This window comes from Winogradskyella sp., assembly GCF_965656915.1.
Lineage (GTDB): Bacteria > Bacteroidota > Bacteroidia > Flavobacteriales > Flavobacteriaceae > Winogradskyella.
The window spans coordinates 1-57,671 of sequence record NZ_CBFHMI010000006.1; the positions used below are offsets into that span (position 1 = coordinate 1).

The following is a 57,671-nucleotide window of genomic DNA, read 5'->3' on the forward strand; positions in this document are numbered from 1 at the left end:
GAAAACGACGTACATATTTTAGGAGTGTCATCCTTAGCTGCTGGACATAAAACTTTAGTACCTCAAGTAATTGAAGAGCTTAAGAGTTACGGCAGAGATGATATCATGGTTATTGTTGGTGGAGTAATTCCTAAGCAAGACTATCAATATTTATTCGATGCTGGAGCTGTAGCTGTATTTGGACCAGGAACAAAAATTAGCGATGCTGCAATACAAATATTAGAGATTCTCATAGACTAATCTTAGTATTGCAATTCAATTAGATGAATAAAGAGTTAGAAGAACTTCAGCATACTGTAAAGCGACGATATAGTCTTAGAATAAATCCATACTTTTCTGAAAGTTTCAAGACCAATATTAAGGATGGTCAAGTAATTCCTTTAATTCAAGAAGTTTTTCGTGTGCTGGATTGGCCTATTGTATATACCGATGATAAATCAGTTGAAGCTAAACGAAAAAATCAGTGGAATAAGTTAACTGCTAAACTTACAGTAACAAAAAAAGCTAATGGCAGAATTGAAGTTCATAGTAAATCGTTAGAAGGTCATCTTACAGATTTAGGTAAAAACTCTAAACGTACCGGTTTAGTCATTGCACTTTTTAAGAAACTAGAAAAAGAATACGGCACAAATGGCAAATTAATTGCGCTAGAGGACGAGTTCAATAAACTTAATAATTGGGAAGACTACGAAGTACCTAAGACACTACCACAGCCTTCTAAATCCGTAAAACCAAAATTAACGAATGCGCTTATTGGCAGTGTCTTTATAGCTGCTACTATAGGTATAATAGTTGGTTTATTATCCTATATTTTTAAACATGTTGCAGGCGTTTACGAATTAGGAATTGGACTCTTTGTTGGCTATTTCCTTGGGAGAATCCTAACTAAAGTAAACTATATTGATTACAATCATAGTAAACTATTAATTCTGGGAATTTTAATATGTGGTTTATTTATAAATTTTTATGTTCAATATTATATGATGAACTATCATAACCACTATGAAAATTTTGGCTTCACAGACTATTTAAGGTATCGTTTTTCGTCAGGTATAGTAATAACCGAGAATCTAAATACAGGTTGGATAGGCTATGCTATTCTTTGGAGTATACATATTGGTTTTGCTTACATAATAGCGTTACATCGCGTAACATTTATAATAATAGATTTTACTATAAATAGACTCCCAACAGAAGTTATTGATTATACTATTTATTTACTTGAAAAGGATAATACGCTAAGCCAAGTAAGATCTCTTTTAGCAGAAAAAGGATGGAAAAAAACAATAGATCAAGATCAGGTATTTGAGGCAATAAATGAAATATTTGGGCTTCAGGAAGCAAAAAGAGATTAATCTAATTTCAGCAACAAACTGTTAACAACTTCAATTTCTTAAACTCGTAAATAATCGTATTTTTAAACCCTAGAAAAACCAAATCATTTAATGGGTAAAATCATTGCAATTGCTAATCAAAAAGGTGGCGTAGGAAAAACGACCACCTCAGTTAATTTAGCCGCTTCTTTGGGTGCACTGGAGAAGAAAGTCCTACTTATAGATGCAGATCCTCAAGCCAACGCCAGTTCAGGTTTAGGTATAGATGTTGATGCTTTAGAAATTGGTTCATATCAGGTACTAGAACATACAAAACCGGCAAAAGAGGCAATTATTGCTTCTAATGCTCCAAATGTAGATGTTATACCTGCACACATAGATCTTGTAGCTATAGAAATTGAGTTAGTTGATAAAGATGAGCGAGAGAGTATGCTCAAAAAAGCTATATCTGAATTAAAAACTGAGTATGATTACATTCTAATTGATTGTGCGCCATCTCTTGGTTTATTGACTTTAAATGCACTTACGGCTTCAGACTCTGTTATAATTCCTATTCAATGCGAATATTTTGCATTAGAGGGGTTAGGCAAACTGTTAAATACTATTAAAAGTGTACAGAAAATACATAATGAAGCGTTAGACATAGAAGGCATGTTATTAACAATGTTCGATTCGAGATTACGCCTATCAAATCAAGTTGTAGAGGAAGTTCAGAAACACTTTACAGATATGGTTTTTGAGACTATTATACAACGAAATGTACGATTAGGAGAAGCACCGAGTTATGGAGAAAGCATTATAAACTATGATGTAAGTAGCAAAGGAGCAGCTAACTATTTAAGTTTAGCAAAAGAGTTGATCACTAAAAATGAATTAAATGGCCAAAGCAACTAAAAAACAGGCATTAGGAAGAGGACTTTCGGCTTTGCTCAAAGACCCTGAAAATGACATCAACTCTGCTGAAGATAAAAATGCAGATAAGGTCGTCGGTAATATAGTTGAACTCGATATTGAAAGTATAGAAGTCAACCCTTTTCAACCGAGAACTAATTTCAATGAAGAATCGCTGCGCGAATTGGCTTCTTCAATAAGAGAGCTTGGAGTTATACAACCTATAACAGTTAGAAAGATAGCATTTAATAAGTATCAACTGGTTTCTGGAGAACGTCGTTTTAGAGCTTCAAAACTAATTGGTTTACAGGCTATACCTGCTTATATACGTATCGCTAATGACCAGGAATCATTAGAGATGGCCTTAGTTGAAAACATTCAACGTCAAGATTTAGACCCTATTGAAATTGCTTTGTCTTACCAACGTTTAATTGACGAAATCAATCTAACACAAGAGCAAATGAGCGAACGTGTCGGTAAGAAGCGTTCTACCATTGCGAATTACTTAAGGCTTTTAAAATTAGATCCAATCATTCAAACAGGTATGCGAGATGGGTTTATCAGTATGGGACATGGAAGAGCTATGGTCAATATTGAAAATCAAATAGATCAGCTTGAGATTTATGAAAAAATAATTAGCAATAAACTCTCTGTTAGAGCTACAGAACAAATGGTGAAGAACCTAAATACTGACACACCTGCAAAATCTAAAAATGACGAGACTGACATACCTAAATATATTAAAAAAGGAGTTAAGGAATTCTCAGATTACTTTGGTCATAAAATAGACGTAAAACTGGCAAAAAATGGAAGTGGAAAGATTACGATTCCATTTCATTCTGAAGAAGATTTCAATCGTATAAAAAAGTTAGTTCAACGTGCTAAATAAACGTATTTATATTTTAGCCTTGTGCTTATTTTCTGTACTATTTTCGTTCTCACAAAAAGAAAAGGACAGCACCAGTATTGCCCTAGATGAAACACCTATTATCGCTAATCAAACTCTAAAAAGACAGCCTATAGATCCTTTGAGACCTTCTAAGGCGGCCTTCTACTCTGCTGTATTACCTGGATTAGGACAAGCATATAATAAAAAGTACTGGAAAGTTCCTATAGTTTGGGGAGCCATTGGTGCTGGAGTTTATTTCTACGTAAGAAATGATCGTCAGTTTGATCGCTATAGAGACGCCTACAAAAGACGATTAGCAGGCTTTACAGACGATGAATTTTATGGAGATGGAGATACTCCCTTAATTTCTAATGACGGGCTTATTAGAGCACAGCAACAATTTAGAAGAAACAAGGAAGTGTCCTTACTCATTACCTTAGGCTTATATGCTTTAAATATTATTGATGCTAATGTAGATGCCCATTTGTTGCAATTTAATGTTGATGAAAATTTAAGTTTAAGTCCACATTTTCAATACAACGAGATGGAGAATTCTTCAGATTTAGGATTAACTTTTAATTTTAAGTTTTAAATATGAATATAGCATTACTCGGTTATGGTAAAATGGGAAAAAGTATTGAAGGTATTGCGTTAGAACGAAATCACTCCATAACATTAAAAGCGAGTAGTAAGACGTCAAATTTTGATTTTACAAACACTCATGTAGCAATAGACTTTTCCCTCCCTTCTACTGCCGTAGATAATATTAAGCGAGCGTTAGATGCTAATGTTCCTGTAATTTCAGGTACAACAGGTTGGTTAGAGCACTACGATGACATTGTAGACTATTGCAATACCAAAAATGGTACGTTTCTATATGCATCAAATTTTAGTCTAGGTGTAAATATTTTTTTTGAAATCAATAATAGACTAAGTCAATTGATGACTGATTTTCCTGATTATAAAGCCTCAATAGAAGAAATTCATCATACTCAAAAACTAGATGCTCCTAGTGGCACAGCAATTAGTTTGGCGGAGCACATCATAGATAATTCACTTTACAAAAATTGGACTTTAGATGAAGCTAGCTCTAATGAAATACATATTGATGCCAAACGTATTGAAAATGTTCATGGCACTCACGAAATTACTTATAATTCTGAAATAGATTCAATCAGCATTAAACATACTGCTCATAGCAGAAAAGGATTTGCTTTAGGTGCAGTGATTGCTGCAGAATGGATTAAAGATAAAAAAGGCGTCTACAACATGAAAGATGTGTTAAACATTGGTTAATTTGCCTCATAATTGAAACATATTAAAATAATTTTCAACCTACACTAGACAAAATATAAAGTTATGAACTGGACACAGTGGTTTATCTTTTTACTCATACTACAAATTATACATGGCCTTGGTACGTGGAAATTATACATAAAAGCTGGTCGACAAGCCTGGGAAGCATTTATTCCCATATATAATGCGGTCATCTTAATGAAGATTATTACGAGACCATGGTGGTGGGTTATTTTAATGTTTTTACCAATTGTAAATCTCATTATGATTCCTGCGGCTTGGGTAGAAACTGCAAGAGCCTTTGGAAAGGATACAAAGCTAGATGCACTTATTTGTATCTTTACATTAGGGTTCTATCTATACTACCTCAACTATATTGCAGATGTTCAATATATTGAAAACAGAGAGCTTAAACCTAAGACATCTACTGGTGAATGGATTACTTCTATTCTTTTTGCAATTGTTGCGGCGACTATAGTCCATACTTATTTCTTTCAACCTTTTGTTATTCCGTCATCGTCTTTAGAAAAATCACTACTTGTTGGAGACTTTCTAATCGTAAGTAAAATTCATTATGGTCCTAGAGTACCAATGACAACTGTAGCAGCACCAATGGTGCACGATACGATTCCCAAACTAGGAGTAAAATCGTATTTATATAATGATAATTACGAAGAACGTAATTCGTCTTGGAAAAATAAATTACAACTTCCGTATTTAAGATTACCTGGATTTGAAAACGTAGAACGTAATGATATCGTCGTATTTAATCAACCTGCAGATACGCTATTAAATATGAATGATTTTACGCCAGATCGTAATTATTACAAACCTATTGATAAGAAAACAAATCTTGTAAAACGCTGCGTAGCTGTTGCTGGAGATACTTTAGAAATCAGAAATGGATACGTATTCATTAATGGTGAACAGAATAAATTACCGCCACGATCACATTTACAATTCTCCTATGAAGTCACCTTTAAAAGGAATTTGCAACCTTCAAGAATTATTGAAATATTAAAAAAATATGACATTACAGATTTTCCTAATTATGGTAGTACACAACTATCTTTTATAGTGCCAGCTGCAACAGACAAAGCCATTGCACAATTAAAAAATCATCCTGAAGTTGATAGTATCAAAGCCTTAAAACAAGAAGAAGGAGTTGCCGGCGATGTGTTTCCAAGAGACCCAAATTACGATTGGAATATTGACCATTTCGGTCCATTATGGATACCAAAAGCAGGTGCTACAGTACAGTTAAATGCAGAAAACATAGCATTGTATAAACGTGCTATTGGTGAATATGAAGGTAATAAAGTGTCGACCAGAGGTAATCAGGTTTTTATTAATGATCAACCAGCATCTTCGTACACCTTTAAACAAGATTATTACTGGATGATGGGAGACAACCGTCATAATTCAATAGATGCCAGAGCGTGGGGTTTTGTGCCTTATAATCATATTTTTGGTAAACCCGTATTTATTTGGATGAGTATCGATGGCATTAATGATGGTCTTAAAAACTGGAGTTTTCGTTGGGATAGAATTTTCACAACCGTTAGTGGTAGTGGTGAACGTACGTCGTACTTAATTCCGTTTTTAGTGGTCGTTTTTGGACTTACGTTTTTTAATAAATGGAGAAAGAAAAAGAAAGCTAAAACCTAATAGTCGCCTTTTTTTAAATACATCTAAATGAAGGGTCTTATACATCCTACCTATTTTCCAAATTTGTCACATTTTGTGGTAATGATAAAGTCTCAAACTCTCAATTTAGAAGTTTGTGACAATTACCAAAAACAAACGTATAGAAACAGAACAGAAATATACGGTGCCAATGGTAAACTTGCACTTACAGTACCGGTAAATTATACGCAGAAAAATCGCCAATTATATAAAGATGTCCGAATTTCTAATGAAAACAAATGGCAACAATTACATCTTAAATCTTTAGAGTCTGCCTACAGTATGTCACCATTTTTCGAATTTTATATTGATGATTTACTACCGCTTTTTAATACTAAGTTTAGTTTTATTCTAGATCTTAATTTAGCTTGTCTGGAAGTTCTAAAGGATTGTATGCAGATCAACTTATCTTACATAAAAACCGAGAATTTTGAATTAGAGCCACAAATTTCAGACTACAGATATCTTGTAAATAGAAAGAGTAACCCTATCACAACTTGTACATACCAGCAAGTCTTTAGTGATAAACATGGGTTCATTGGCAACCTGAGCATAATAGATTTACTTTTTAATGAAGGTCCAAGTGCTGAGTCATATTTATTAAATCAAAAATTTTAACTCATGATTCAAAGTACAATACATTATGGATTGCATTTTGGCTTACCATTATTTATAGCTCTTCTTTTTTACAGAAAGAATTGGCTCAGAGCTTATGGTATAATGCTGTTGGCGTTTTTAATCGATTTAGATCATCTCTTGGCTCATCCTATTTTTGATTCAAACAGATGTAGCATCAATTTTCACCCACTACATTCTTATTATGCTATAATTGTATATGTATTGCTGTTATTACCAAAACCATCAAGGCTTATAGCGTTGGGATTAGTTGCTCATATTATTTCAGACGTAGCCGACTGTTGTTTAATGTAAATTTAGAGTAGCTTTAATCGGATAATGATCTGAATATTTTACGTCATAATTATCAAAACCGTTTACAGTTATAGATTCATCTGCTAATATAAAATCAATACGTACTGGAAAGAATTTAAAATCGAAAGTACAGCCAAAACCGTTTCCTGCTTCTTGGAAGGTATCTACCAAATCACCTTTTATTTCTTTATAAACGTATGAGTATGCTGTATTGTTAAAATCTCCAGCGACAATTACTCTATGTTTACATTCATTCTTGTGTTTCACAAACATTTCTGTTTGCACTTGTTGTTTTTTAAAGGTTGTAGTTAGTCTTTTTAAAAGGTTTTCAGATGATTCTTTTTTTAATGCTTCAACTTCAGTATTAATACCAGAAGATTGTAAATGAATATTATAGACCCTAACTGTATCCTTGCTCTTTACAACATCGACGTAGATGGCATTATTATACGAATCTGGAAAATCTAAAGAACCACTGGCAACAATAGGAAATTTAGTGTAGATAACCTGTCCTCTTACAACATAATCGTCATAAACAGCATTATACTTATAATAACCATCTAAAGAAAGACCGTAGCGTTTAGGAGATTCTTGTACACAAAGCACATCTGGTTGCTCCCTATTAACAAATTTTAAAATATCATCTTTAATAGTTTTGCTTGGTGACCAATTATAGAGGTTATATAACCTTACATTATAATTCATCACAGATATATTAGTAGATTCTTCAATATGCTTTGATGATGAAAACTTATATAATGAATTTATATAACGCACTCCAAGAACAAGTACAATTAGTGACAATAAAAGTTGCTTTTTCACTTTTAGTAGCCAATAAATAAAAAACAAAATATTTAAAACAATAAGTAAGGGAACGCCTAAACTGAGTACTGATAATAGTGCAAATTTTTGCGGTGGTAAATAAGGTAATATATAAGAAACCAGCAATAAAAATGCAGCCAGAGAATTAACCAGAAAAACAATTTTATCGCGTAGTTTTAAACCTTTCATATTCAGTTAATCCTTGCCAACTTTAAAAAGAAATTCTTTTTCTTCAGATGTTAGACTCTCATATCCGCTCTTACTTATTTTATCGAGAATCATATCTATTCTTTTCTGATTATTAAACGCATCAAATTCTTTTTTAGTCTTGCCTGCATATACACCTTTGCCTTTTTTTCTATGGACTGTTTTTAATTTAGATTCAGGCTGAAACCAACTAACAACGGTATCCATAATACGTTCAAATCCAGCGCCAATATCTTTACCTTGCTGTAATCTGGTTGCGTAGAGATAACCTAACAAAGCACCACCTAAATGTGCTATGTTTCCACCTTGATTCCACGTAAATAAACCTAAGACATCCATAACCACCAATACAATGGCAATATACTTTAGCTTAACATTAAACATAATAAGTCGAACTTCTGTATTCGCTAAATACACTCCTAAAAAGATAATCAATGCTCTAACACCAGCCGATGCACCAATTAAAGGATTAGAGTTAGTTAAAAACTCTTTTGGTAATACGTTATGAGCAAATAAAAAAGCCAATGCACCAGAAATTATGCCTAGAAAATAGATATTTAAAGCCATTTTTGGCCTGAATAAATTCAATAGCATTCTTGATATATAATAAAGTACCAATAAATTAAACAGCAGGTGAAAAAAACCATAATGCACAAAGCCATAGGTAATAAACGTCCACGGTTTAAGAATAAAATCAAAGAAATCTGCAGGAAGTTTAAAGTATGGTAAAGGATCTGCAGTTCTACCAAAAATTATGATCAATCGTGCCAAGATAAAGATGATCACATTAATTACTATAATCTTCTCAAAGGCATTAGACCTATTAAACTTATATTTTAATTCTTGAATTGTACTCATCGCTAATTCCAACGGTATTTATCTCTTTCATTTTTTTTCCAAAAGTACATTAACAAAAACCCTGTTAACGCACCACCAACGTGTGCCATATAAGCTGTATTACTTGGACTAAATATTGAATTTCCTGTTAATGCGGAAAATAAATCAAGTGCAATAATTGCTGGAATAAAATATTTAGCCTTTACAGGTATTGGTAAAAATATCAGCATTAACTTAGACTCAGGAAACAGCATTCCAAAAGCAACTAGAATACCAAAAATAGCACCTGACGCTCCAACCATTGTTGAATTAAATGCACTTGCAAAACCTTCAAAGTTATCGCCTAAAACTGGGACCCAATTGGTATCATACTTTCCTTCACTTAATACACTTACTATATCAGTTTGAGAAAAACCAGCTTCAACTAAAGTTGTTAAGCCTGTATTATACTGATAATATAAGAAAGCAACTTGAATAATAGCTGCACCAAATCCAGATAACAAATAGAATATTATGAATTTCTTCGTACCAAATATTTGCTCTACGGCTGTCCCAAACATCCATAAGGCAAACATATTAAAAAGTATATGCATTAAATTTCCATGCATAAACATATGCGTTAATATCTGCCATGGTTGGAATGCTTCACTCTCAGGAAAATATAATGCAAACCACTGGTAAAATGTTTGACCATTACCTATTGCTAATGTTCCAATAAACATAACCACATTAATAATCAATAAGTGTTTTACACCATCAGTAATTCCTTGTCTCATACTTTACACGAATTTTTTTTCAATTTCATCAACCGACATTGTTATAAATGTTGTTCTATTAGTTGGTGATACATTGGGTTCCTTACAGGCAAATAAACTATTTACTAAATGCTCTTGCTCTGTGTTATTAAGTGACTGTCCGTTTTTAATTGCTAAGCTCTTCGCCATAGACTTAGCTAATAAATCGGCCGCACTAAAATTAGCTTCTGGCACATCATTTTCTACATCACTGATGAGTTGCTCTAAAATAATAGACACTTCACTTTCTGGCACTCCTACGGGTAAACCAGTGATGGTAATTTCTTTGTTACTAATCTCAGAAAACACAAAACCCGCATGTTCTAAATCGGTTTTTAACTGATTTATAATTTTTACTTCACTTGGCGTGAAATGCAATTGATGCGGAAACAACAGTTGTTGGCTGATTGCCTCCTTAATAGTAATGTATTTTAAAAAGTTTTCATATAAAATACGCTGATGCGCTCTGTTTTGATCAATAATTAGCATACCAGACTTTATTGTACTCACTATATATTTTTGTTGGATCTGAAATGTAGATTTAGTACTTTCAATAGCTGAATCATCAATAAAAATAGATTCGGTTTTTGCATTACTTTCAAATGTAACTTCACTAAAATTATCTGTAGCAGTATTGCCTTTAGATTCTAATCCTACATATAAACTTTCCCATGACGGATTTGGTACTTTTCTAAATGAGGTATTATGTTGTTTCTGACTATACTTTAAATCACTATTTTCTGAAAACGGATTAAAACTTCGATCAACCTGAATTTTAGGTGCATTAGCTGGCTTATCCTTATAGCCATAAGGCGTATTTAAATTGCTTTGATTCTCAAAGTCCAAAACTGGTGCAATATTAAACTGTCCTAAACTATGCTTTACAGCAGATCTTAAAATAGCATAAAGTGTATGCTCATCATCAAATTTTATTTCTGTTTTAGTTGGATGAATGTTGATGTCAATCGTTTTTGGATCAACGGTTAGATTTAAAAAGTAGCTCGGATGATAACCATCTTTTAGCAATCCTTCAAAAGCCGCATTAATAGAATGATTTAAATATGGACTTTTAATGAAGCGTTGATTCACAAAAAAGAATTGTTCAGAACGTGTTTTTTTTGAATACTGTGGTTTCCCGACGAATCCCGAGATTTTCAAAACCTCTGTTTCTTCTTCTACTGGGACTAATTTTTCATTGGTTTTAGCACCAAATACATGCACCACACGCTGTCTATAATTTTCATTAGGTAGATTAAATAATTCACTGCCATTGTGATAATAAGCAAAAGCAATATTAGGATGTGCCAATGCCACACGATGAAACTCATCTGTAATATGTCGTAACTCAACTGTATCTGACTTTAAAAAGTTACGTCTCGCAGGAATATTAAAAAATAAGTTTTTAACTGCTACTGATGTTCCGGTAGGAGTGACAGAAACTTCTTGAGATTTCACTGAACTTCCTTCTATTTCTATAGCCGTTCCTAATTCATCTTCTGAACGTTTAGTGTTAAGTTCTACATGAGCTATAGCAGCAATACTCGCTAATGCTTCTCCTCTAAATCCCTTAGTATTTAATTGAAATAGGTCTTCGGCGGTTTTTATTTTTGATGTGGCATGACGCTCAAAACTTAAGCGCGCATCCGTAACACTCATTCCTTTTCCGTTATCAATAACCTGAACTAGTGTTTTACCAGCATCTTTAATAATAAGTTTTATCTCTGTGGCATTAGCATCAATAGCATTTTCGAGAAGTTCTTTAACTACTGAGGCAGGTCGCTGTACCACTTCACCAGCTGCAATTTGGTTGGCAACATGGTCTGGTAAAAGTTGTATAATATCTGTCATTAGCTTTTTAGAGAAAAGATAGAGAGGTCAAAATCTATGATAAACAGGAAGATTAAAACTAAGACGGCAATTATAAATAATATTGTTTTGTTAAAGCCAGAATTATTTCTGTTTCTATTATTTATTCTACTTTCATGCCACTGTCCAGAAAAATCATTTTTATTGTATGTATCTGAATATGCATCAAATTTAGTTGTATATTTTGAAGTATCAGTGTCGTCTTTTCCTTTGTAATATCTAGGAGTATAATTAAATCTTTTATTTCGTGGCAGTTTTTTAATTAAAGTGAATTTTATTGGACCCATAATTTTTTATTTAATATACCCGTTAAGGATATAAATTAGAAAAAAAAGCGATGCTAAAATAATAATCAGAGCTGGTAAAGAGGTAAATACATTTCCTCTTCGTCTTGTGTTGCCTCTCATTTCATCCCATTTCACTTCCAAGTCGGACTTCGACTCTTCTTTAGTAGAATCCTGAAAACGAGGTTTATAACTGAAACGCTTATTTTTTCGTTGATTAAACAAATTGTCTTGTAAATTAAACCTGATACTCATCAAAAGTACAGAAAATACAAGGAAATATTGCTTAAGGATTCCTTAAAATTATTAACAAAAAGCTTGCCAAAGGAAGTTGAAATACATTTAAATAATGGGTGAAAAATCTTCTAATGATTTCTTAAATCTGCCATTTTTATAGCAGCAATTGCGGCTTCTGTACCTTTATTTCCATGCTTACCGCCAGATCTGTCAATAGATTGCTGCATGTTATTATCCGTAAGTACACAAAAAATGACTGGTGTATCGTAAAGTACATTTAAGTCTTTTATACCTTGAGTGACACCATCACAAACAAAGTCAAAATGTTTGGTTTCACCTTTAATGACAGAGCCAATGGCAATTATGGCATTAAATTTATACGACTGCATTTTTTTGCATCCATAAACCAGTTCAAAACTACCAGGCACATCCCAACGGACAATATTCTCATCTAAAGCACCACAATCTAAAAGTGCTTCTACCGCACCTTGATATAAGCCTTCAGTAATAGAATCATTCCATTCAGAAACAACAATCCCAAACCGAAAGTCTTTCGCGCCTGGGATTGTAGATTTATCGTAATTAGATAAATTATGGTTTGCAGTAGCCATAGTTTACAAACTTGCTTCTGCCTTTCCTATTAGTACATCTACCTGACTAGCTTCTGTAGATGTTGGAAATTCAGATTTTATTTGTTTTAAATAATCTAATGCTTTTTGATTCATATCTAAATCCAGAGCAACACGCGCTGCTTTCATTAAATATAAAGGAGTTGTAAATTCATTAGCTTGCATTTTAGATGCTTTCTCATAGTATTCTAAAGCATCTTCTGGTTGTTCTAATTGAACAAACGCATCGCCAATACCTCCTTTAGCTATTGGACCTAACATTTTATCATCACTTGAGAACTCACTTAAATAAGTTACAGCGTTTTGATAATCCTTAAGATTTAAATAGGCCATACCAGCATAATAATTAGCTAAGTTAGCCGCAGGAGTACCACCGTACTCGTTAATGATATCTAACATCCCATACTTACCTTCACCTCCATTTAAGGCCATGGTATAAAGTGAATCTGGTGTAATTCCATTAACAGCATCCTCAAAATATTTCTTTGCCGTATACATTTCGTTCATGGCTTCTTTTTGTTGTGGCTCAGCTACAAGTTTATTGTAACCTAAATACCCTAAAACAACTACAGCAATAGCGGCAATCACACCAATGATATATTTTTGATTTCTAACTACCCACTCTTCCGTTTTAGAAGCTCCTTCGTCTAAAGTATTAAATACCTCAGCTGTTGTTGAGTTTTCCTCAACGGCCTCTACCTTTTCTTTTTTCGTTTTGGGTTTGTAGCCTCTTTTCTTATACGTTGCCATATCTTGTCAATTTGTGCGTGCGCAAAAATAAAATTTTTATTGGGATTTAAAAGCCTATTTATTTGTTATTTTTGAATAAATTTTACCACTGAAAATGCTTTGCAAGGTCAATAAACACAAGCAAACCATTGTATTTTTATGATTCTAAACACATTATCTTTAGTTAATTACAAAAATTTTGAAAGTCAGGTTTTCGATTTTGATGCCAAAATCAACTGTTTTGTTGGTGCTAATGGTATTGGTAAAACAAATGCTTTAGATGCTATTTATCACTTAGCTTTTGGTAAAAGTTATTTTAACCCTATTGCTTTACAAAATATCAATCATAATGCAGAATTTTTTGTTGTTGATGGCAACTTCACCAAAAATGAACGCGATGAAAAAATTATAGTATCGCTAAAGCGTGGTCAGAAAAAAATTATTAAACGAAATGGAAAGGCGTATGATAAGTTTAGTGATCATATTGGTTTTATTCCACTGGTGATTATCTCTCCTGCTGATCGTGATTTGATTATAGAAGGCAGTGATACGCGTAGAAAATTTATAGACAGTGTTATTTCACAAAGCGATAAGTCTTATTTATCTGCTTTAATTGCTTATAACAAAGTATTATCGCAGCGTAACGCACTTCTTAAATATTTTGCATTAAACAATACGTTTAATGGAGATACCCTTGCCATTTATAACGAACAATTACATACCTATGGTACTGAGATTTTTCAAAAACGTGATGAGTTTTTAAAAATCTTCATTCCTATATTTAAAGAACGTTATGAAGCCATAAGTCAAAGTAAAGAAACGATTAATTTAAAGTATAAAAGTGATTTGTTCAGTGGTGATTTAAATGAATTATTGGAAGCCAACCTCAACAAAGACAAAGCCTTACAATACACTAGTGTAGGCACACACAAAGATGACTTAGTGTTTTTAATAGATGAATTTCCTATTAAAAAATTTGGGAGTCAAGGTCAGCAAAAATCATTTTTAATTGCTTTAAAATTGGCCCAATTTGATTTTGTAAAACAACAAAGTGGAGTTTCTCCAATTCTATTACTTGATGATATTTTTGATAAATTAGATGAAAATAGAGTATCACAAATCATAAGCTTAGTTGACGATGATCATTTCGGACAAATTTTTATTAGCGATACACATGCAGACAGAACAGAGAATATTGTAAAACAAATTCATCAATCCTATAAAATTTTCAAACTATGAAAAAGTTGATATGGCTGTTTTTTATTTTAATTACAGGGTGCTCTGATAATCCCAAATCTTATATTGAACACCTTAATGGCTATTGGGAAATTGAAGAAGTTACCTTGGCCAATGGTCAAAAAAAATCATATAAATTCAATGAAACTATAGATTACATAAAAATAAATGATAGTCTAAAAGGGTTTAGAAAGAAACTAAAACCCGGAGTTAACGATACTTATTTTACATCTGATGATGCCGAAGCAATTACTGTAAAAATTGAAAACGATAGTTTAAACATTTACTACTCGACTCCTTATGCACAATGGAAAGAAACGGTAATTGAGGCCACACCTGAAAATCTAAAAATGGTCAATCAAAATAACAACGTCTATTTATATAAACGATACACACCAATAAATTTAACTCTAGAAGACTAGGTTATGGCAAAACGTAATAATAATAACCAACCCATAGAAGATATCTTAAAAGAATTTGTAAAAACCAACAACCTAGAATCTGGTTTAGACAAGGTCAATGTGCGCGAAGCCTGGGCAAATCTTATGGGAAACGGTGTTAATAATTACACAACTGCAATTGAATTAAAAAGAGATGTCTTATATGTACAACTAAGCTCTAGTGTTTTACGGGAAGAACTGAGTTATGGCAATGAAAAAATCATTAAAATGCTTAATGAGTCGATAGGTAAAGAAGTCATAACCAAATTAGTACTTCGTTAAAAAAAATGAAGACAACTCAGAATACCAGCGACGGTAATATTCCGAACAATGATTTACACAAATTTACGATTCCTTGGTCTATGAGTAGAGCAGAGCAATCTGTTATTATTCAAATGTTACAGGGCATAAAACCGAAAGTATCTATAGAAATTGGCACTTATAATGGTGGTAGTTTGCAAGCTTTGAGCACCTATTCTGAAAAAGTCTATGCTATAGATTTAATGCCAGAATTCAGAGATGAGCGTTGCGATGCATTTGATAATGTAGATTACCTTATTGGAGATTCAAAAATTATTGTACCAGAATTAGTTGAAAAATTAAATAACTCTGACGAAGTTGTAGAGTTTGTGCTTATTGATGGCGACCATAGTACTTTAGGTGTTTTAGAGGATATTACAAATATTTTAAAGCTAGTACCAAAACAACCTATGGTAATAATTCTTCATGATAGCTTTAATCCAGATTGCAGAGAAGGTATGAAGGCTTACGACTATAATGCTAATAAATATGTTCATGCAGTAGAGATAGACTATGTCACTGGATTGTTTAATCATGATGGGTTGTACAGAGAAATGTGGGGAGGGTTTGCTGCAATTTTTATGAAGCCTGAACAACGGACAAAACCTTTAGCTGTGCAAGCTTACCAAAAGAAGTTATTTAAGGTTACTTATTACAAGTCCATACATTTTTACCGAAAATTCTTTTGGTTTCTAAAACCAATTTATAAAGTTTTCAAAAAATAGATTTTAAGGGCTTCCAGCTGTTGTATCTTTACAAAAAGCGATGTTATGCCTTTCTTAAAACCTATTTTACTCACCTTTATATTTCAATCTATGATGGTATTTAATTTTTCTACTGACAGCGATATTTCTAATTGGAGAATTTTAGATGATGTAGTTATGGGTGGACGATCCGATGGTAATTTTAAAGTCAACTCAGATGGTTATGGCGAATATTATGGTGACGTGTCTTTAAAAAATAACGGAGGATTTTCCTCATTACGTTATTATTTTGAAACCAGAAAGACTGAAGACTATTCAAAATTTGTTCTAAGAATCAAAGGTGATGGTAAAGCTTATCAGTTTAGAGTTAAAGATGATAGTTCCAATAGGTATTCATTTATATTTGAATTTGAAACCACAGGTGACTGGCAAACTGTAACTATTCCATTTTCAGAGATGTACGCGTCTTTTAGAGGTTATCGCGTAGATATCCCTAATTATAAAGGCAACCAAATGGAAGAAATTGCTTTTTTAATAGGTAATAAAAAAGAAGAAAGTTTTAAAATTCTTATTGATTCTATTTCATTAAAATAAGTATGTTTCAATTATAACTTAAGATATAATTTGGTATTTTTAAGTCGTTATTTAATTACGCTACATGAAATACTTTAAACTAATTGCCTCCTTAGTTCTCACGCTTGCTATATTCTACTTATTCAATACCCAACTAGGTGCTATTCCACCGATTGGAAAATTTCTAAATCCATATTCCGGAGTCTGGCAAAACGAAACCGATGAAAAAGTAACGGGTGAAATAACAATTCCTAATCTAAAGGAAAAGGTAACAGTTCATTATGATGAGCAATTAATACCACATGTATTTGCCCAAAATGATACTGATCTATATAAAGCCCAAGGTTATTTAACCGCTAAACACAGACTTTGGCAATTAGAATTTCAAACCTTTGCTTCGGCAGGAAGATTGTCTGAAATATTTGGAGAAAGCACTCTTAATTACGATAGACAAGAACGTCGAAGAGGTATGGGATATGGTGCAGAACAAGCCATTAAAGAGATGTCTAAGGATCCTGAAACCATGAAATATGTACAAGCTTATTCTGATGGTGTAAATGCTTATATAAATCAATTAAACCCAAAAGATTATCCTGTTGAATACAAATTATTAGATTATAAACCAGAAGCTTGGTCTCCAAAGAAGACAGCACTTTTATTAATGTATATGACCAAAATGTTAGCAGGAGCTGACTCAGATCTAGAATATACAAATGCACTACGTATATTCGGAAAAGATAAGTTCGATATGCTATTTCCAGACTTTTTTGACGTTACAGATCCAGTGATTCCTAAAGAAACGGATTGGAGTTTTATAGATGTACCACAAACTCCTTCACCAAATGGTAAAGCTGTCTTAGATACTATTAGAGAAATTATAGATCAACCCAATCCTGATAATGGCAGTAATAATTGGGCAGTTTCTCCTGAAAAATCGGCAACTGGTAATCCTATTTTAGCTAATGATCCACACTTAAAACTGAATCTTCCGGGCATTTGGTTTGTCATGCAATTAAGCACGCCAAACCATAATGCTTTCGGAGCAACAATTCCAGGAGCTTTAGGTGTTATATCAGGGTTTAATGAATTTATTGCCTGGGGAGAAACCAATGCCACGAGAGATGTTATTGACTGGTATAAAATTGAGTTCAATGATGACCGAACACAATACAAGTATGATGGTGATTGGAAAAATGTTTTAGTGCGCGTGGAGGATATTAAAATAAAAGGAAAACCAAGCTATAAAGATTCGGTGTTGTACACACATCATGGACCTGTGGTTTATGACAAAAATTTTAAATCTGATTTAGAAAAATCAGGTTATGCCATGCGATGGGTTGGCCATGATGGAGGAAATAATCAGAAAACATTTATAGACTTAAATAAAGCTAAAAATTATAATGACTATATAAATGCCTTAAAATATTGGAATGCGCCTGCACAAAACTTTGTATTCGCGTCTACCGAAGGAGATATTGCTCTATGGATACAAGGAAAATTGCCAAACAAATGGGAAGGGCAAGGAAAATTTTTAATGGATGGTAGTCAACCAAAAAACGATTGGCAAAGCTATATTCCTCAAAAATTTAATGCACATACTAAAAATCCGCAGCGTGGTTTTGTAAGTTCTGCAAATCAGCATCCTGTTGATGAAGCTTATCCGTATTTTGTATTTAATGATCGTTATGAAACTTATCGCAACCGCGTTATTAACGATTATTTTAATTCTAAAGACACTTTTAGTGTAGAAGATTTCAAAGCATTACAAAACAACAACTACAATTTAAAGGCAGCAGAACTAATGCCTTACATGTTAGAACATATGGAAATATCATCCCTAAATGACAGCGAAAGAGAAATCTATAATCAATCTAAGTCATGGGATTATAATAACGACATGAATAAGGTAGGTCCAAGTATTTGGCGTCAATGGTATGCTGAATTATATAACTTAGTTTGGGACGAATTTGAAATAGAAGATATAGCCATGAAAAACCCTTTTACGTATCAAACCATTTACCTTTTAAAGAATAATGGAAACGATGCATTTATGGATATTATTGAAACTCCAAAAACCGAAACAGCAAAAGATTTATTTTTGATAGCCTTTAAAAAGGCAGTTGAAAAATTGGAAACCGTAAAGAAGGAGAAAGGAGATTATAAATGGGTCAATTACAAAGGTACCTATGCTGGGCATTTGCTACAGGCTTTACCAGCATTTTCAAGATTTGATATTCCTATTGGTGGAGATAGAAATATTGTAAATGCTACTTCTGAAAATCATGGTCCATCATGGAGAATGATTGTGGAGATGACATCGCCACCTACTGCGTTTGGCATTTATCCTGGTGGACAATCTGGAAATCCTGGTAGTAAGTATTATGATAATTTTATTGACGATTGGGCGGCAGGAGATTATTACCAACTGAATTTTTTACAATCTACTGAATCAATAGCTAAAGTAATAGGAACGCAAACTTTAATACCTGCAACTAATGAATAGAAATATCACCAACTTTATTGTCACTATCATTTTGGCATTTGTACTCGCATTATTTTTACCATGGTGGTCTGTTATGACAGCTGCGCTTGCGACATCACTCTTTTTACCATTGAAACGCTTTGCTGTGTTCTTTGTGCCCTTTTTAGCCATTCTGGTATTCTGGTCATTATATTCATACATATTAAGTAATGGAAACGATTTTACTTTAGCTAAACGCATTGCTGTATTATTACCATTAGGTGGTAATCCATTCGTATTGATAGTAGTCACTGGTCTTGTTGGTGGAATTGCTGCAGGAATTTCTGCAATTTTTGGTAAGCAATTAAGTGTATTACTGAAGAAATAATACTCATAACAAAGATGTGTTATTCTATATAATTTATTTCTTATACCATAGCGATAGCGTAGGGTTTTTCATATATTAGTATTCTTATATCATAAAATTTTAATTCTTATCATGAAACAGCTTATCTCAATCTTTGCAATCGCATTCACTCTTAATTCTTTTTCTCAAGACTATACTAAATTAGCTGAAGTCACTTTTGAAAGTGCTGAAGAGTGTAAAGAAGCTGAACCACAAGTGTTAGAATGTGCTAATTACTTACTAAACACTACCGTAAAATCTGATGAACTCAATAGACTAAGTGCTTTTCAATATATTTTTAAATGGATGGAAGGTACTGCAGATTATACGTTTTCTATTGATTCTGAAGTCTTGGATCTCACAAAAGGAAATACAGATTTCATGACCATTTATTTTGCTGCTATGGTACAGACTGTACTTCAAAATAATGGTGAAACAATGAGTGATGAGGCACTACATGAAACTGCCGTAAATAAACTTGCAGATTATTGTAGCGACAATAGTAAAGGTCTTAAACCAAATCGTGCGATAAAAAAAGTGATAAATAAGCGTAAAAAGGACTAATCCAACTTTTTAGTATAAGCATCTACAAATTCTTTAGCACGTCTATTCCTAGGATTCATGTCATAGGCGATTTTATAATTTGCATAAGCATTAGCACTATCGTTATTCATTAGATAGGCATCAGCCAGACTATCATAAACGTTTACACTATTTGGATGAAGTGATGCATTCAATTTAAAAACCTCAATAGCATCTTCATAGTCTTTGTTTCTAATATGTTTATATCCAAGCCTATTGAAATCCCATTCATTAATATAGGAACTGGTAGAATCTTGTTTTTTAATAGCTAAGTAACCTTCTAAGGCTTTCTCATAGTCTTTATCCTCTAATATCTGACTTGGTGTTTTGTACGAGTCTGAAACTTTCAAATAATCATATGTTGTTGGTGATCCTTCGTCTTCAGAGAGTTTAGACAAGTACCTTTCATTAGTTTCAGGATGTTGTACAAAATGTAGTTTAGTATACATATCAGCTACAAAAAACTCATTGGTAGCTAAAGCTACTGGTTGTATTTTCCCTTTTTTCCAAATAAGAAACAAGTTGTCATTTTCGTAGTAAACTTCTATAATTTCATCTGGATTATAGAGATATTTACCCTGTGTTTGCTCTTTGAACGTTTCAGAATAGTCTATATCCTTGCCACAATTTTGTATAGAAAATAAAAGCAGGAATAAAATGCATAATGTTTTTGTTTTCATGTTGTTTGATTGATTGTTTAAATTTAAGCAAAAAAAAGTCTCACTATAAGTGAGACGATTCTTTTCTTTATATGTTACTTGACTAGTCGTGTAGACTATTTTATTTTCATTAATTCTACATCGAATACCAAAGTTGCATTTGGTGGAATTACTCCTCCTGCACCTGCAGCACCATATGCTAAATCGCTAGGAATTACTAAACGGGCTTTATCACCAACGTTTAAAAGGCAAATACCTTCATCCCAACCAGGAATTACTTGCCCTACTCCAACTTGAAAGTCTAAAGGTGAATTTCTTTTATATGATGAGTCGAAAACTGTACCATCAGCCAACTGACCTTTATAATGTACAGAAACCATACTTCCTTTTTCTGCTTTCTTTCCGTCACCTTTTTGTAATACTTTGTAACGCAAACCTGAATCTGTTTCGTCAAAACCAGCAGCCAGTTTATCTAATTCTGCCTTCGCAGCTTCGCGCTCTGCAGCTAATCGTTTTTCTCTTGATCCTTCAAAAATTCTAAAAGCCTCTACAGCATTAAAGTCTTCTGCAGTTTTACCTTCTCTTATAATTTCTAAGCTTTCAATTTTATCACCTTGAGCAATTGCATCGACAACATCTTGTCCTTCTACCACATTACCAAAAACGGTATGCTTACCATCTAACCAATCCGTTGCAATGTGAGTGATAAAGAACTGACTTCCGTTAGTACCTGGACCAGCATTTGCCATAGATAATTTACCAGGAGCATCGTGTTTTAAATCTGGATGAATTTCATCATCAAACTTATAACCAGGATTCCCAGTTCCTGTACCTTGAGGACACCCTCCTTGAATCATAAAATCTGGTATCACCCTGTGAAACGTTAATCCGTAGTAATAAGGAGTTCCTTGTGGCTTGGCAGAGTTTTCTAAATTACCTTCTGCTAAAGCAACGAAATTACCAACCGTTCCTGGAGTTCTTTCAAACTCTAAATTAACCACTATTTCACCTTTTGAGGTGTTGAATTTTGCGTATAATCCGTCTTGCATCGTTTTGTTATTTATTTAAGGCTGCAAAGATAGTCAATGATTTATGATTTACGAATTTAGATTTGAGAATTGATATATAAAAGTTAGTTTTGCTGAAATCAAAATTTATGGGATTTTCTTTTTCTAAACTCTTTAAAAACGATAAAGCTGAAGCAACCACTAATGATTCTATAGAAGCCATCATTGCTGATGTAGAGCACCAACCGTTTGGTGTCTCTGATAGCAATGTGCTTTTTGCTGGTTTAAACGAATTGGGTGGTTATTTCTTTTTTCAGACTGTTTTAGTAGGGGCGCTTCAAATAAAATCTAAAAACGGAGCCGCATTGACGTTTAAAGGTGAGGAGTTTGAATTAAAACTCAACGCAGATTCACAGGAATTTGAATCTGATCACTCTGATGTTAAAGGCCGATTTATTACTAAAATAGACTTTGAAATTGAAGAAGCCGAGATTGAAAACTTACAAAATGCAGAGTTGACCAGTATTATTTTTAATGCAAAAAATAAAACTTTAGAATTTACTAAATTTGAGAATAATAATGATGAAGAAGAGTAATTAATTTGCGACTTCACTCATAAACTTAATACGATAAAGTCTTAATTCTTCATCTTCGTAATCACCGTCAAATTCTTCTATCGCATCAGAGATTTTATCACTCTCCGATTCCATAAAATAGTCATGGATTTCCTCTTGTTGGTCTTCGTCTAAAATTTCATCAATCCAGTAATTGATATTTAGCTTAGTACCAGAAAAGACGATAGATTCCATTTCTTTAATAAATTCTGGCATTTCCATGCCTTTTGCAGATGCAATATCATCTAAACGCAATTTACGGTCTACATTCTGAATGATGTACAATTTTAATGCTGAATTAGAACCTGTTGATTTTACAATCATATCATCAGGTCGTACAATGTCATTTTCTTCAACATAATCGGCAATTAAATTAACAAAGTCCTTTCCGTATTTCTTAGCTTTACTCTCACCTACTCCGTGTACATTAGATAATTCTTCAATAGAAATGGGATATTTTAAAACCATATCCTCTAAGGAAGGATCTTGAAAAATCACAAAAGGAGGCACTCCTAATTTTTTCGCATTTCGTTTTCGCAAATCCTTTAGCATAGCCATTAACCTATCATCTGCTGCTGCACCACCTCTGGCTTTGGTAATAACTCCATCATTTGAGTGGACATCAAACACATGGTCTTCTGCCATCATAAAAGCGACAGGGTTTTCAATGAAGTTTTTTCCATCTTCACTTAAGCGTAAAACACCATAAGTTTCAATATCCTTCTTTAAATAACCTGCTACTAAAACCTGTCTTATTAAAGCCATCCAATGTCTTGGCTCTTTATCTTTTCCAATTCCAAAAAAGGGTTGCGTATCAGTTTTGTGAGATGAAATTAAAGCATTAGAATTTCCAACAATGACCTGTACCAAATCTTTAGACTTATATTTCTCGTTAGTCTTGTCTACAGTTTCTAATAAGATCTTTACATCGTCTTGTGCTTCAACTTGCTTCTTGGGATTACGCACATTATCGTCCATATCTCCACCTTCGCCAGTTTCATTATCAAACTCTTCACCAAAATAATGAAGTATAAATTTTCGACGTGAAATTGAGGTCTCTGCAAAAGCAACGACTTCTTGCAACAACGCATGTCCTATTTCTTGTTCAGCAACAGGTTTACCTGACATAAATTTTTCCAGCTTTTCTATGTCTTTATACGCATAATAAGCTAAACAATGGCCTTCACCTCCATCTCTACCTGCTCTACCAGTTTCTTGATAATAGCTTTCAATACTCTTAGGAATATCGTGATGAATCACAAAACGAACATCAGGCTTATCAATACCCATTCCAAAAGCAATTGTAGCCACCACTACATCAGTATCTTCCATTAAGAACATATCTTGATGCTTCACTCTTGTTTTAGCATCTAAACCTGCATGATAAGGCACAGCTTTTATACCATTAACTTGCAGAACCTGAGCTAGTTCTTCAACACGTTTTCGACTGAGACAATAGACTATCCCTGATTTGCCTTCATTTTGTTTTACAAATCGGATGATATCCGCATCTACATTTTTTGTTTTCGGTCGTACTTCGTAATATAAATTTGGCCTGTTAAATGATGCTTTAAAAGTTACAGCATCAGGCATTCCCAGACTTTTTAAAATATCTTCCTGTACTTTAGGTGTGGCTGTTGCAGTTAAGCCCACAATAGGAATGTTATCACCTATACGTTTAATAATATGTCTTAAGTTTCTGTATTCCGGCCTAAAGTCGTGTCCCCATTCACTAATACAATGCGCCTCGTCAACGGCCATAAAAGAAATTTTAACCGTTCTAAGGAATTCTACATACTCCTCCTTAGTAAGCGACTCTGGTGCTACATAAAGTAATTTTGTTACACCACTAACAATATCGTCTTTTACACGTTTTACTTCAGTTTTATTCAATGATGAATTTAATACATGCGCTACTCCTTCATGCTCTGAAACGGCTCGAATTGCATCAACCTGATTTTTCATCAAAGCAATAAGAGGAGATACTACAATAGCAGTACCTTCTTTTATTAATGCTGGTAATTGGTAACAAAGTGATTTTCCACCACCTGTAGGCATAATAACAAAAGTATTATTCCCCGCAACTACATTTTTTATAACCTCTTCTTGTAAGCCTTTAAATTCTGAAAAACCAAAGTATTTTTTTAGTGAAGCGTGTAAGTCAATTTCTGCAATACTCATTAATCCCTATTAGTATTTTATATACATTTGTAATAAGTTTAAAGATAACAATTTCTTTAGACCTAGAAAACTCAAAAAAAATTAATTTTGAACACGACGCAATCCATTTTAAGCACTGCTAAAAGCACAATTAAACTTGAGAGCAAAGCCATAGCCAACCTGTCGGAATTACTTACAAATGATTTTGCTGAAGCCGTAGAATTGATTTATAATTCTAAAGGACGCGTTATTATTACAGGTATTGGTAAAAGTGCCATTATTGCTAATAAAATAGTCGCGACTTTAAATTCTACTGGGACACCAGCAATTTTTATGCATGCCGCAGATGCGATTCATGGTGATTTAGGACTAATTCTAGAAGATGATGTAGTGATTTGTATTTCTAAAAGTGGTAATACTCCAGAAATAAAGGTTTTGGTACCTCTTATAAAGCATGCAAAAAACAAAATGATTGCTATTACAGGAAATAAAGATTCCTTTTTAGGTCAACAAGCAAATTATGTGTTGAATGCCTATATAGAACAGGAAGCTTGCCCCAATAATCTTGCACCTACCACAAGTACAACAGCGCAGCTGGTTATGGGAGATGCTTTAGCGGTTTGCTTATTAGAACTAAGAGGGTTCTCGAGTAAGGATTTTGCTAAATATCATCCAGGTGGAGCCTTAGGAAAACGACTTTATCTAAGGGTTAATGACCTTTCATCTCAAAATTTAAAACCACAAGTAGGATTAGAAGCGTCATTAAAAGAGGTGATTGTAGAGATTACAGAAAAAATGCTTGGAGTCACGGCTGTCCTAGATAACAATAAGATTGTTGGGATTATTACAGATGGTGATCTAAGACGAATGTTGAGTAAAAGCGATGACATTACTCGACTGAAAGCCAAAGATATTATGAGTACCAATCCAAGACGTATTCAAGAAGATGCTATGGCTGTAGATGCTAAAGAAGTAATGGAAGAATTTGGAATTTCTCAATTACTTGTTGAGCAAAATGGTAATTATGCTGGTGTAGTTCATCTTCACGATTTAATAAAAGAAGGCATTATATAATGGCAAAAAAGAAAATTGATGAGATGTCTTTTTTAGATCATCTCGAAGATTTAAGGTGGCATTTAATAAGGGCAACTTTAGGTGTATTATTTGCCGCGATAATAGCTTTTGTTTTTAAGAACTTCATTTTTGACGTGATTATTTTTGGACCAACAAATATGAGCTTTCCAACTTATGAAGGTCTATGTAAAATGTCGCAACTTATCGGCATTAATGACACTACATTCTGTGCTGATGAATTTCCATTCACTATTCAAAACAGAACTGTAGCAGGTCAATTTTCTGCGCATATCTGGACATCAATTTATGCAGGATTTGTAATTGGCTTTCCATATGTGCTTTATCAGTTATGGAGTTTTATTAGTCCAGGATTAAAATCTAGAGAACGTAAGAATTCAAGAGGATTTATAATTATTGCATCAATCTTGTTTTTTATTGGTGTATTGTTTGGATATTATATTGTTACGCCTTTATCGATTAACTTTTTAGCTAACTATAATGTTAGTGATAAAATTTCTAATGAATTTGATCTGAGTTCTGTTATAGCCATAATAAGATCCTCTGCAATAGCATCGGGCTTTGTATTTGAACTTCCGATAGTTATTTTCTTTTTAACAAAAGCTGGCTTAGTAACACCTCAATTCTTAAGAAAGTATAGAAAATTTGCGCTAGTTATTGTTTTAATCTTAGCGGCAATAATTACACCGCCTGATATTGCAAGTCAGGTCATAGTTGCTATTCCTATTCTACTGTTATACCAAGTGAGTATTTATATTTCAGCAGTAGTTGTGAGAAGAGATAAAAGGAAAAATTCAAAATTAAAGTCTACTTAACATATGTCTGATCTCGTCAAAGAATTTAATGATTATCGTGCTAAAATGAATGATAAAATTTTAGCTGATAATAATAAGATAGTCAAACGCATTTTTAATCTGGATACTAATGCCTTTCAAGAAGGTGCACTCGATAAAAAAACTAAAGAGTTACTAGGATTAGTGGCTTCGACGGTATTGCGTTGCGATGATTGTGTAAAATATCATTTAGAATCTTCCTATAAAGAAGGCTTATCTAAAGCCGAAGTTAGCGAAGCTTTAGGTATTGCCACGCTTATTGGTGGAACTATTGTAATTCCGCATTTACGTCGTGCCCATGAGTATTGGGAAGCACTGGAGCAACAAGGTTAAACTTTTAATAAATGATTGCTAATGCCAACTGAATCTATATGATTTTGTTATTTTTAGCGTTGTTAGTGACGATATGAAACTACGAGCAGAACATTTAATGAAGTCCTACAGCGGACGTAAAGTGGTAAAAGATGTCTCTTTAGAGGTTAATCAAGGAGAGATCGTAGGATTACTTGGCCCAAACGGAGCTGGTAAAACCACTTCATTTTATATGATTGTAGGTATCATTAAACCTAATGGTGGTAATATTTATTTAGATGATACTAATATTACCAAATACCCAATGTACAAACGTGCACAAAATGGTATTGGTTACCTTGCTCAAGAGGCTTCAGTATTTAGAAAATTGAGTATAGAAGATAATATTTTGAGTGTGCTACAACTCACAAAGTTGAGTAAAAAAGAACAACACGAAAAAATGGAATCTCTTATTGAGGAATTTGGTCTGGGCCATATTAGAACCAATCGTGGTGATTTATTGTCTGGTGGTGAAAGACGACGAACAGAAATTGCACGTGCGCTAGCTACAGATCCAAATTTCATTTTATTAGATGAACCATTTGCTGGTGTAGACCCAGTTGCGGTGGAAGATATACAACGTATTATCGCTAAATTGACTAAAAAGAATATCGGTATTCTCATTACCGACCATAACGTACAAGAAACTTTAGCTATTACAGACCGTACTTATCTAATGTTTGAAGGTGGTATTTTAAAAGCTGGTATTCCTGAAGAATTGGCTAGTGATGAAATGGTTCGTAAAGTTTATTTGGGTCAAAACTTTGAACTGCGTAAGAAGAAGTTGTTGTTTTAGGTATTATCTTTTAGAATTGTATCTGATTTTTTTATATAGCCAAATTGAACTGAAAATAATAATGGTTTGTATTAAAAGATTAATTATAAAAAATGTAATTGCAGAAATAGTACCGGAACTTGCATAAAATGGTAAATCTCTACTAAATATACTAATTGGCAAACTAAAAATAAACATTAATCTTGAAGTCAAGATTGATAAATCTGAGTTTGATTGTGATAAAAAAACGTCAATTAATCCAATCGTAAATTCAGTTAAAAAAAGAAAAAAGAATACTATTATAAAAAACTTAGTATTTATTGTTTTCATAATTACAAGTATTATTGTTTGAGTCTACTATATCTTGTTTATTTATTTTTTTGATAATAGTCTTGCACAATAGCTTCACTAATTAAAAAAGCAAATACCTGAAGTAGAAAAATAAGCAAGTTCTCTAAGCACCTATGCATTAGGTTCACTTTTCGCTTTTTTCTTTGGTATTAGCAATTTTACTACTTTAACAACCAGCAAACAAACGACACCTACCGCAAGACCTATTATAAAGTCTCTCAATATTTCTGGAAGTACTTCTAACACATGATGTAGGTGTTCAATATTATGAACAAAAATACCGCCTGCAACGAGTAAAAGTGCCAAGGTACCAATGACGGATAAGGATTTAATAATCCATGGTAGTGCTTTTGTTAAACCGACACCAAAATTATATACAAAGCCTGATTTAGAATTGCTTTTTTGAATAAGTTTAAGACCAATATCATCCATACGTACAATGAGTGCTACAATACCATAAACACCAACTGTTGCAATTAATGCAACAATAGAGACGACAATGATTTGAGTAGTTAAAGTTTCGTTTACAACCGCTCCTAATGCAATAATCACAATTTCTACAGAAAGAATAAAGTCTGTTATAATTGCAGCTTTTATTTTAGACTTTTCAATGTTCAGCAATTCTTCCTTAGAAATATCTAATTGTGCAGCCACAACTTTTTCTTCATTTCGATGCAATAAGAATTCATAAATTTTCTCTGCTCCTTCATACGCCAAATAAAGTCCACCTAGCACTAAAACTACAATAACCAGTTTAGGGACAAAAGCACTCATGAGAAATGCTAATGGCAAAATAATTATTTTATTTACTAACGATCCTTTTGAAATTGCCCAAAGAACCGGAAGCTCTCTTGATGGGCTAAAACCTGATGCCTTTTCTGCATTTACAGCCAAATCATCTCCTAAAATACCTGCTGTTTTTTGAGTAGACACTTTGGTCATTGTAGCTACATCATCCATAAGTGCAGCAATATCATCTAGTAATGCAAAAAAACCTGATGCCATTTTTGTTTATGATTCTTAATTAGTGAATATTTTTTCTATCTAATAATGACAGAATTATATAAAGTCCAACTATAAGTGGTATAGCCGCAAATTGTAAGACAATGAGCGCTACTAAGCTCAATATTAAAAATATGTAACGTGTTCCATTGTTTTTAAAACTCCAGTCTTTAAACTTTAAGGCGAATAACTTAATATTAGAATTCAACAAATAACAACTTAATAAAGTCAACTCAGTTAAAAACCATTTATTTATAATAATAGAATTCATAATGTCGTTATTCTGATACTCAAGAATAAGCGGAAATGCTAATATTAATAGGGTATTTGCAGGTACAGGCAAACCTTTAAAATAGGTTTGTTGATCTTCATCTAAATTAAATCTTGCTAAGCGATATGCTGATGCTAATGGAATAAGCAACCCAATTAAAGGAAGTACAGAAAGTTTAAAACCTTTCCAATGCATTACGGAATTCCAGCTTTCTGTATAAGATGCAAAATCAGGCGCATCAATAGTTAAGGATATTAATTTAAACATAATTATTCCAGGCACTACACCACTTGTCACTAAATCTGCCAAAGAATCTAACTGTATTCCTAGTGGACTTTGAACGTTTAATTTTCGAGCTAAAAGGCCATCGAAAAAATCAAAGAAAATTCCAATAAACACAAATATTGCAGCTGCAACAAAATTGCCATAAACCGCAAAAATCACTGCAATACATCCAGAAAATAAATTGAATAGTGTTACAAGGTTTGGAATATGACGTTTTATACCCATAAATTTAATTTACGTAAAAATATAAAAGTATTTGAGTCTAAAACAATAAGAACCTACTTTTCAAGTTAAATAGATAGAAAAATATTGTGCATCTTTGTAAAAAATTTTGCTGTTGAAAAATTACTATGTAATTCTCTTAACGCTCGCTACGCTATTTGCTTCGGCTCAAACCACAAGAAAGTATTCTAACGAATTTATGAATATTGGTGTTGACGCTGCTTCATTAGGCATGAGCAATGCTGTAGTGTCACAAACATCTGATGTGAATTCCGGGTATTGGAATCCGGCAGGCTTAGTGCATCTTGAAGACAGCCAATTAGCATTAATGCATTCTAGTTACTTTGCCAACATTGCCAACTACAATTACATAGCGTTTGCGATGCCTTTAGATGATAGAAGCGCTGTTGGAATTTCACTTATTAGGTTTGGTGTAGATGATATTTTAGATACTACACAGTTAATCGACGATCAGGGCAATATTAACTACGATAGAATTAGTACGTTCTCTACAGCAGATTATGGTCTCACATTTTCTTATGCCAGAAAACTTCCTTTAGACGGATTAAATATTGGTGTGAATGGAAAAGTGATTAGACGAATCATAGGCGATTTTGCCTCGTCTTGGGGTTTTGGTCTTGATGCTGGTATTCAGTTTGAATCCAAGACAAATTGGAAATTTGGGTTAATGGCAAGAGATATTTCTACGACTTATAATGCATGGTCTATCAATGAAGAAAAGTTCGAAAATATTAGTGGTGCAGTAGATGGACAGAATCAAGAATTACCAGAAACAACCGAAATTACAATTCCGAAATTACAACTAGGAGCATCAAAAAAATGGATTTTTAATTATGATTATTCATTACTAGCCGCGGCTAACTTAAATGTACGATTTGCAGAAAATAATGATGTTTTTTCAAGTTCTTTTGCAAGTATTAATCCTGCTTTAGGATTTGAATTTGGTTATACCGATTTGGTGTTTCTAAGAGGTGGTGTTGGTAACTTTCAATCGGAACGACAACTAGATAACTCTGAAGATCTTACATTTCAACCTAACTTTGGTGTTGGTTTTAAATATAAAGGTATACAAATTGATTACGCGTTCACAGATATAGGCGATCAGAGTGCCGCACTCTATTCAAACGTATTTTCATTAAAAATAGACTTTAGCGTCTTTAGATAGATTTTGTTAATGGAACTAAAACTATATTCTTTCTTAATCTTTTTTATTGGGATGATAGGATATTCACAACAATTTCCATTATCACCAAATGCCGAAGTATCAGTACTAACGGTAGGTCCTGGTGAATCTTTAAATGATGCTTTTGGTCACAATGCTTTTAGGATAAAAGATAGCCAAAGAGGTCTTGATGTTGTTTTTGGTTATGGTGAATACGACTTTGATGCTCCAAATTTCTATTTAAAGTTTGCACAAGGAAAATTGAACTATCTCATTAGTAAAAATAACTTTTCTGATTTTTACAGATTTTACATTAAGTATGATAGAACGATTAAAGAACAAAGATTAAACCTAACTGCTACTGAAAGGCAACGTCTTTACGACTATTTATTAAACAATTATAAACCAGAAAACAGGAAATATCTTTATGATTTTTTCTACGACAATTGTGCCACTAGAATAAGAGACGTTGCAGAAATTGCATCAAAAAATAATATAACCTTTACTACACCAGAAGATTTTAAACCTAAAAGTTTTAGAGAGCTCATTCATGATCATGTTGGTTTAAACACTTGGGGAAGTTTCGGTATAGACTTAGCATTAGGCTCTATTATAGATAGAGAAGCTACAGCTTATGAGCATATGTTTTTACCAGAATACATCCACTTATTCTTTGAAAATGCCAAGGTCAAAGACTCTAAAAATCTTGTAAATAAGTCCACAACAATTTATCAGCAGAAGAAAAAGCGGTCAGAACTAAATTTTTTACTCAGTCCACTTTTTATCATGTTGTTGTTTGCAGCATTAATTATATATATTACCTATAAAGATTTTAAATCAAAGTCCAGAACTAAGTGGTTAGACACTATACTTTTTGTCGTTACCGGACTTATTGGAGTAATTGTATTTTTATTATGGTTTGCAACCGATCATACAGCGACAGGATATAATTACAATATGCTATGGGCTTTTCCTCTTAATTTATTTATGATTAGTCAATTATTTAAAAAGGATATTAAAAAATGGTTTAGGGCTTATATAAAGTTTTCATTACTTATGCTAATACTTATGACACTACACTGGTTAATAGGCGTACAAGTCTTTGCAATTGCCTTGATACCAGTTCTTGTTGCTTTAATAATCAGATACTTTTTTCTTCTGCAACATTTTCAAAAAGCATAGTCCTAACTTATTGTCCTCGGTAGTATAGAATTGTACTTAAGGTTTTTATAGAAATACTAAAATCTAAGAATATACTTCTATGTTTTATGTAGTAGAGATCGTATTGTAGCTTGGTAAGGCTATCGTCTATTGAAGACCCATATCTGGTATTTACTTGTGCCCAACCTGTTAATCCTGGTTTAATAATATGACGTGTTTCGTAAAATGGAATAATACAAGATAATTCATTCACAAAAAATGGACGCTCTGGTCTAGGGCCAATGATACTCATTTCGCCTTTTAAAACATTATAGAATTGAGGAATTTCATCGATACGTGTTCTTCTTAAGAACATACCAAAAGCCGTAATTCTTTTATCATCTATTTTAGCCCATTTAACACCATCCTCTTCTGCATTTACGACCATGGTTCTAAGCTTTATTATTCTAAACGATTTACTATTTCTTCCCACACGTTCTTGTGTGTAAATTAGCGACCCTTTGTTACCTATAACATTTCCTATTAATATAAATGGTAATAGAAAAAGTCCACTAATTAAGCCAATTATTGCAAAACCAATATCAAAAGCACGGTGAAAAAATATGTATAATTTATTTTCATTGCTTCTACTAAAAGGAAAGTATTTGTAAAAGTCTTTACCAACAAATTGAATTGGTACTTTATGAAGCAATTCTTCATAGACTTGCGTATATTCTCTAATCTTGAAACCCCGTTCTAACAATAACATTAAATCATGGTAGACTTCTGCAATAATGGCTTCAGTACTAGAACTAGCAACTAAAACTTCAGATATTCTCTCTCTTTGAATAATCTCTAAAAAATCTTTTGCAGCAAACTCCTTTAAGCCTTTAAATTTTATAGATTCTGTGGTAGTAGCCTCACTATTAATAAATCCTACAATTTTATAATTAGGATCTGACGCATCTAAGGCTTTAACTAATCCATCTATATTAGAAATCTCACCAACTAATAAAACACGTTTGTAAAATCTTGGCGATTCAACAAGGTTGAGGTATAATATTCGCCATATTAAAATTGAGATAATTATTACGACATACAAATACACTATTTGCATACGTTCTTCTGGCAAATAAGGAGATAGAACAGGAGTTAAAAGATAAAACAGTACTACGGTTGATGCGGTAATAACAATATTACTGAATGTAGTGTCTAACTTACTGGCTTTTTGTAAATCGTATAGCTCGAAAATAGTTCCAAAAGTCGTTATATAAGCAGCAAGTAGAACAACTGCGACACTATTTTCTGAATTTATAACTACATAGTCGAAGTCAAAAAACAAGCCTAAAAGATAAATACCTATGAGAACCATGACTAAATCCATGATTCTAAGAAGAATCTTACGTTCGGAAACTTCAAAATGTATTCCTTTTTTATGCTCCATTTGTCAGATAAACTATACCGTAAAGATAAAAAGTCTAAATGATTATAAAATTCTTATTAGGACAAAAGCGAAATCCATTTTGCTTTTACCATATTCCAATCAAATGATTCTGCTTTTTGTCTTGCATTACGAATTAGTTTTTGACGCAAAGTTTCATTAGCTGCTATGAGTTTTATTGCATCTACCATGGCGCTTGCATTATTCACAGGCACTAACAATCCATCCTCTAGATCTGAAATTAAATAAGGTAGACCACCAGCATTAGTAGATACAATAGGTAATCCTAACGCCATTGCTTCAATAATGCTAACAGGAGTATTATCAAAATTGGTAGTATTAATAAAAATATTGAAGTCTTTTGCCGTTTCAATCCACTGTCTCTTTGACAACTTACCAGTGAATTTTACTTCTAAATTATATTGTTGAGCTTTCTGTTTTGTAAGAGCTAAAGAACCATCTATTTCAGGTCCAATCATTGTTAACTCAGACTTTAAACCTTGATCTTTTAATTTTTTGAGCACTTCTATCGCCAATTCTGGATTATAAATTGAAGAAAATGATCTCACCCAAAGTAATTTAATTTTATCAATTTTGCGGTTTGCGAACTTGTAATTATACATATCGATAGAATTAGGTATATGTATAATAGTTTTGTAACCATGTGATTGAAAAATTGTTGCTAAAAACTTTGAGGGAGCGACCAGTTGATAGGCATTTTTAAAAATAACACGACTTAATTTTGGATTGCTTTTAAGCCTATTTTCTAGATTTCCTCCATGCAAGATTGGTATATATTTCAACTTAAAAAGCCTGCACAGTTGACTTATAATTAGTGCAAAATAGAAGTTAGTAGTGCTGTAAGTATCTATTAACACATAGTCTGCCTTTGACTTATTTGAAAAGACTAATTTCATCATATCAAAAAGTCTAAAAACTTTATTAGACTTATTTGATGCTACTTTGATTGCACAAACTTCCTTTAAGTGCGCACTCAATGTTTCAATAGTCGTGATAGTTTTACCACTATTTGATAAGGCGTTTCCTATATAAAGGACGTTTTTCATTTTTAATATTGATTAGCGCCAAAGCATAAAAAAATGCAGGACCAGCAAGGCGCATAGCTGAGTGATTAATTGTAAGAAACCAAAATGCTAAAAACGCATAGAAATAAATATTTTTTTTGTTTTTAGCCCTATATGATAATGGCGTGAAAATAAGTATCAGTAAAACAACTATACCTAAAAAGCCATGTTCAGAAAGTGTTCTACTAATCTCATTGTGAGACACAATCATCTCTCCATTATCTCGTCTGTATTTTGTGTTACTTGCGCCAATTCCCAAAAAGGGGTTTTCAATAAAGCCATCTAGCTCATTCATCAGCAGTTCTACTCTACCAGTCGTTAAATCTTCTTTCTCTCTACCTAATGAATCCTGATTTGCATAACGCTTATCAATAAGTCCCATTGTAGTTGTAGAACTGATTACCCATGTTATAATCAATGCTGTAATAAATAATGCCGTTGAGCCAATTAATTTATTCTTTAGATGTGGTCTGGCTCTAGCGTATACAATTATAACAAATGCAAGAATAGTTATTATAGCAGCTAAGACACCACCTCTACTAAAAGTAACTAATGCACGGTAAGAAATTAGAATTAATAAGACTATATTAAAAAGTTTCAATCCAATATTTGGTGATTTTAGTAGTAACCTAACCGTAAATGCAAACATCCCTAATCCCAGAATTGTTGCAACTTGATTTGGCCCAAAACCACCCGACGAACTAAAATTCGATGCCGTGTTTGTAATTGTTTCTTTCACACTTGGGTTATAAAAAAACAAATAAAAGGTTATACTAACTATTGGCAATGACAGGTAGTTGAGCATTTGTATAAGCTCTTTGTTTTTTACTGATCTATCATAAAAAAATAAAGACGCTAAGCCTAAACAGACTGGTCCACTTAAAACGAATGCTAAATTTGTCCTGAAGTTAGCATCGAATCTTAAATTTATTGATGCTGTGAAAATTGCCGGAACCAATAAAATAAGATACAAAAAGTATGGATAGCCTTGTCCTTTAACACCTTTAAAGAACATTCCCATGAGTACAAATAGTATAATTAAATATTTTGAGGCTTCGTACGCTATTCCACCCTTTGTCATTCTAAAAAGCACCTCGGCACCTACAAAATAAGCACAAGCGTTCATTATGGCTTGTGTTTTCATAGATTTTGGAGCAACAACAATGTAGGCAATAAAATAAATCATAGCTACATTAAAATAAACCTTAGCCAAAGGTTTAAAAGCGAAGATTAAGAATGCAATTGCAACATGGACTAAAACCCAAAAAATGTATTTACTGTCTAAATTCAATTAGAAATGATATTTAATCCTATTCTGCTCTAAGATAATGCAGATTTTCTGGATTTAAACATCTTTCTATAATCATGTAATGGAAATTTATATTTATAACTCTTTCCAATTAGAAAAATATAAAAGTGTACTAAAAAAATTGGGGTTTTAGACGGAAAGAATTTTAAGTATTTATCATAAGTTTTGTTCTTATATTTTGAAATTAAGAAGGGTGTCGCATATTTATTAAAGTAATAATTCTGAATTTGCGTATCATCACCAACATTTTCAAAAAAAGCATCATATTTTAGCCCTTCATCTAAATAAAAAACCTCAAGTGCTGAAAGTGGCTTATCTTTACTAAAAGTGTAAAAGGTAATACATCGAGAAACATCTATTAAAATCCATTTGTTTAATTCTTTTGAAAATATTTCATTCGCTGCATGACCTCCATATTTCTTATCAAAAGGAATAACGGTTATTCCCCATTCTTTTACTAGTAAATCGTTAATAACACAGAAGTTATTATACACCTGAGATAGATCACTACACACACCACCTTTTCCTTCTAACATGTCGGATAACGCTATATCTGAAGGTAAACTTAATCCAGATCCTCCTTTAATATTTTTTCTTAACCAGCTAGAAATATGTTTTGCTTTTTCTAGATCAGTTTTAGGGTCTAAACCTTCAAATATCTTTTTATTGACCTCGAAATAAATCTGTGGGATTTCAGTTTTTGGATTGTAAAAATTATAGGTTTCTTTATCTACCTCATCTTTTGTAGAGTTATGGGAAAGCAACCTGAATCTTGCATAATACAAAAAAGAGTGTCTTCTTAAAATCCAGGAAAGTTTTCTCAATTTCAATGAGTAAATTGTAAATGTTTAATAGCGAGTTAAATATAAATAAATTTGGTAAACTTCACCTAATTTCATAGACTAACGTACTTTTTAATTTAGTAAACAACAATTTTTAGTCGATGAAGTATAAAGAACTAATATGCGAATACCATTTTATGGTATGAAAACTAACCCTGTTTAATTAGTTCATTTATTCGATGGAGGTAATAATCATAGGTGAATTTTTTAACAATTTCTTGATTATTAATTAGTATTTGTTTGTATTCTTTTTGAGGCAATTTTATGGCTTTAGTTATCATAGCCATCACATTTGCTTCAGTTACTGGATTAATTAAAAAACCATTTTCGCCATCCTTTACATACTGCCCAATTGAAGATATAGCTGAAACTATAGGTGCACAACCGAAATTCATGGCTTCCGCAATTACCTTTGGAAACCCTTCAGACGCTGTTGTAGGCATTAGAAAATAATGAGATTGCTTATATATTTCAAATACCTTTTCAGTAGGAAGAAAACCATGAAAAATAAAATTTAATCCTTGCTTTTCACTTATTTGTTTAAAATAGCCCACGTCTACCCCATCACCAACTAAATGGATTTCACCAACTTTGGTTCTAATATCGTCTGGTAATTTATTAAAGGCATTTATGATCCGTTCTACCCCTTTTTCCTTTTCTAATCTGCCTACGTAACAGAAATTTAATGTTTCCTCTTTATGTTTACTAGTTACAATATCCACACCTTCCAAGATATCTTTATCAACTAAACACGGATTTTCAAAACTTAAACAATGCTCTTTTTGATTTTCCCAAGCCCCATTTATGGTTACACTTCTTTTCTGTCTTTTTAATAAAAACCGTTGTATGGCATATCCTGATGGTGCTGGATTTTGTTTCCAATTACCAGCATATTTAAACCACCCTTTCTTTTTTGAAAACAATGTGAGGTAGGGAATTAGAAAAACCCCAATTCCTGTCGGTGCTCTTAATTGAAAGCAGTCCGTTTTTGCTAATGTTTTATTAACTATTCTTATAACTCGAGGAGCAGAAAACAAAACATTTAATTTAGCCAAAATGCTTTCACCACCAGTAGGCTTAATTGGTACAAGTTTTATATTATCATTAGTGTAAGGCAATGAACTCTTTGGTGCTTCTTCATCATAAAACATAGCGATATGATGGATTTCTTCAAAAATCTCTGCGAGATGATTAATTTCTGTAATCGTCGGTCCCCAACCCACTATAGTTCCATCTCGCAGTTTGTAATGCTCTGTATGTGATATGATGGTTAATTTCAACTCATTTTATTTTTTGAATTTAGCAACGACTCATAAATTGACAAACACTGTTTGAGGTAATTTTCTTCTGAATAATTTTCTTCATAGAATTTACTTAATTGATTCACATAGATATCTCTTTTAAGGACAATGTCATTTATACTATCAATCCAAGAATTAACAATAAAGTCATTTTGAATAAATTCAGGAAAGACTGTTTTTACTTGTTTTGCTACTTCGCCAGTATTATAGGTAATGAAGGGTAAATTCTTACTCATATATTCAATAGCAACCAATGGTCCTGTTTCTGAATCAGCACAATGTATTGCCAGATGATATTGCAATAATTTAGAGTGAACAGAATTACAATTTGTTACTACTGAAACTCTATCAGCGATATTATTATTATCAATTAGAGCTATAACTTTATTGTAGTAGTCAGTATCAACGATTTGACCGTAAATGGTAAACCTATAACTGTGAGGTAACACTTTAATAAGTTCAATCAGGAATTCATAATTTTTCTGTGGTCTAAAATTTCCAACAGAAACTATATTTACGGTATTTAATGACAAGTTAATCTTTTCATTTTTTAAACTAGTTCTAACTATATTACTTAATTTAAGAACATTAGGATTTAAATCATTAGATACTGCCCAGTCCTTCAGCTGTTCACTCACACCAATATAGCCTGTGCACTTCTTTATAGCTTTTCTTAGACTCTCAGATATGCTCTTATCTTCATTTATTTTACCATAATGATCATGAAATAAAACAACTTTCTTCTTGCCAATCTGTGTAACATAAAATAATAACGATACATATCTTAAAACTTGACGTAGGTGAATGTGGATGACGTTAAATTGCTTAAGTACTTTATATAATCTTATTATGTATATAGGATTAAACTTGTTTTTTCGTCTTAAATAAATAATTGGGATTTGCTTATTTAATTGGGTATCTAAAACTGATTCGTCAAGTAAGCAAAGTACAGTTACATCATGTCCATGTTCATGCAACAAGTTAGAGATATCTACCAGTACACGCTCAGCACCACCTACATTTAATTGATCTATGACTTGTATTATCTTCATTAATGTAAAGCTTCAATTAAAGGACCTTCTTCAATTTTATCAGTCGCTAATCGCCAGGATTTATTCACCTGAAACAAAATAATTGGTAACATAAAAACTGATAATACGGCACCAATGAACATTAGAAATTTATTGCCTTTATAACGGTAAGGCATTATGGATTTAGGTACTGTCTTTAACAATTCTAATTTAGCTCTTTTATCACCAAAATATAGTCGGTATAAATATAATACGCTCGGTATTGGTCTGGGGTCTAGCCATTTTTTAGGTCTAAATCCATCCCAACTTCCCATTTCTCTTAAGCCACCACTACCTACTTTTAGATGTAGTCTTTTAGCGAAAGGATTAGATATATTTAAAAAGCCATTGACATGTGCTCGTAATCCAAACTCACCATCTCCCATACGTTGTTTTTCAAACTGCCTGTCAAACAAGCCTATAGTTTTAAAAATTGACTTTTTTAACATCACATTACCTGTATCTAACTGATCTGAACGTCTAAAGAAGCTATAATTTTCAGGTACCTTATCACCTACTACACTAATCGATACACCAGATGAAATATCAGCATTAAAATAATCTATACATTTTAAATGATTTGTAATCCAATCTGTTTCTACTCTGCTATCATCATCATATAAGAGAATGTATTCGCCTTTACTAAGTTTAATAGCATTATTTCTCGCCGACCAAAGCGCAAGCTCTTCTTGATACTTTACAGTTAGGTTAAGGTTGAAATCACCATAAAATTCTTGATGAAAAGGTTGAGATTGATCAATTACAATAACTTCAAAGTTTTTGTAATCCTGATGTACTAAGTCTCTTAAACCGTCTTTTAAATATTTATATCTGTTTAGTGTTGGGATGATAACACTGACTAATGGTTGTTGCTGTATTAATTGAGATTCAAAGCTCTTCCAATCTAGATGCTTTATTGGTCTTGAATGAAGATTTGATCGTTTCGTGTTTCTTGTTTGGACATATGAAACAATATTTTTTACAGGATTCTTAAATGAAAAGAGTCTTAGCACTAAGATGTATAATGCCCAAACCGAATTGAAGTATTTTCTAATAAAACGATATTCATCACCTAGAGGTACTTCTTCAAATGTTTTATAAGTCTTAGCATTTCCAATATAACCTAATTGAACGGCTTGCCAGGATAAGTCATAGCCTCTAGCTATATTACTCTGATAATCTTTATCTACTTGTAACTGAATTTTAATTTCTTCTTCAAGAAATTCTACAACGGGAAATATAGATGCATGATTAACCGTACTGTGTGTAAAGTAATTGGTTGGTTGAATATATTTTAAAAATTGAAAAAGCAAGACTTTAGTTAATTGAATTTAATAGTTCTTTAAAGTACGGTTTTAATTGCAGCTTAGTTTCCCAGAGTTCTCTGTTTTTTTTAAATTGATTATTAAGTTCTAATTCACTCAGTTTACTATGGTATTCCAATACTTTTTCTACAATTTGGTTTCTTTCCTTATACTCAACCCAAACCACATGGTCTTTCCAATTAACTGAATTATTGAGTGGCAATATACAATCTGTATTCACAAATATAGGAATCCTACCCATGGCTAAAGTTTCATATAATCTCACAGAAAAATCACCAGCTCCTCTCACACATAGTACGTAATCAGAATTTAAAATATTATCAAAAAATTCCAGAGTTGTTTTATGTGTATTCTTTTTATCGTTAGTGTTGATTCCCGCTCTATATTTTTTTCTAATGATGAAGTTAGAATTTACTCTTTTATCCTTAAGTATTTTATAAACGAGTGTAGCTCTAAGGAATTTTGGAGCCATCAAAGCATGTGGAGTCTGCCATCTCACTTTTAGATAATAAAGTATATTTTTTAAAGATGTTTTTAAGATATCTTTTACTGCCTCAACTTTACTTTTATTAGCTTGTCCGCAAAAGCCGATAACTGGTTTTGTTTCATAAGAACGTTCAGATATTTTAGTAGTATTATAATATGTTTTTAAAGTATCACTAATAAAAACTGGCATTGCATAATGCTGACTATTAAGTTTAGACGCATAGCCTTGCGCTCTTAGAACGATTACATTTAAATCCTCAGGGATGTCCATACCGTTATCACCTGAAAGCAAAACAAGAACAGGTATATTGAGTTTATTTGATTTTTTAATAAAATCTGCAGCAATTTTTAGCTCATCCATTATTCTATAATACCACCATGACATAGTGAGAATTGCAAAATCAGACTCATTAATGTTCTCGTAAAATATAAAATCTTTATCGGAAACTCCGTAATGAGATATTCGTTCTTTATCAGTAAACGTCGAAGGCTTAATAAAAGGCTTTAATAAGGGAAAAAGATGTCCTCTTTTTTTAGAATTGTAATGGTCTTTAGGGTAATAAAGCTTCATGAGTTAAAAATACAAAACTTACAATAGCGAAAGGGTATTTAAAATTTATAAAAATCAATAAAATCCTTTACTTGTTTCTCTAAAGTAAATTTTTCTTTCACTCGTTTTTGTGCAGCCTCTTTTATTATATTTTTATCAAATTCTGGGAGTTGTAGTACTTGAAGTATCTTAGTCTCAAAAGCATTTTTTTCAATTGGGTAAACCAGCCAACCCGTTTTGTTATGTTCTATGTTCTCTTTTAATCCGCCAACATCTGAAGCTATTGTTAAACAACCTAATGCCTGGGCTTCTAATACAGCATTGCAAAATCCTTCATTATAACTAGTTTGTAAGTAAATGTCTGAATTTTTTATTTTTGACAAAACATCGAAATGTGATAGTTTGTCCATTAAAACAACATTTTTTTGTAATCCTAATTGTTCAATTAAGAATAAGTAACGTTCCTTTTCTTTTTGATTGCCACCACCAATAATCTGATATGTCAAATTAGGATAAACTTTAACTAAACCAGACATGAGTTCTATTGCCACTGATAAATTCTTTATCCAATTTAATCTTGCCACAGTACAAATTGTTATTTGCTTATTGGCCTCAGTCTTATAATCAACCAAATTATTAATTTGCTCAAAAATAACTGCAGGTGTAATAATCTGGTAAGGCTTTTTATTATTTAAACCTAACTTATACGCCTCATTAAGTAAGTATTTTGATATACTATGTACCTTATCAACGTTTTCCCATAATCTTGCATAACAATTTGAGTTCTTTAACGGATAGACATTTATATCAAAACCTCTTAAACTCACCGCCATCTTTGCACCAATTGCCTTAGCAACAGATTCACTGCCAATAGCTTGAGTTGCAAAACCAAAATGCAAAATATCGACTTTAGATTTTAAAATATGACTATTAAGATAAATCTTCTTTAAGATATGGTTTGGAGAAGAACCGGATAGCTTTTCTAGCTTATAAAATCGATTAACTTTATTAAAATGTGGTACTAATGATGTGAACACAAATAGCGATTTTAAGAAAAATAAAGCTTTATTCTTGATTACTTTTGGCATTTTCTCTACCCTACACAAACTAAAGTTTTCTCGGGTTTCCCTCACAAATAAAACTATATTGAAACCGTTTTTTTGAAGCCCTTTTATTTTACTGTTGAAAAAGGTTTCAGAATAATTAGGTGTAGAAGGTAGTACAAAACCAATTTTCATTTTGCTGTTTTTTCAAGACAGTTATCTAATAAATTGTGTAAGATTAAATTTTCTTAATATTTCAGTAATTTTAGCTATATCTTCCTCATTTTTATACTGTTTGAATCTATTTCTTATTTCACTTTCAGGATGTGTTTTAGAAGATGGCCTTGTGTAAATACTCTTTATACTTTTTAATGGCTTCAATCCAAAATCATCGCATAACTTATAATACATATTTATATCAGAAATTAAGTCTTCGTAACGTAATATTTTAAATGTTTCTGAGAGTTCTTCTTCCTTTTCTAGGATAAAAATATTTTCAATGCACCACCTTAAGCACAAAATTTCAACTTTTGTAAAATTCTCTAATTCAGACCAATGAAAACCATAATTTCTCGCCAATAAATCAGTTAATAATTTCTGTCCTCTAAAATGTTCCAAATTATACAACCAAGGAAATTTTACCCTGTTTTGAGAAAATATAACATCATAAGGATTTCTGATAATATAAAATACAGGAATATTAAATTGATTATTGATTAAAGGTAAACTCAAATTACATCTTACAAATTTTATAATATACTTTTTAGGTATAATAGGCCATAAATGCATTTTTAATTTTCTATTACTTAGTTGTGCAATCCAATCATTATCAATTTGATTACTAAAAACCTTATGAAAATAATCTTCCTGATATTGTGTCTCATTTGATTCTGTAATATACTTATCACAAATCAAATGTCCATTTTCGGTTTGAAACTCGTGTTCTGGTTCAAATAGTATTCTATAACGAAATTGCAGACCAATTATTTCTGCTAACCAGCTTGTACCACTTCTGGCAGATCCAGCTACAACAATATGTTTATTGTAATTTTTCAGACGCGAAATAGTTTAAACTAAACCTAATTCAGTAGTTTCAAATATAAATCTTTGTAGGCACTTATTTCCAATTGCTTGGAAAAACGTGAATTTACATTTTCAATTGCACTTTTTGATAAACGCTTATACAACTGAGAATCGTCTTTAAGAACTCTAATTTTCTCAATTAAATCATCTAAAGATTTATATACATATCCACCTCTATTAGCTTGTAAAATATATATTGTGCCACCACCTGAGTCAGAACTTAAAACTGGCACACCGCAGGCTAATGCTTCGAGAATACTCACTGGTAATCCTTCTTGTTTAGAAGACAGCACAAATAAATCTTGCTCCGACAAAACTTTTGGAACGTCGCTATTTTCAACAAATCCTTTAAAATGAACCCTTTGGTTTAAATCTAATTTATCTATAAGTTTATTTAACTCAACCTTGTATAGTTTATCTGCTCGACCATATAATTCTAATACAACATCATCGGGTAGTTGATGTAAAGCCTTAATAATATCAGCTTGATTTTTATTTGAGGTTATATTTCCTATACTACAAATTTTAAACTTAACTGAAATTTTAGGCTCTTGAGGTTTAAATACATTCAAATCAACTCCATGAGGAATAAAACTAATCTTTCTACTAATAAACCAAGATTTAAAAAATCGATTTTTCATCTCTGGATTATCATAAGCAATATGATGTGCTAATAATCCTTTTAAATACCATCTTCTAGACCATGCATTATTCTTTTTTGTAAACAAATATTTTATACCTGCCAGATGACAGGATAAAGCTTCAACCAAATTAGATTTATAGTCCCAAGAGTGTAACAAATCAATATTATACTTTCTTAATATTTTTGAAAAATATATGGCATCATTTATTGTCTTACCCGAGAAATGAAGATGAATTATTTTTGACTTAGGAAAGGAACTAGGAACTAATTCTGGAAAATTTTCGACTGCTATATACACATTAATTTGAGATGAGATTAAAGCTTCAGCAATCGAAAGCAGAACATACTGGCTACCTGCGGTTTTAAAATTTGGTATTGTATATAATATTCTAATGGTTACCCAATGTATTATGGTTAGAATGCCATAAAGATAAGGTTAAAAGCATACTTAAAGGATGCGCATAGTTAATTTTATTAGTATCCATAAAATTTCTATATATATTGTTAATAATAGGCTTATGGACTAAGGTATCTAATCCCGTATTAAACAAGTATTTCTTAAGATTTGTATCATTAGACTCGCCAACAAATTGAAGTTCCCAATTACGTTGAACATAGGGTTTACCAGTGGTTTTATTCAATATTCGGCTTAGTTTACTAAAAACCCTGTATGGTAAATTATATGGTGTTTTATTCAAGTGGTAATTATAGAGGTTAAATGGTTTATGTTCTTGCCATGTAATTTTCGCCAATGCTTGGTTTCGTTTTTTTAAATAACCTATCTGTAATTTTCTATTTCTTAAAAGGTCTTCAGGAATGGTGCATATAAACTCACATATTTTGTTATGATAATATGGCAATGTTATAGGTGCTGTTTTTTTGAAGATAGATAAATTTATGGAAGTCCACCTTGGAGCCCAATACAAGGATTTAAATGCCCTAATTTTTGCACTAGAGTTTTCAATAACTATTGTATCTAATAATGATTTTATTTTATCTCTTAAATAATCTTCAAAATTGCCTTCTAGCGACCAAGACTGCCATAATTGAGAAGCTAATTCTAGCCCTCCTTTTTTTACAATCTTTTTTAAGACTAACTCTAATTCTTCGTTCTCTGATATTTGTTTATCTGTTGTGCTATCAAATAATACATCTCCCCAATGCCCCAAAGAAAAAACATCACCTTTAACTTTCAACTGATTTAAAACAGCCATTTGCCTTGCATGGGTAAACTCAGCATAACAACCATTTATTTTAGACAGTTCTTCTATCTTATCCCAAAGATAGCCTGTAGTTATTTTAAAGGCTTTAAACGGAAAATTGCAAGTATCCGCAATTTGCTTGGATATTTTAGCTTCATCGTATCCATTTTCAAAAGAATAACTATAAACTTCAACATCCTTGCCCAGATGATTTAAAGCTACTGCTTGTGTTCTAGAGTCTAATCCTCCAGATAATGGTAATATAACTCTCTTGTCTCCTACTTGTTGGTCTATGATAGATTCAAAAAGTTCAGAAAACTCATTAAGAGTATCCTCGAAACTGATATCTTTTGGCGAATAATGCCATTGAAACCAAGGTTCACTTTTTACCAAATAACCAGATTCGTCAATTGTATTAACTGTGGCAGGTTTTAAACAAACTTCATCTTTATAATACGTATCCTGATCTAAGAAAAAACCTATTGCGGCAAATACACATATTGCTTCGTAATTCAACACGTGGTCTCCTTTAACTTTTGCAAAAGTCTGAAAGTTAGGAATAATATCTGTTTGTATGGTTTTCACTAAAAAATACTCTGATTATTTATGTTTTAAACTTCCATAATATAAATCTTCAAAATCAGCTGTCATTTTCGTTATATTATGATTTTGCTCTACTTTTTCTCTAGCTCTCACTCTAAGCGCATTAATTTTTTCTAAAGATAGCGTATCGAAATCTTGTATCTTTTTGCTTAGCGCATTCGCATCTCTTATAGGTACTAAAAATCCTGTTTCATTACCTGTAACTAACTCAACTACTCCTCCACAACGTGTACTTAAAACCGGAAGTCCAATTGCCATTGCTTCAATTACTACATTGGCTATTCCTTCTGCTATACTAGGTAAAACTAGCAAACCTGAATTAGCCATTAATTGATAAACTTCTTTCTGTGGTACAGAATCTGTAATAGTAACATATTCTTGGAGATTAAAATCATTAATCATGTATATCAACTCCTCATTGCCTTTAGCTCCTATTATAGTATAATGAAAATTAACGCCATTTCTTTTTAAATCCTTGCAAGCTTTTATCATGTAGTCATAACCTTTAATCCAATGTGGTCTACCTACAGAAATTAATTGTAGTTTATCTGTTTTTTTATATGAACAAATACTAGGGAAATCCTTGAAATTAAAACCTGAATAAATCACCTTATCTATTTTTGAAGGTGATGCATACAATACATTACTTTTTTCTTTTATGGCTTCACTAACAGAATGAAAGCCTCTAATTTTTGGAAATAAGGTCTTTAGATAAACTTCATTTTCTGCATTTACAAATGGTCTTACATTTAATTGATATCCTAGCTGACTTAGCACTACATTATAGCTGTTTTCTTTAAGGATAGTTTTACAATAAGGCAATAGCGATATCCATTGCACATGAACTATATTGGGCCTAATATTTTTTAAAGCCAGATTAAAATTTAAATGTTTTAAACCTGAAGTATCAATTCGAGCTATTAATTTTAAAGACTTTATATAGTCTAAAAATCCACTTTTTTTAAACAAATTTCTAAAACTAAAAACTAGACTTCTCCAAAGCAGATTTAATTTATTGCTTTGAGTACCCAGATCTATATACTTAACTCCTTTAATTTTTTTATCTATTCTAGTATCAAAACCTAACACATATATCTGATGCTTTTTACTCAAACTTTTTATGACAGTATTAATAAAAGGTCTGGTATTAAAACTACCATCAAATATTACTATTTTAAGCTTAGGTTTCAATTTCTTATTTTATGGTTATTTTGGCAAATACTTTATTAACACTGGTTATTACGGTAATTGTATCATGCTTTCTTTTTTGAAAAAGTAAATTTCTATTCTTTTTGAGCTTATTAATTTCCTTTTCATTAAAAAGAATATATTTTTTAAAATAATCTTCTAATTGTTTTGAACTATACAAACCTGAGTTTACAATATCACGGCACAACATTTTTATACCTTCGATGTTGTTACCAGAAAGAAAAGTATTGGGGTGCTTTTCAAAGTTTTTAAACTTCTTTATAAAATCATCTGAATCGTACATGTGGTAATGAAGCATTCCAACTTTCTCAATTTGATTTGTTAGATCACCATCATTATAAACGACTCTATGAACATTTTTTGGAACAATTTCTTTGGAGGAGTTAACTCTAATTGCGGTTTTCCCCAAATGCTGTCCATACCAATATGGAAATTTATGAAATTTATTCTCAAAAGGATTAAGTAACTTTTTATATATCCTATCGATTCTATTTTTCAACTGAGGCGAAGACTTAAAAAGGATAGCTTCTTTAAATACATTTTCAAAATGTAGTTGGGTCTGTAAAATCTCAAAAGGCTTAAAGTTTACCACATCATAAGTTTTCGGTATTTTACGAAAGAAGCTTTTCAAGTTACTGCACTCGGTTTTGTGAGTTATAATTAACTCATCCGCGTCAATAGATATGAGCCAATCAATATTTTGTTTTTTACATTTTTGAAGAGCATCGTAGGTATTCAAGCACTGTCTAGCTGTATGATGTTCTTTGTAATTATTTATAAAATTCTTTAAGCATACCAAAGATTGGTATATATCCTTTTCTACTGAATTCGATTTTTCAACGTAATCTAAGTCTTTAATTGATTCGTAACTAGCATCTGTAGTTCCATCAAAATAAACAAAAGCTTTTTCAATACCTATTACTTTATGATACAGTAAGTTTTCTCGAAGAATACGCTCCTCATTCTTAACGGTAATTACAAGACCTATTCTCATAAGAGTGACAGAATTTTTATATTTTTTGAGCAAAAATGCAATGATGCAACCCAAATCCGAATTTAGATAACAAAGTCTCTCTAAATTTTTTCAAACCTATTTTATTGCAAGCACCAACAAACCATCGATTATTTATTATCTTATAGTAGCTCTTATCTCCAAAATTATACACTATACTTTCATATTTAATAATTTTAAAATTATTCTTTTTTAATAAATTAGTTAACTCTGCTTTAGACAAGGGAAGTTCTATAGGCTGATTAGACCATGTTTTACCATCTGTCATATGATCTAAAGTAGTTTTATTTGGTGTAGTAAGTATTAAATATCCATCAGGTTTTAATATGTTATTACACACATCAATATACTTCTCTTTGTTTTCTATATGCTCTATTACTTCCTGAGATACTATGACATCATATTTGTTATTCTTAAAATTAAAAGTTAACACATCACCCTGTTGGTAATTAACATTTGGATATAATCTATTTGATTTATCAACTGCGAATTGGGATAATTCAATAGCATCAGTAGTTCCAAATTGTCCTAAAAAAGCACTCAGCCTTCCATCTCCTGAACCTAAATCTATGATCAAAGGTTGCCTCCTTTTGCGTTTTACAACAGTGAAATACTCAAGAATTTTTACACACCTTCTCAATTGTAGACTATTGAGTAATTTATTTTCATCCCAATACTCATCATAAAAGGACTTCTGGCTTTCTATTTCCATAATAGAGACTTAGTCTTTTTGGTTATCAATTTTTAATAGGCAATTTCCTTTATTTTTAATTCTTTGATAGTAGGAAAATAAAAATCTTTCATACTTACTGAACAACTTAGAATTGATGGCTTATCTCTTAAAAAATTAATTTGATTTATATCATCCAGGGGTTCTGGCATATTTAAGCCTACTGAAAGATAATAATCTCTAAATTTAAAAATAGGTTCATTAGATTGAGGTTTGACAAATATAGATGGTTTCCCTAAGGCATGACTAAAAATTATTCCATGAAGAGAAGAAGAATATACAACCTCAGATCTTAGGATTTCACTTGCTAATTTTAAGGGACTGGTATCAATAGTCACATGTTTTATATCTTTAGGGTATTTTTTCTTGTAAACTGCTTCATCTCTAAAGTGAGGAATAAATATAATTTGTTTATTCGAACTTTTAGAAATATCTATGTTATAAACTTCTTTTATTAACAAGCCAGGATCATATTCAAATTTTAAATTAGATAAATCTGTATTATACTTTTCAAAAAACTCCCTCGTTAACGGCCCTCTGACCCCATATACTTTAAGATTACTAAGTAGTTCCTTTTTAGAACTTAAATCATTTCCCTTCCAACCAATTCCATTTATAATATCACCTTCTTTCACCCTATTCATAACAGAACCTACAAATAATATCCTATTGCCTTCACCTTTAACATTTTCAATATCTTCATTATAAATTTTTTTTATTAAATCAACATTGAACATATCACCAGCATTTCCATACTTAAAGAATTCCTTTTTTTTGTACATCAGCTTATTCTTAAAATAGGTGTAATTAGAAACATTACGTTGATCCCAATAATAAGTTCTTATTCCCATAACTTGTTTTTGTCTACTTTGATTATATTATATTCCACATCATTAATACCGTAACTGACTATAATTTCATCTTTTAATTTCGATAATCCTGAAAAATATGTGCATGAAATCAATTGATTGTTAAACTTATGTCTATCTCCGAACAAAGATTTAATTGAATGGATAAGAAACCACTTTTTGCCTAGTTCGATTCTAGGTTCATTTGATAAGGAAAATTTTATTGGCCTTCCAAGATACATTCTAGATCCTTTAAAGGATACTTTTTTATGAGATATACCCAAAATTTCACCTTCAAAGTTCAAGAGTTGAGTTCCAATTGAATGATTTACTAAGCTTTGTTTCTTATCCTGATAATAAATTTCAAATCTTATAAAATCCTTACCTATATTACAAGCTTTTATAATTGTCAAGGGATTTAGACTGTAAAGTGCATAAAGGTCATTCTTATAATAATAAAATGCCCAATTTTTTTCGATATTCGCCCGTTCATCGAACTTACAGGTAAAATGTTCATAGACACCTTCTTTTGTCAAAGAAAATAAAAATAATTTATTAAATTTATTAAATTCTCTTCCCGTATTAAAGGTCCCAAAGACTCTATTATTCATCAAAAAGAGTTTAGGGTCTGCAACTTTATTTACTCCTAATTTCTTTTTAAAATAACTTGATAAATCAAGTGTATGTATATCAATATCGTTTTTCCAAATAAAAATTTTACCTTTTATTTCTCCTTCATCAGCAAGATATGTTCTCATTGCTAAATAGTGAGTATCATTAAAAAAGCAGTAACTAGGATTGAAGGTGTAAGTATATGTTGCAAGTATTTTTTTTAGTTTTGCTGGAAGAAAATTTGCTTGATATCTTTTTAAAGCTTTAATCATTAAACAGATATCTCCCTAACTTTAAAATTTTAGATTTTAACTTTATCTTACTCATGCTTATCGTATAATTTTCTTTGATAGTAATATTATAACCTTTTAATAGAGAATTTGCTACTAAAGAAGGATGCAAGTTTAATTTATTTTGCGTTTTTAAATAATTTTCTTCCTTTATTTTTTTTGTTCCTGTAAAATGCAATATTAAAGGTTTGTGCTTATCAATATCGAATAAATTTTCATATCTACTATTAAAATACCGATAATCATATAAGTCCATTTTATTTTTATAATTGATATTCTCTAGAAGATGATAAACCATTGCGTCTTGGTCTCCGTTAGAAAAGTAGCCCAATTCATCTCGCCACCAATCTTTAACGATTTTAAGGTCTGTGTTTAGTATATCTTTGAAGAATTTTTCAGAATCAGAATTGCTTTTGACAATAAATTGTCCTGAACTCAAAATAGTTTTTATGTTTTTAAAAGTAGGACTTTTGCAAAAGGATATAAAACTTCCATCCTTTGGGGCATAATTCATAATATCTGTTTCAAAATCAAAAAAGAAAGCGTCATCATCTATCCAAATAACATACTCAAAATTATTTAGATAGCTTAGGACATATACCACCTTGTTAAAATAATTATTGGTGTTTCTTGTTGGCCAATTGCAATGGACATAATTATAGCCATAGTAATCCGCATAAACTTTATGATTTATATAAGATTTAAATTTTGTCTCAGGATATCTTCCAGATATTATACAAACACTCATTTTATTAATTTAAATCATAAGTTTTGAGTTATAACATTCCATTTGCCTTCCGAAAATATCAAACCATTATATCCCGTTTTCTTAGTAATAGATTTAAAGCTATCATTGGGTTTACCTGGCAAAACTTCGAAAGAAATAAATTTATCCGCATAATCTAACAATTCTTTTCCGTCCAATAAACTCATAGATATTTTATATGTGCTATCTAATAGAAATAAATTTTGGGTTTCAATCTCAATTATAAAATTATCATTGAGATTTTTTATTATTGGCTGATTAATATAATCATTACTTCTCCATACCGTAACACTAATATTGTTAACATCACTTATTCGAAGGCTAAAAATCGGATTTCTTAACTCTTGGTTTACTTCAATAATACTTCTAAATATCATTCCTTCTCCTGAATTAAATCGTGATGAAATATCTCCTGAAGTATCAAGAATTTCAAAGCGATTAAAATTTGCTTTGAATACATTTAACTTTTTATTAAACTCAAAAAAACCTTTAGAAACCTGATTATTATTTAAATAATAGTCTATACCACCCTGTGTTTCACCATTAAAAACTGTCTTTCCAAATTCGAGCACTATTACTCTTGAACATAAATCCTGCACAGCTGCCATATTATGACTCACAAATAATACTGTTCGTCCATCTCCTTTTGAGATGTCCTGCATTTTACCAATGGCCTTTTTCTGAAACTCGGCATCACCGACAGCTAAAACTTCATCAACCACCAAAATATCGGGTTCTAAAAATGCCGCGACGGCAAATGCCAAGCGCACACGCATACCAGAGCTGTATCGTTTTACTGGAGTATCTATATAGCGTTGGCAACCCGAAAATTCAATAATTTCTTGTTCTTTAGCTTTTATTTCAGCCTTGGTCATACCAAGAATGGCTCCGTTTAAATATATATTTTCTTTTCCTGTTAGTTCTGGATGAAAGCCTGTACCTACTTCTAACAGCGAAGCGATACGTCCTTTGGTTTTTATTTCTCCAGTTGTTGGACTAGTAACTCTAGACAATATTTTGAGCAGTGTAGATTTACCAGCACCGTTTTTCCCTATTATTCCTAGAACTTCTCCTCGTTTAACTTCAAAATTAATATCCTTAATCGCCCAAACATAGTCGCTTTCTGCCGCTTTACTTCTGTCATTGGTATCACCAATCTTTAAATATGGATCCTCTTTTCCTCTTACTTTGTAAAACCAACGCTTCAAGTCATGACTCAAGGTACCTGTACCAACTAATCCTAGTCGGTATTGCTTGCTAATATTTTCTACCTTAAGAATGATGTCTGACATATTATACGGTGTCTACAAATTGTTTTTCGGTTCTATTAAAAATGATTAATCCTAAAAGAAAGATGACTAAACTAAGAATTAAAGTATAAATAAATTTATCTAAGTCAAAAGATCCGGTATTTAATAACATATATCTAAAGCCTTCTATAATCTGTGTTAGCGGATTATACTCTACTATTTTAGCTACTACCGGAGGAAATTTAGCATTAGCTTCTGATAATGGATATGGCACCGCAGATAAGTACATCAGCAGTTGAACAGCGAATGTTAGTAATACGGTTAAATCTCTATATTTTGTAGTTAGTGATGAGAAAATCATCCCAAACCCTAGCCCAAGTAATGCCATCATTACAACGTAAACAGGAAATAATAATAAGTTGCTATTTATACCAAAATCATGACCAGACAGATAAAAATAAATATAAAAGCCAACAAAGATTAATAACTGAATACCAAACTTTAAGAGGTTAGAAATAGTTATTGACATTGGTAAAATCACTCTGGGAAAATAGACTTTACCGAAGATGTTCTGATTTTTAGTAAATGTATTTGAGGTATTATTTAAACAGTCCTTAAAGTAATTCCAAGCGGTGATACCGGCCAGATTAAATAAAAACGGAGGAATACCATCGGTTTTTATATCTCCAAGATTGTTGAATACCAAAGTAAAAACAACTGAAGTAAAAAGTGGTTGAATTAGATACCAAAGTGGGCCTAGAATGGTTTGTTTGTATAACGTTACGATATCACGTTTTACAAACAAAAACAGCAAATCTCTATACTGCCATATTTCTTTGAAGTTAAGGTCTATTAGCTTTCTCTTACTGGAGATAACGTATAGCCAATTATCTTCATTATTGGTATTCAAAGTAGCTAGATTTAGTCAAATGCAATATACCAATTATTAGGTATTCAAGTGAAAAAAATCTAAGGCTTATTCTTAGTTAAAGTAATCCCAGGTAATTTTTAGACCCTCGCGTACTGTATATTCAGGTTTATACCCTAATAAATTTTCGGCTTTAGAAATATCTGCCAGAGAATCTCTAACATCACCTTGTCTTGGTGGACCATATACTGCTTTTAAGTCAGAATTAGCCGCAATTCGTAGTGAATCCCATAAATAGTTTACGGAGATTCGTTCTCCACAAGCCACATTAAATACTTCGTTCTTAGCTTCCTTTGGTGCAAAGAACCCTCTAACATTGGCCTGTACAGCATTATCCACAAATGTAAAGTCTCTCGTTTGCTCACCATCACCATTAATTTTTGATGGCTTGTTATCTTTTAAGGCTTGCATAAACAACGGAATAACTGCGGCGTAAGCGCCATTAGGACTTTGTTTTGGTCCAAAAACATTAAAATATCTTAAACCAATGACGTCTGTGTCATAGGTTATGCCAAATACATCGGCATACAATTCATTAACGTATTTTGTTACTGCATATGGAGATAATGGCTTACCTATTGAATCTTCAACTTTTGGTAAGGCCTTACTATCACCATAGGTAGAACTTGATGCTGCATAGACCATACGTTTTACTGTTGAACTATCTTTTAACGCAATCATCATATTCAAAAATCCTGATATATTGACTTCATTGGTTGTTGCAGGATCATTTATCGATCTTGGCACAGAACCTAATGCCGCTTGATGAGACACATAATCAATGTCTTCCATAGCTTTTTTACATGTCTCTAAATCTCTTATGTCTCCCTCTAATAATTCAAAGGCAGGATTGTCCATAAATTCGGTTAAATTTTCACGATAACCGTTAGAAAAATTATCTAAAACTCTTACTTTTTTAGCATTGTACTTAAGGAGATATTCTACAATGTTAGAGCCTATAAAGCCTCCACCGCCTGTAACTAAAAAATTTAATTTTGATAGGTCTTCTGTATGATATTGATTTGAGTACATTATAAACGTGCGTCTACGGAATCACTAGGAAGTAAAGACTTTACATCAAAAATGACACCTGATTGAGATTTTAATTTATTTAATTCTAACTTTAAAAATTCTTTATGCGAAACCGCTAAAATTATAGCATCGTAATCTGAAGCTAAGTCACTAAATTCAGTGATTAGATCAAATCCATATTCGTGTTTTACTTCTTCTTTTGAAGCCCATGGATCATACACATCCACATTGACCTGGTAAGATTCTAGTTCCTCAATAATATCAATAACTCTAGAGTTTCTGATATCAGGACAATTTTCTTTAAAGGTAATTCCTAAAACCAGTGCTTTAGACCCTTTAATAGTTGCACCTTTATTTATCATCATCTTAACGGTCTCAGTAGCTACATAACTACCCATACTGTCATTCATCTTACGTCCAGCTAAGATGATTTCAGGATTATATCCCGATTCAATAGCCTTTTGCGCCAAATAATAAGGGTCAACACCAATACAGTGTCCACCAACTAAACCTGGTGTGAATTTCAAGAAATTCCATTTTGTTCCAGCCGCCTCTAATACTGCTTTTGTATCGATATCTAAAAGTCTAAAGATCTTAGACAACTCGTTTACAAACGCAATATTGATATCTCTCTGAGAATTCTCAATCACTTTAGCAGCTTCAGCAACTTTAATTGAAGGTGCTAAATGTGTACCTGCAGTAATTACTTTTTTATAGAGTTGGTCAACTTTCTCAGCTACTTCTGGTGTAGAACCAGACGTTACTTTTAATATTTTAGTAACGGTATGTTTTTTATCACCTGGGTTTATACGCTCAGGGGAATAACCAGCATAAAAATCTATATTATAAGTTAAACCTGAAGTTTTCTCTACTACTGGAATACAAATATCTTCCGTTGCACCAGGATATACTGTTGATTCGTATACAACTATATCGCCATTACTCATAGCTTTACCTACTATCTCACTCGCTTTTATTAACGGAGTAAACACGGGTTTATTCAAGGCATCTGTTGGTGTCGGTACCGTAATAATGTACACATTTGCTTTTTTTAAAGCCTCAATATCATCTGTAATAAATAATCCTTTTTCTGAGTTTAAATCTGACGTTAATACCGATTTTAAGTTATCATTATCAACTTCTAGTGTTTTGTCTACACCTGAATTTAACTCACTGATTCGCTGTTTATTGATATCAAATCCAACTACAAAAAATTGTTTTGCAAACTCTACAGCAAGGGGCAATCCGACATAACCTAATCCTATGATTGCAATTTTGTCTTCTGAATGTGTCATTAGTTTAAAGTAGATTTTAAAATGAAGCTCAAATCTAAGTAAAAACTGTAATTCTCTACATACTTTTTATTGATTTTCACTTTATCTACCCAAATAATCGTTCTATTGTAGTACTCAGGATCTTTTTGCCGTTCTAATACACGTTCTTCATCCTTGTATTTTATTGTAGCTGGGCCAGTAATACCAGGTTTAACTAGGAGTATTTTTCTGTCCTCTCCTTCTAAACTATCTGCGAAGCCAACAACATCAGGTCGAGGACCAACAAAACTCATATCACCAATTAATACATTAAATAATTGTGGTAGTTCGTCCAATTTCGTTCGTCTAAAGAATTTACCTAGTGTTGTGGCACTCTTATCTAAATGACCGAGCAAATGTTGTTCTTCTCTCAAAGTACGGATTTTGTAAATTTTAAAAAGTTTAGCGTGTTGGCCAACACGTGTTTGAGAAAATACACCATATTTGCGAGTATCGATTGTTGCGATAATTACAAGTAAAACAATTGGAACTATTAAAAAAGGTAACAGAAGTAATGCTAAAGCAAAATCAAATAATCGTTTGGTTCTTAATTGTGCCTTAGAAATCAATAGTGTTAGTTTAAGTTAAGATCTGCCAAAAAAGTTTTTTAAGCGACCCATAAATGATCGTTTGTCTTTTTCATGGTAGGCATTACCATATACACCATAACCGTAGCCATAGCCATATCCGTAACCGTATCCATAACCATAGTTGTGATTGCTCTTATGTCTGTAGAAATTAAGAACAAAGCTTAAATTCTTTAATTCACCAGATCTATACTTAGCATTCACCAATTGCAACATGCCTTTTTTAGTGTAATCTAGCCTTACCATAAAAATAGAAGTATCTGCATATTGCACCAATTCTAAAGCATCAGTCACCAAGCCTAATGGAGGTGTATCTAAAATAATCATATCATAATTATCCTTGAGCGTACTGATGAGCTCCTTTAGTTTATTGCTCATCAGTAATTCCGATGGATTTGGTGGTATCGGACCAGAAGTAATTAAATCTAAATTCTCAATATGGGTATTTGTAGTAATTTCATCTAATGTACTTTCGCCAATCAGGTAATTGACCGCACCTTTTTCGTTGGTAATATTAAAGTCATCAAAAATCTTAGGTTTTCTAAGGTCTAAACCAACCAGTATGGTTTTTTTATCTGATAAAGCATAGACAGTAGCAATATTAATAGACGTAAATGTTTTTCCTTCACCACTAACTGAAGACGTAATCATTAAGGTATTAGCTCTTGTTGGCGACGCATTCTGTTTAAACAAAAACTGTAAACTAGATCGAATCGCTCTAAAAGATTCTGCAACAGCTGATTTTGGTTTTTCATAAACCACAAGATTATTCTTGTATTTGTATTTACCAATTAATCCTAAAATTGGAATATTTGATAATTTTAAAACCTCATCAGAACCATGTATTGTATTATCTAATAAAAAGATCACAAAAATTAAAAACATAGGAGTAAAAAATCCTGCAATCAATGCCAACATATAATTTAATGACTTTCTAGGCCCTACTGGTGCATTACCAATGTCCTTAGCCTCATCAATTACGGTGATGTCTGATACATTTGCTGCTTTTACAATTGCGGCTTCTCCTCGCTTT

At 32.1% G+C, this 57,671-nt stretch carries 60 protein-coding genes (1 of these 60 running past the window's edge); 24 read left to right on the plus strand and 36 right to left on the minus strand.

The window, feature by feature from the left end:
- From ACTG3Y_RS03250 to ACTG3Y_RS03290, 9 genes are all read left to right on the plus strand, one after another.
- The coding region (locus ACTG3Y_RS03250) for a cobalamin-dependent protein (RefSeq protein WP_439151491.1) at window positions 1-240 on the plus strand (240 nt) is incomplete at its 5' end.
- 23 nt (window positions 241-263) lie between these two features.
- The gene (locus ACTG3Y_RS03255; protein ID WP_439151492.1) at window positions 264-1,355 is read left to right on the plus strand and encodes a hypothetical protein; all 1,092 of its coding nucleotides are present in this window, start codon (window positions 264-266) and stop codon (window positions 1,353-1,355) included.
- Between the two features lie 90 nt (window positions 1,356-1,445).
- The gene (locus ACTG3Y_RS03260; RefSeq protein ID WP_439151493.1) at window positions 1,446-2,228 is read left to right on the plus strand and encodes a ParA family protein; all 783 of its coding nucleotides are present in this window, start codon (window positions 1,446-1,448) and stop codon (window positions 2,226-2,228) included.
- Window positions 2,212-3,114 carry a ParB/RepB/Spo0J family partition protein gene (locus ACTG3Y_RS03265; protein WP_439151494.1) on the plus strand — a complete coding sequence of 301 codons (903 nt, stop codon included), beginning with the start codon at window positions 2,212-2,214 and terminating at the stop codon, window positions 3,112-3,114. Before ACTG3Y_RS03260 ends, ACTG3Y_RS03265 begins: the two co-directional genes overlap by 17 nt.
- Window positions 3,104-3,706: a DUF5683 domain-containing protein gene (locus tag ACTG3Y_RS03270; protein ID WP_439151495.1), complete on the plus strand. Its 603-nt coding sequence runs from the start codon at window positions 3,104-3,106 to the stop codon at window positions 3,704-3,706. The genes ACTG3Y_RS03265 and ACTG3Y_RS03270 overlap by 11 nt, the downstream gene beginning before the upstream one ends.
- Window positions 3,707-3,708: 2 nt before the next feature.
- Complete coding sequence (dapB, locus tag ACTG3Y_RS03275; RefSeq protein ID WP_439151496.1) at window positions 3,709-4,410, plus strand: 4-hydroxy-tetrahydrodipicolinate reductase; 702 nt, start codon at window positions 3,709-3,711, stop codon at window positions 4,408-4,410.
- A 63-nt stretch (window positions 4,411-4,473) separates the two neighbouring features.
- Entirely contained in the window at window positions 4,474-6,078 is a 1,605-nt protein-coding gene (gene lepB / locus ACTG3Y_RS03280; RefSeq protein WP_439151497.1) for a signal peptidase I, read from the plus strand.
- Between the two features lie 27 nt (window positions 6,079-6,105).
- Window positions 6,106-6,714 carry a WbqC family protein gene (locus ACTG3Y_RS03285; RefSeq protein ID WP_439151498.1) on the plus strand — a complete coding sequence of 203 codons (609 nt, stop codon included), beginning with the start codon at window positions 6,106-6,108 and terminating at the stop codon, window positions 6,712-6,714.
- Between the two features lie 3 nt (window positions 6,715-6,717).
- Window positions 6,718-7,026 carry a DUF6122 family protein gene (locus tag ACTG3Y_RS03290; RefSeq protein WP_439151499.1) on the plus strand — a complete coding sequence of 103 codons (309 nt, stop codon included), beginning with the start codon at window positions 6,718-6,720 and terminating at the stop codon, window positions 7,024-7,026.
- Here the strand turns inward: ACTG3Y_RS03290 and ACTG3Y_RS03295 are convergent.
- From ACTG3Y_RS03295 to ACTG3Y_RS03325, 7 genes are all read right to left on the minus strand, one after another.
- Window positions 7,018-7,848, minus strand: coding sequence for an endonuclease/exonuclease/phosphatase family protein (locus ACTG3Y_RS03295; RefSeq protein ID WP_439151500.1), 831 nt, complete (start codon window positions 7,846-7,848; stop codon window positions 7,018-7,020). The genes ACTG3Y_RS03290 and ACTG3Y_RS03295 overlap by 9 nt on opposite strands.
- Before the next feature lie 195 nt (window positions 7,849-8,043).
- Window positions 8,044-8,913, minus strand: coding sequence for a rhomboid family intramembrane serine protease (locus tag ACTG3Y_RS03300; protein ID WP_439151501.1), 870 nt, complete (start codon window positions 8,911-8,913; stop codon window positions 8,044-8,046).
- Between the two features lie 2 nt (window positions 8,914-8,915).
- The gene (locus ACTG3Y_RS03305; protein WP_439151502.1) at window positions 8,916-9,668 is read right to left on the minus strand and encodes a rhomboid family intramembrane serine protease; all 753 of its coding nucleotides are present in this window, start codon (window positions 9,666-9,668) and stop codon (window positions 8,916-8,918) included.
- 3 nt (window positions 9,669-9,671) lie between these two features.
- Window positions 9,672-11,534: a DNA mismatch repair endonuclease MutL gene (mutL, locus tag ACTG3Y_RS03310; protein WP_439151503.1), complete on the minus strand. Its 1,863-nt coding sequence runs from the start codon at window positions 11,532-11,534 to the stop codon at window positions 9,672-9,674.
- A complete protein-coding gene (locus tag ACTG3Y_RS03315; RefSeq protein WP_439151504.1) occupies window positions 11,534-11,839 on the minus strand; it encodes a hypothetical protein in 306 nt (101 codons plus the stop codon). Before ACTG3Y_RS03315 ends, mutL begins: the two co-directional genes overlap by 1 nt.
- A 362-nt stretch (window positions 11,840-12,201) precedes the next feature.
- Window positions 12,202-12,684, minus strand: a complete 483-nt coding sequence (gene ribH, locus ACTG3Y_RS03320) for a 6,7-dimethyl-8-ribityllumazine synthase (protein ID WP_439151505.1) — start codon at window positions 12,682-12,684, stop codon at window positions 12,202-12,204.
- A gap of 3 nt (window positions 12,685-12,687) precedes the next feature.
- Window positions 12,688-13,452, minus strand: a complete 765-nt coding sequence (locus ACTG3Y_RS03325; RefSeq protein WP_439151506.1) for a tetratricopeptide repeat protein — start codon at window positions 13,450-13,452, stop codon at window positions 12,688-12,690.
- Window positions 13,453-13,590: 138 nt separating this feature from the next.
- Here ACTG3Y_RS03325 and recF point away from each other — a divergent pair, with 138 nt between their 5' ends.
- The 8 genes from recF to ACTG3Y_RS03365 all read left to right on the plus strand — a co-directional run bounded on the left by recF (window position 13,591) and on the right by ACTG3Y_RS03365 (window position 20,115).
- Entirely contained in the window at window positions 13,591-14,670 is a 1,080-nt protein-coding gene (gene recF, locus ACTG3Y_RS03330; RefSeq protein ID WP_439151507.1) for a DNA replication/repair protein RecF, read from the plus strand.
- The gene (locus ACTG3Y_RS03335; RefSeq protein WP_439151508.1) at window positions 14,667-15,089 is read left to right on the plus strand and encodes a lipocalin family protein; all 423 of its coding nucleotides are present in this window, start codon (window positions 14,667-14,669) and stop codon (window positions 15,087-15,089) included. The genes recF and ACTG3Y_RS03335 overlap by 4 nt, the downstream gene beginning before the upstream one ends.
- 3 nt (window positions 15,090-15,092) lie before the next feature.
- Window positions 15,093-15,389 carry a DUF721 domain-containing protein gene (locus tag ACTG3Y_RS03340; RefSeq protein ID WP_439151509.1) on the plus strand — a complete coding sequence of 99 codons (297 nt, stop codon included), beginning with the start codon at window positions 15,093-15,095 and terminating at the stop codon, window positions 15,387-15,389.
- A gap of 5 nt (window positions 15,390-15,394) precedes the next feature.
- Window positions 15,395-16,132 (plus strand): class I SAM-dependent methyltransferase, encoded by a 738-nt coding sequence (locus tag ACTG3Y_RS03345; RefSeq protein ID WP_439151510.1) that lies wholly within the window; start codon window positions 15,395-15,397, stop codon window positions 16,130-16,132.
- A 45-nt stretch (window positions 16,133-16,177) separates the two neighbouring features.
- On the plus strand, window positions 16,178-16,705 hold the full coding sequence (locus tag ACTG3Y_RS03350) for a CIA30 family protein (RefSeq protein WP_439151511.1): 528 nt from the start codon (window positions 16,178-16,180) through the stop codon (window positions 16,703-16,705).
- Window positions 16,706-16,769: 64 nt separating this feature from the next.
- The gene (locus ACTG3Y_RS03355) at window positions 16,770-19,187 is read left to right on the plus strand and encodes a penicillin acylase family protein (protein ID WP_439151512.1); all 2,418 of its coding nucleotides are present in this window, start codon (window positions 16,770-16,772) and stop codon (window positions 19,185-19,187) included.
- Entirely contained in the window at window positions 19,180-19,533 is a 354-nt protein-coding gene (locus ACTG3Y_RS03360; protein ID WP_439151513.1) for a hypothetical protein, read from the plus strand. The genes ACTG3Y_RS03355 and ACTG3Y_RS03360 overlap by 8 nt, the downstream gene beginning before the upstream one ends.
- Window positions 19,534-19,644: 111 nt before the next feature.
- Complete coding sequence (locus tag ACTG3Y_RS03365; protein WP_439151514.1) at window positions 19,645-20,115, plus strand: hypothetical protein; 471 nt, start codon at window positions 19,645-19,647, stop codon at window positions 20,113-20,115.
- Here ACTG3Y_RS03365 and ACTG3Y_RS03370 read toward each other — a convergent pair.
- Window positions 20,112-20,813 (minus strand): tetratricopeptide repeat protein, encoded by a 702-nt coding sequence (locus ACTG3Y_RS03370; protein WP_439151515.1) that lies wholly within the window; start codon window positions 20,811-20,813, stop codon window positions 20,112-20,114. The two genes, ACTG3Y_RS03365 and ACTG3Y_RS03370, sit on opposite strands and share 4 nt — an antisense overlap.
- Before the next feature lie 95 nt (window positions 20,814-20,908).
- Window positions 20,909-21,841 (minus strand): peptidylprolyl isomerase, encoded by a 933-nt coding sequence (locus ACTG3Y_RS03375; RefSeq protein WP_439151516.1) that lies wholly within the window; start codon window positions 21,839-21,841, stop codon window positions 20,909-20,911.
- A gap of 107 nt (window positions 21,842-21,948) precedes the next feature.
- Here ACTG3Y_RS03375 and ACTG3Y_RS03380 point away from each other — a divergent pair, with 107 nt between their 5' ends.
- Window positions 21,949-22,395 carry a hypothetical protein gene (locus tag ACTG3Y_RS03380; protein WP_439151517.1) on the plus strand — a complete coding sequence of 149 codons (447 nt, stop codon included), beginning with the start codon at window positions 21,949-21,951 and terminating at the stop codon, window positions 22,393-22,395.
- Here the strand turns inward: ACTG3Y_RS03380 and recQ are convergent, their stop codons facing one another.
- Window positions 22,396-24,594: a DNA helicase RecQ gene (gene recQ, locus ACTG3Y_RS03385; RefSeq protein ID WP_439151518.1), complete on the minus strand. Its 2,199-nt coding sequence runs from the start codon at window positions 24,592-24,594 to the stop codon at window positions 22,396-22,398. It lies immediately after the preceding gene.
- A gap of 87 nt (window positions 24,595-24,681) precedes the next feature.
- Here recQ and ACTG3Y_RS03390 point away from each other — a divergent pair, with 87 nt between their 5' ends.
- The 4 genes from ACTG3Y_RS03390 (at window position 24,682) to lptB (ending at window position 27,645) form a co-directional block, all read left to right on the plus strand.
- Complete coding sequence (locus ACTG3Y_RS03390; protein ID WP_439151519.1) at window positions 24,682-25,647, plus strand: KpsF/GutQ family sugar-phosphate isomerase; 966 nt, start codon at window positions 24,682-24,684, stop codon at window positions 25,645-25,647.
- Window positions 25,647-26,480 carry a twin-arginine translocase subunit TatC gene (tatC, locus tag ACTG3Y_RS03395; protein ID WP_439151520.1) on the plus strand — a complete coding sequence of 278 codons (834 nt, stop codon included), beginning with the start codon at window positions 25,647-25,649 and terminating at the stop codon, window positions 26,478-26,480. Before ACTG3Y_RS03390 ends, tatC begins: the two co-directional genes overlap by 1 nt.
- Before the next feature lie 3 nt (window positions 26,481-26,483).
- Window positions 26,484-26,831: a carboxymuconolactone decarboxylase family protein gene (locus ACTG3Y_RS03400; protein ID WP_439151521.1), complete on the plus strand. Its 348-nt coding sequence runs from the start codon at window positions 26,484-26,486 to the stop codon at window positions 26,829-26,831.
- A gap of 73 nt (window positions 26,832-26,904) precedes the next feature.
- Window positions 26,905-27,645 carry an LPS export ABC transporter ATP-binding protein gene (gene lptB, locus ACTG3Y_RS03405; protein ID WP_439151522.1) on the plus strand — a complete coding sequence of 247 codons (741 nt, stop codon included), beginning with the start codon at window positions 26,905-26,907 and terminating at the stop codon, window positions 27,643-27,645.
- 441 nt (window positions 27,646-28,086) lie between these two features.
- Here the strand turns inward: lptB and ACTG3Y_RS03410 are convergent, their stop codons facing one another.
- Window positions 28,087-28,980 (minus strand): DUF808 domain-containing protein, encoded by an 894-nt coding sequence (locus ACTG3Y_RS03410; RefSeq protein WP_439151523.1) that lies wholly within the window; start codon window positions 28,978-28,980, stop codon window positions 28,087-28,089.
- A gap of 19 nt (window positions 28,981-28,999) precedes the next feature.
- Complete coding sequence (locus ACTG3Y_RS03415) at window positions 29,000-29,758, minus strand: CDP-alcohol phosphatidyltransferase family protein (RefSeq protein WP_439151524.1); 759 nt, start codon at window positions 29,756-29,758, stop codon at window positions 29,000-29,002.
- A gap of 112 nt (window positions 29,759-29,870) precedes the next feature.
- Between ACTG3Y_RS03415 and ACTG3Y_RS03420 the strand changes: the two genes are divergently transcribed.
- Window positions 29,871-30,941: a PorV/PorQ family protein gene (locus ACTG3Y_RS03420; protein ID WP_439151525.1), complete on the plus strand. Its 1,071-nt coding sequence runs from the start codon at window positions 29,871-29,873 to the stop codon at window positions 30,939-30,941.
- Between the two features lie 9 nt (window positions 30,942-30,950).
- On the plus strand, window positions 30,951-32,120 hold the full coding sequence (locus ACTG3Y_RS03425) for a lipoprotein N-acyltransferase Lnb domain-containing protein (protein WP_439151526.1): 1,170 nt from the start codon (window positions 30,951-30,953) through the stop codon (window positions 32,118-32,120).
- A 7-nt stretch (window positions 32,121-32,127) separates the two neighbouring features.
- Here ACTG3Y_RS03425 and ACTG3Y_RS03430 read toward each other — a convergent pair whose 3' ends face one another.
- The 24 genes from ACTG3Y_RS03430 to ACTG3Y_RS03545 all read right to left on the minus strand — a co-directional run.
- Complete coding sequence (locus tag ACTG3Y_RS03430; RefSeq protein WP_439151527.1) at window positions 32,128-33,522, minus strand: exopolysaccharide biosynthesis polyprenyl glycosylphosphotransferase; 1,395 nt, start codon at window positions 33,520-33,522, stop codon at window positions 32,128-32,130.
- 56 nt (window positions 33,523-33,578) lie between these two features.
- Entirely contained in the window at window positions 33,579-34,586 is a 1,008-nt protein-coding gene (locus ACTG3Y_RS03435) for a glycosyltransferase family 4 protein (RefSeq protein WP_439151528.1), read from the minus strand.
- The gene (locus ACTG3Y_RS03440) at window positions 34,546-35,895 is read right to left on the minus strand and encodes an O-antigen ligase family protein (protein ID WP_439151529.1); all 1,350 of its coding nucleotides are present in this window, start codon (window positions 35,893-35,895) and stop codon (window positions 34,546-34,548) included. The genes ACTG3Y_RS03435 and ACTG3Y_RS03440 overlap by 41 nt, the downstream gene beginning before the upstream one ends.
- Window positions 35,896-35,924: 29 nt before the next feature.
- Window positions 35,925-36,737, minus strand: a complete 813-nt coding sequence (locus ACTG3Y_RS03445) for a transglutaminase-like domain-containing protein (protein WP_439151530.1) — start codon at window positions 36,735-36,737, stop codon at window positions 35,925-35,927.
- 167 nt (window positions 36,738-36,904) lie between these two features.
- Window positions 36,905-38,035, minus strand: a complete 1,131-nt coding sequence (locus ACTG3Y_RS03450; RefSeq protein WP_439151531.1) for a glycosyltransferase — start codon at window positions 38,033-38,035, stop codon at window positions 36,905-36,907.
- Window positions 38,032-39,108 (minus strand): glycosyltransferase, encoded by a 1,077-nt coding sequence (locus tag ACTG3Y_RS03455; RefSeq protein WP_439151532.1) that lies wholly within the window; start codon window positions 39,106-39,108, stop codon window positions 38,032-38,034. The genes ACTG3Y_RS03450 and ACTG3Y_RS03455 overlap by 4 nt, the downstream gene beginning before the upstream one ends.
- Window positions 39,108-40,439, minus strand: a complete 1,332-nt coding sequence (locus ACTG3Y_RS03460; RefSeq protein ID WP_439151533.1) for a glycosyltransferase family 2 protein — start codon at window positions 40,437-40,439, stop codon at window positions 39,108-39,110. The genes ACTG3Y_RS03455 and ACTG3Y_RS03460 overlap by 1 nt, the downstream gene beginning before the upstream one ends.
- Window positions 40,440-40,443: 4 nt before the next feature.
- Complete coding sequence (locus ACTG3Y_RS03465) at window positions 40,444-41,508, minus strand: hypothetical protein (RefSeq protein ID WP_439151534.1); 1,065 nt, start codon at window positions 41,506-41,508, stop codon at window positions 40,444-40,446.
- Window positions 41,509-41,546: 38 nt separating this feature from the next.
- The gene (locus ACTG3Y_RS03470) at window positions 41,547-42,725 is read right to left on the minus strand and encodes a glycosyltransferase family 4 protein (RefSeq protein WP_439151535.1); all 1,179 of its coding nucleotides are present in this window, start codon (window positions 42,723-42,725) and stop codon (window positions 41,547-41,549) included.
- Between the two features lie 21 nt (window positions 42,726-42,746).
- Window positions 42,747-43,595, minus strand: coding sequence for a sulfotransferase domain-containing protein (locus ACTG3Y_RS03475; protein WP_439151569.1), 849 nt, complete (start codon window positions 43,593-43,595; stop codon window positions 42,747-42,749).
- Window positions 43,596-43,609: 14 nt separating this feature from the next.
- Complete coding sequence (locus tag ACTG3Y_RS03480; protein ID WP_439151570.1) at window positions 43,610-44,677, minus strand: glycosyltransferase family 4 protein; 1,068 nt, start codon at window positions 44,675-44,677, stop codon at window positions 43,610-43,612.
- Window positions 44,646-46,043: an asparagine synthase-related protein gene (locus ACTG3Y_RS03485; protein ID WP_439151536.1), complete on the minus strand. Its 1,398-nt coding sequence runs from the start codon at window positions 46,041-46,043 to the stop codon at window positions 44,646-44,648. Before ACTG3Y_RS03485 ends, ACTG3Y_RS03480 begins: the two co-directional genes overlap by 32 nt.
- Window positions 46,044-46,058: 15 nt before the next feature.
- Window positions 46,059-47,252 (minus strand): glycosyltransferase family 4 protein, encoded by a 1,194-nt coding sequence (locus ACTG3Y_RS03490; RefSeq protein WP_439151537.1) that lies wholly within the window; start codon window positions 47,250-47,252, stop codon window positions 46,059-46,061.
- A 4-nt stretch (window positions 47,253-47,256) separates the two neighbouring features.
- A complete protein-coding gene (locus ACTG3Y_RS03495; RefSeq protein WP_439151538.1) occupies window positions 47,257-48,318 on the minus strand; it encodes a glycosyltransferase family 2 protein in 1,062 nt (353 codons plus the stop codon).
- Complete coding sequence (locus ACTG3Y_RS03500; RefSeq protein ID WP_439151539.1) at window positions 48,281-48,994, minus strand: methyltransferase domain-containing protein; 714 nt, start codon at window positions 48,992-48,994, stop codon at window positions 48,281-48,283. Before ACTG3Y_RS03500 ends, ACTG3Y_RS03495 begins: the two co-directional genes overlap by 38 nt.
- Before the next feature lie 32 nt (window positions 48,995-49,026).
- Window positions 49,027-49,863, minus strand: coding sequence for a polysaccharide pyruvyl transferase family protein (locus ACTG3Y_RS03505; RefSeq protein WP_439151540.1), 837 nt, complete (start codon window positions 49,861-49,863; stop codon window positions 49,027-49,029).
- Complete coding sequence (locus ACTG3Y_RS03510) at window positions 49,854-50,744, minus strand: hypothetical protein (protein WP_439151541.1); 891 nt, start codon at window positions 50,742-50,744, stop codon at window positions 49,854-49,856. Before ACTG3Y_RS03510 ends, ACTG3Y_RS03505 begins: the two co-directional genes overlap by 10 nt.
- The gene (locus ACTG3Y_RS03515; protein ID WP_439151542.1) at window positions 50,737-51,510 is read right to left on the minus strand and encodes a putative nucleotide-diphospho-sugar transferase; all 774 of its coding nucleotides are present in this window, start codon (window positions 51,508-51,510) and stop codon (window positions 50,737-50,739) included. The genes ACTG3Y_RS03510 and ACTG3Y_RS03515 overlap by 8 nt, the downstream gene beginning before the upstream one ends.
- Before the next feature lie 14 nt (window positions 51,511-51,524).
- Complete coding sequence (locus tag ACTG3Y_RS03520) at window positions 51,525-52,820, minus strand: ABC transporter ATP-binding protein (RefSeq protein ID WP_439151543.1); 1,296 nt, start codon at window positions 52,818-52,820, stop codon at window positions 51,525-51,527.
- A gap of 1 nt (window position 52,821) precedes the next feature.
- The gene (locus tag ACTG3Y_RS03525; RefSeq protein ID WP_439151544.1) at window positions 52,822-53,688 is read right to left on the minus strand and encodes an ABC transporter permease; all 867 of its coding nucleotides are present in this window, start codon (window positions 53,686-53,688) and stop codon (window positions 52,822-52,824) included.
- Between the two features lie 72 nt (window positions 53,689-53,760).
- Window positions 53,761-54,738 (minus strand): SDR family oxidoreductase, encoded by a 978-nt coding sequence (locus ACTG3Y_RS03530; protein WP_439151545.1) that lies wholly within the window; start codon window positions 54,736-54,738, stop codon window positions 53,761-53,763.
- Window positions 54,738-56,033, minus strand: coding sequence for a nucleotide sugar dehydrogenase (locus tag ACTG3Y_RS03535; protein ID WP_439151546.1), 1,296 nt, complete (start codon window positions 56,031-56,033; stop codon window positions 54,738-54,740). The genes ACTG3Y_RS03530 and ACTG3Y_RS03535 overlap by 1 nt, the downstream gene beginning before the upstream one ends.
- The gene (locus ACTG3Y_RS03540) at window positions 56,033-56,620 is read right to left on the minus strand and encodes a sugar transferase (RefSeq protein ID WP_439151547.1); all 588 of its coding nucleotides are present in this window, start codon (window positions 56,618-56,620) and stop codon (window positions 56,033-56,035) included. The genes ACTG3Y_RS03535 and ACTG3Y_RS03540 overlap by 1 nt, the downstream gene beginning before the upstream one ends.
- Window positions 56,621-56,635: 15 nt before the next feature.
- A protein-coding gene (locus ACTG3Y_RS03545) for a GumC family protein (protein WP_439151548.1) crosses the window boundary here: on the minus strand, window positions 56,636-57,671 show its end. Its footprint extends 1,445 nt past the window's final position; only the last 1,036 of its 2,481 coding nucleotides appear in the window; the start codon falls outside the window, past its right edge — the gene reads right to left on this strand; the stop codon is at window positions 56,636-56,638.

What these genes read in the sequence shown, in the direction of transcription:
- ACTG3Y_RS03265 (WP_439151494.1), top strand. Translation starts at nt 2,212, where the DNA reads ATGGCCAAAGCAACTAAAAAACAGGCATTAGGAAGAGGACTTTCGGCT.
- mutL (WP_439151503.1), bottom strand. Translation starts at nt 11,534, where the DNA reads ATGACAGATATTATACAACTTTTACCAGACCATGTTGCCAACCAAATT.
- ACTG3Y_RS03370 (WP_439151515.1), bottom strand. Translation starts at nt 20,813, where the DNA reads ATGAAAACAAAAACATTATGCATTTTATTCCTGCTTTTATTTTCTATA.
- ACTG3Y_RS03400 (WP_439151521.1), top strand. Translation starts at nt 26,484, where the DNA reads ATGTCTGATCTCGTCAAAGAATTTAATGATTATCGTGCTAAAATGAAT.
- ACTG3Y_RS03315 (WP_439151504.1), bottom strand. Translation starts at nt 11,839, where the DNA reads ATGGGTCCAATAAAATTCACTTTAATTAAAAAACTGCCACGAAATAAA.
- ACTG3Y_RS03285 (WP_439151498.1), top strand. Translation starts at nt 6,106, where the DNA reads ATGAAGGGTCTTATACATCCTACCTATTTTCCAAATTTGTCACATTTT.
- ACTG3Y_RS03305 (WP_439151502.1), bottom strand. Translation starts at nt 9,668, where the DNA reads ATGAGACAAGGAATTACTGATGGTGTAAAACACTTATTGATTATTAAT.
- ACTG3Y_RS03510 (WP_439151541.1), bottom strand. Translation starts at nt 50,744, where the DNA reads ATGATTAAAGCTTTAAAAAGATATCAAGCAAATTTTCTTCCAGCAAAA.
- ACTG3Y_RS03530 (WP_439151545.1), bottom strand. Translation starts at nt 54,738, where the DNA reads ATGTACTCAAATCAATATCATACAGAAGACCTATCAAAATTAAATTTT.
- ACTG3Y_RS03260 (WP_439151493.1), top strand. Translation starts at nt 1,446, where the DNA reads ATGGGTAAAATCATTGCAATTGCTAATCAAAAAGGTGGCGTAGGAAAA.
- ACTG3Y_RS03520 (WP_439151543.1), bottom strand. Translation starts at nt 52,820, where the DNA reads ATGTCAGACATCATTCTTAAGGTAGAAAATATTAGCAAGCAATACCGA.
- ACTG3Y_RS03430 (WP_439151527.1), bottom strand. Translation starts at nt 33,522, where the DNA reads ATGGAGCATAAAAAAGGAATACATTTTGAAGTTTCCGAACGTAAGATT.
- ACTG3Y_RS03435 (WP_439151528.1), bottom strand. Translation starts at nt 34,586, where the DNA reads ATGAAAAACGTCCTTTATATAGGAAACGCCTTATCAAATAGTGGTAAA.
- ACTG3Y_RS03375 (WP_439151516.1), bottom strand. Translation starts at nt 21,841, where the DNA reads ATGCAAGACGGATTATACGCAAAATTCAACACCTCAAAAGGTGAAATA.
- recF (WP_439151507.1), top strand. Translation starts at nt 13,591, where the DNA reads ATGATTCTAAACACATTATCTTTAGTTAATTACAAAAATTTTGAAAGT.
- ACTG3Y_RS03380 (WP_439151517.1), top strand. Translation starts at nt 21,949, where the DNA reads ATGGGATTTTCTTTTTCTAAACTCTTTAAAAACGATAAAGCTGAAGCA.
- ACTG3Y_RS03425 (WP_439151526.1), top strand. Translation starts at nt 30,951, where the DNA reads ATGGAACTAAAACTATATTCTTTCTTAATCTTTTTTATTGGGATGATA.
- dapB (WP_439151496.1), top strand. Translation starts at nt 3,709, where the DNA reads ATGAATATAGCATTACTCGGTTATGGTAAAATGGGAAAAAGTATTGAA.
- lepB (WP_439151497.1), top strand. Translation starts at nt 4,474, where the DNA reads ATGAACTGGACACAGTGGTTTATCTTTTTACTCATACTACAAATTATA.
- ACTG3Y_RS03455 (WP_439151532.1), bottom strand. Translation starts at nt 39,108, where the DNA reads ATGAAGATAATACAAGTCATAGATCAATTAAATGTAGGTGGTGCTGAG.
- tatC (WP_439151520.1), top strand. Translation starts at nt 25,647, where the DNA reads ATGGCAAAAAAGAAAATTGATGAGATGTCTTTTTTAGATCATCTCGAA.
- ACTG3Y_RS03500 (WP_439151539.1), bottom strand. Translation starts at nt 48,994, where the DNA reads ATGGAAATAGAAAGCCAGAAGTCCTTTTATGATGAGTATTGGGATGAA.
- ACTG3Y_RS03350 (WP_439151511.1), top strand. Translation starts at nt 16,178, where the DNA reads ATGCCTTTCTTAAAACCTATTTTACTCACCTTTATATTTCAATCTATG.
- ACTG3Y_RS03365 (WP_439151514.1), top strand. Translation starts at nt 19,645, where the DNA reads ATGAAACAGCTTATCTCAATCTTTGCAATCGCATTCACTCTTAATTCT.
- ACTG3Y_RS03300 (WP_439151501.1), bottom strand. Translation starts at nt 8,913, where the DNA reads ATGAGTACAATTCAAGAATTAAAATATAAGTTTAATAGGTCTAATGCC.
- ACTG3Y_RS03290 (WP_439151499.1), top strand. Translation starts at nt 6,718, where the DNA reads ATGATTCAAAGTACAATACATTATGGATTGCATTTTGGCTTACCATTA.
- ACTG3Y_RS03255 (WP_439151492.1), top strand. Translation starts at nt 264, where the DNA reads ATGAATAAAGAGTTAGAAGAACTTCAGCATACTGTAAAGCGACGATAT.
- ACTG3Y_RS03465 (WP_439151534.1), bottom strand. Translation starts at nt 41,508, where the DNA reads ATGAAGCTTTATTACCCTAAAGACCATTACAATTCTAAAAAAAGAGGA.
- lptB (WP_439151522.1), top strand. Translation starts at nt 26,905, where the DNA reads ATGAAACTACGAGCAGAACATTTAATGAAGTCCTACAGCGGACGTAAA.
- ACTG3Y_RS03360 (WP_439151513.1), top strand. Translation starts at nt 19,180, where the DNA reads ATGAATAGAAATATCACCAACTTTATTGTCACTATCATTTTGGCATTT.
- ACTG3Y_RS03470 (WP_439151535.1), bottom strand. Translation starts at nt 42,725, where the DNA reads ATGAAAATTGGTTTTGTACTACCTTCTACACCTAATTATTCTGAAACC.
- ACTG3Y_RS03505 (WP_439151540.1), bottom strand. Translation starts at nt 49,863, where the DNA reads ATGGGAATAAGAACTTATTATTGGGATCAACGTAATGTTTCTAATTAC.
- ACTG3Y_RS03335 (WP_439151508.1), top strand. Translation starts at nt 14,667, where the DNA reads ATGAAAAAGTTGATATGGCTGTTTTTTATTTTAATTACAGGGTGCTCT.
- ACTG3Y_RS03325 (WP_439151506.1), bottom strand. Translation starts at nt 13,452, where the DNA reads ATGGCAACGTATAAGAAAAGAGGCTACAAACCCAAAACGAAAAAAGAA.
- ACTG3Y_RS03345 (WP_439151510.1), top strand. Translation starts at nt 15,395, where the DNA reads ATGAAGACAACTCAGAATACCAGCGACGGTAATATTCCGAACAATGAT.
- ACTG3Y_RS03355 (WP_439151512.1), top strand. Translation starts at nt 16,770, where the DNA reads ATGAAATACTTTAAACTAATTGCCTCCTTAGTTCTCACGCTTGCTATA.
- ACTG3Y_RS03535 (WP_439151546.1), bottom strand. Translation starts at nt 56,033, where the DNA reads ATGACACATTCAGAAGACAAAATTGCAATCATAGGATTAGGTTATGTC.
- ACTG3Y_RS03340 (WP_439151509.1), top strand. Translation starts at nt 15,093, where the DNA reads ATGGCAAAACGTAATAATAATAACCAACCCATAGAAGATATCTTAAAA.
- ACTG3Y_RS03410 (WP_439151523.1), bottom strand. Translation starts at nt 28,980, where the DNA reads ATGGCATCAGGTTTTTTTGCATTACTAGATGATATTGCTGCACTTATG.
- ribH (WP_439151505.1), bottom strand. Translation starts at nt 12,684, where the DNA reads ATGGCTACTGCAAACCATAATTTATCTAATTACGATAAATCTACAATC.
- ACTG3Y_RS03415 (WP_439151524.1), bottom strand. Translation starts at nt 29,758, where the DNA reads ATGGGTATAAAACGTCATATTCCAAACCTTGTAACACTATTCAATTTA.
- recQ (WP_439151518.1), bottom strand. Translation starts at nt 24,594, where the DNA reads ATGAGTATTGCAGAAATTGACTTACACGCTTCACTAAAAAAATACTTT.
- ACTG3Y_RS03515 (WP_439151542.1), bottom strand. Translation starts at nt 51,510, where the DNA reads ATGAGTGTTTGTATAATATCTGGAAGATATCCTGAGACAAAATTTAAA.